Source organism: Streptomyces sp. NPDC015032, assembly GCF_043080425.1.
Taxonomy (GTDB): Bacteria; Actinomycetota; Actinomycetes; order Streptomycetales; family Streptomycetaceae; genus Streptomyces.
Window position 1 is genome coordinate 56,959 of sequence record NZ_JBIBVN010000020.1, and the last position, 56,071, is coordinate 113,029.

Consider the following 56,071-nt stretch of genomic DNA (forward strand, 5'->3'; position numbering starts at 1 on the left):
GAACCGGACCGGCGCTCGGTGCGGACCCGGCGTCCGCCGACCGTCGTCGGCGTGCCCGAATTGGAGTCGCCCCGCAGGGTGAATCCGTAACCGCCAAGTTGACGGTGTGCGACATGGTGACGCCCGTAGCCCGCCGCTGCCCCAGGCCGCGCGACCGCGACCGCGAGGACGTGATCGCGTCGGTGGGTCCGGGTGCCGAACGGCTGCGCCACCGGGCCACCCTCGGCGAGCATCGCCCTCGGTAGGTGTGGCCCGGCCTGTGGTCCACAGCACCGGACCCCGCTCCCCGATCCGGCCTGATCCGGTCCAAAGCCCCTAGGCGAGGCGCTCGCGGATCGTCTCCGCCACGTCTGCCAGCAGGACCGCCGTCTGCTCGCCGGACTCCATGTCCTTGAGCTGGAGGACGCCCTCCGCCAGGTCCCGCTCCCCCGCGACGAGGGTGAACCGGGCGCCCGAACGGTTCGCGCTCTTCATGGCGCCCTTGAGGCCACGGTTTCCGTACGCGAAATCCGCCGCCACGCCCCCGCGACGCAGTTGCGTGACGATCCCGAAGAGCACCCGCCGGGCCTCCTCGCCCAGCGGTACCGCGAAGACACTGGTCGCCGCGGGCAGTTCGAGCTCGATGCCCTCCGCCTCCAGCGCGAGCACCGTGCGGTCCACGCCGAGCGCCCAGCCCACCGACGGGAGCGCCGGCCCGCCGATCATCTCGGACAGGCCGTCGTAACGGCCGCCGCCGCCCACCGCGGACTGCGAGCCGAGTCCGTCGTGGACGAACTCGAAGGTGGTGCGGGTGTAGTAGTCGAGGCCGCGGACGAGCTTCTCGTCGTCCTCGTACACCACACCGGCCGCGGAGAGCAGGTCGCGCACCTCCTCGTGGTACGCCTTGCAGGCGTCGCACAGGTAGTCGCGCAGCACCGGGGCGCCGACCAGCTGCTTCTGCACCTCGGGCCGCTTGTCGTCGAGGACCCGGAGCGGGTTGATCTCGATGCGGCGACGCGTCTCCTCGTCCAGGTCGAGCTCGCGCAGGAAGCCCTGGAGCGCGTCCCGGTAGACGGGGCGGCACTCCTTGTCGCCCAGCGAGTTGAGCAGGATGCGGAAATTCCGCAGGCCCAACGTGCGGTAGGCCTGGTCGGCCAGGATGATCAGCTCGGCGTCCAGCGCCGGGTCCTCGGCGCCGATCGCCTCGGCGCCGACCTGCGAGAAGTGCCGGTAACGGCCCTTCTGGGGGCGCTCGTAGCGGTAGTACGAGCCGGAGTACCAGAGCTTCACGGGCAGGTTGCCGAGCTTGTGGAGGTTGGCCTCCAGCGCGGCGCGCAGCACGGACGCGGTGCCCTCGGGGCGCAGCGCCAGCTGGGAGCCGCCCTTGGTGGTGAGGGTGTACATCTCCTTGGTCACGATGTCGGTGGACTCGCCGACACCGCGCGAGAAGAGGGCGACGTCCTCGAAACCGGGGGTCTCGATGTAGCCGTAGCCGGAGTTCTTCAGAGGTGCGGCGATCGCGTCACGCACCGCGAGGTACTTCGCGGAGTCGGGCGGGGTCAGGTCGTACGTGCCCTTGGGGGCCTTGAAGGTGCTCACGGATTTTCTCTCGTCACATTCCTCGTCGGGGCGCGTCCATACCGTGCAGGTAGGGATTCGAAGCGCGCTCGCGGCCGATGGTCGTCTGGGGGCCGTGGCCGGACAGCACCACGGTCGAGTCGTCGAGCGGCAGGCACACACGCGCCAGCGACTCGAGCAGCTCGGCGTGGTCGCCGCCGGGCAGGTCGGTGCGTCCGACGGAGCCGGCGAAGAGCAGGTCGCCCGAGAAGAGGATCTGCGGAACATCCGCGGCCTCGGGCATCCTGAACGTCACCGACCCCTTGGTATGGCCGGGCGCATGCGCGACACCGAACTCCAGACCGGCCAGCTTCAGCAGAGCGCCGTCGCTCAGTTCCTGGACGTCGTCCGGCTCCCCCACCGTCAGCTCACCCATGAGCGGCATCCCGATGGAGCGGCCGAGTGCCTTCTCCGGGTCGCTCATCATGTACCGGTCCTCCGGATGGATCCAGGCGGGGACGTCGTGCGCGCCGCACACCGGGACGACCGAGGCGACATGGTCGATGTGGCCGTGGGTCAGGACGACGGCGACGGGCTTCAGCCGATGCTTCTTGAGTGCTTCCTCGACTCCGGATGCGGCCTGGTGGCCCGGGTCGATGATCACGCACTCCTCGCCTGCGGCCGGGGCGACCAGGTAACAGTTGGTCCCCCAGGCCCCGGCGGGGAACCCGGCAATGAGCACGATCGTCCTTACTGGTCGTCCGACAGCGGATTGCGACTGAGAAGGTCGCGGCAGTTCAGAGCCTACCGGCGCTCCTCATTCCACAGCTAACCCAGATACGGTACGGGCAGCCCAGGCCCCATCACACGACCTACAAGGAGATCACCCGGTGGTCAGCAGCGATCAGCGGCGGCGGCAGCTCGCCAGGGAGAAGTTCGAGCGGCAGCAGCAGCGCCGGGAGGAGGCCCGCCGCAGGACCAGGCGGCTGACGGTCGTCATCGCGTCCGCGGTGGCCGTGGTGGCGGTCATCGGGGTGGGTACGTATATCGCCCTCGACGGCGACGACAAGAACGACGCGGCCGCGAGCAAGAGCCCCACGCCTTCGCCGTCGGAGAGCGAGAGCAGCACTCCCGAGCCCGCGATGAAGATCGACAAGAAGTCGAAGTACACGATGTCGATCAAGACGAGCCAGGGCGACATCGCGTTCACGATGGACGCGGCGAAGACCCCGCACACCACGAACTCGTTCAAGTCGCTGGCCGACAAGGGCTTCTTCGACAGCACGAAGTGCCACCGGCTGACCACACAGGGCATCTTCGTGCTGCAGTGCGGTGATCCCAAGGGCGACGGCACGGGCGGCCCCGGCTACACCATTCCGGACGAGAACCTGACCGCGCTGGGCAAGGCGGGCAAGGACGGCACGGTGACCTACCCGGCGGGCACCGTGGCGATGGCGAACACCGGCCAGGCGCACACCGGCGGCAGCCAGTTCTTCCTGGTGTACAAGGACAGCAAGCTTCCGCCCGCCTACACCCCGTTCGGCACGATGGACGACGCCTCGCTGAAGGCCGTCAAGGACATCGGTGCGGCGGGGGTGGCCGGCGGCGCGGCCGACGGTGCGCCGAAGAAGGCCGTGGACATCTCGAAGGCCGCCGTCGCGGAGTCGTGACGGCCGGGGCGGCCGGACCCGGCCGTCCGGTGATGGCGGCGAAGCGCGGGCCGGAATATTTTGAGCCGCGCTGAGTGCGGACAGCCGGGCGGCCGGTCGCCTAGATTGGCGTTGTGCAGGGCGGGCGCTGCCCGCCCCAGGAAACTGTGGACGATGCCAGGGGGGCGAACCCCCTCGCGGGCATCAGGTGGAGGAGGCGCTGTGAGCAGCGACCCGTGGGGCCGTGTCGATGAGACAGGCACCGTGTACGTGCGTACAGCCGATGGCGAGCAGGTCGTCGGATCGTGGCAGGCGGGTTCCCCCGAGGAGGCTCTGGCCTACTTCGAGCGCAAGTACGAGGGCATTGTGGTCGAGATCGGCCTCCTCGAACGGCGGGTGAAGACCACCGACCTGTCGGCGAAGGACGCGACGACCGCCATCGAGCATCTGCGTCTGCAGGTGGACGAGCATCACGCCGTCGGTGACCTCGACGCGCTGCGCAAGCGGCTCGACGCGCTGGGCACGACGGTCGAGTCGCGGCGCGAGGAGCGCAAGGCCCAGAAGGCAAAGCAGACCGACGAGGCGAAGCACGCCAAGGAGGCGCTGGTCGCCGAGGCGGAGGAGCTGGCGCGGAGCGAGCAGTGGCGCTCCGCGGGCGAGCGGCTCCGCGCGCTCGTGGACACGTGGAAGGGCCTCCCACGGCTCGACCGCAAGTCCGACGACGAGTTGTGGCACCGCTTCTCGCATGCCCGCTCGGCGTTCTCCAAGCGCCGCAAGGCCCACTTCGCCTCGCTGGACGCCCAGCGCGAGGAGGCCCGCAAGGCCAAGGAGAAGCTGGTCGCGGAGGCCGAGTCACTGTCCGGTTCCACGGACTGGGGAGCCACGGCCGCCCGTTATCGCGACCTGATGACGGAGTGGAAGGCGGCCGGCCGCGCCCAGCGCGAGGCCGAGGACGATCTGTGGAACCGCTTCCGCGGTGCCCAGGACGTCTTCTTCGCCGCCCGCGGCGAGGTGTTCGCCGAACGGGACGCGGAGCAGGGCGAGAACCTCAAGCTCAAGGAGGAACTCGCGGCCGAGGCCGAGAAGCTGGTGCCGGTGAAGGACCTGAAGGCGGCCAGGGCCGCGTTCCGGGCCGTCAACGAGCGCTGGGAGGCCATCGGCCATGTGCCGCGTGACGCCCGCCCGAAGGTCGAGGGGCGGATGCACGCCGTGGAGCGGGCCCTCCAGGAGGCCGAGGAGTCGGAGTGGCGCCGGACGAATCCGGAGGCGCGTGCGCGCGCCGCGGGTCTGACCGGTCAGCTGCAGGCGGCCGTCGACAAGCTGCGTACGCAGATCGACACGGCCCGCGCCTCGGGCAACAACGCCCGGGCCGACAAGCTGGCCAAGGAGCTCGAAGGCCGACAGGCACTGCTGGACCAGGCGCTGAAGGGCCTGGAGGAATTCGGCGGCTGATCAGCTGTTGTGACGAGGCCCCCTGCACGCGTCCCGAGGGACGTGTGCAGGGGGCCTCTCGTGTGCGCGCAGTCGCCGGTCAGGGCCTGTCGGGTGACCTTCGATCGGGTAGCGGACGCGGTCTGGTGCGTGCGATTCCAAGGCGCCGGGATGTCCTGGGATGGGGTCTCCCCTGCTCGAACGAAGCCGAGAGCTTGGGGAAGGAGCTACTTGGGCATTCCGGCAACGCGGGAAGCGTGCGTGCCAGGGCGTGGCCGCCCGATCAGAGGTCACCCGACAGGCCCTCAGGGCCTGCGGGCGGAGGTGACGCGGTAGACGTCGTAGACGCCCTCCACACCCCGCACCGCCTTCAGTACGTGTCCCAGGTGCTTCGGGTCGCCCATCTCGAAGGTGAAGCGCGAGGTGGCCACCCGGTCCCGAGAGGTCTGGACGGCCGCCGACAGGATGTTGACGTGCTGGTCGGACAGGACGCGTGTGACGTCCGACAGCAGCCGCGACCGGTCCAGCGCCTCGACCTGGATGGCGACCAGGAAGACCGAGGACTGGGTCGGTGCCCATTCGACGTCCAGGATCCGCTCGGGCTGCTGCGACAGCGAGTCGACGTTGACGCAGTCGGCACGGTGCACGGAGACGCCGCTGCCGCGGGTGACGAAGCCGATGATCGGGTCGCCGGGGACGGGCGTGCAGCAGCGGGCCAGTTTGACCCAGACGTCCTCGACGCCCTTGACGACCACACCGGGATCGGCGTTGGAGCGGCGCTTGCTGCGGCTGCGCGAGGGCGGCGAGCTCTCCGCGATGTCCTCGTTGGCGGCGTCCTCGCCACCGAGCGCCTGGACGAGTTTCTGTACGACGCCGGCGGCGGCCACATGGCCCTCGCCGATTGCCGCGTACAGCGACGAGATGTCGGGATAGCGCATCTCATGGGCGAGGGTGACCAGGGAGTCGCCGGTCAGGATGCGCTGGATCGGCAGGTTCTGCTTGCGCATGGCGCGCGCGATCGCGTCCTTGCCCTGTTCGATCGCCTCGTCGCGGCGCTCCTTGGAGAACCAGGCGCGGATCTTGTTGCGGGCGCGGGGCGACTTGACGAAGCCCAGCCAGTCCCGGGACGGGCCGGCGCCGGCCGCCTTGGAGGTGAAGACCTCCACCAGGTCGCCGTTGTCGAGGGTCGATTCGAGCGGGACGAGCCGCCCGTTGACCCGTGCCCCTATGGTCCGGTGGCCGACCTCCGTATGCACGGCGTATGCGAAGTCGACCGGCGTCGCACCCGCGGGGAGCGCTATGACGTCGCCCTTGGGAGTGAAGACGAAGACCTCGTTGCGGGAGAGGTCGAAGCGCAGGGACTCCAGGAACTCGCTGGGGTCCTCGGTCTCCTTCTGCCAGTCCAGGAGCTGGCGCAGCCACGCCATGTCGTTGACGGTGTCCTGGCCGCGGCCGGTGTTCTTGGGTACGTCGGTGCGCACCTTGGAGGCGCCCGCGACGGCCTCCTGCTTGTACTTCCAGTGCGCGGCGATGCCGTACTCGGCGCGCCGGTGCATGTCGAACGTACGGATCTGCAGCTCGACGGGCTTGCCGCTGGGGCCGATCACCGTGGTGTGCAGCGACTGGTACATGTTGAACTTGGGCATCGCGATGTAGTCCTTGAACCGGCCGGGTACCGGATTCCATCGCGCGTGGACGGTGCCGAGCGCCGCGTAGCAGTCGCGGACGGTGTCGACGAGGACCCTGATGCCCACCAGGTCGTAGATCTCGGCGAAGTCCCGGCCCCGCACGATCATCTTCTGGTAGACGCTGTAGTAGTGCTTCGGCCGCCCCGTGACGGTGGCCTTGATCCGGGCGGCTCGGAGGTCGGCCTGGACCTCGTCGGTCACTATGGCGAGGTACTCGTCGCGTTTGGGCGCGCGCTCGGCGACGAGGCGGACGATCTCGTCGTACATCTTGGGGTAGAGGATCGCGAAGGCGAGATCCTCCAGCTCCCACTTGATGGTGTTCATGCCCAGGCGATGTGCCAGCGGGGCATAGATCTCAAGCGTCTCGCGGGCCTTCTTCTCCTGCTTCTCCCGCTTGAGGTAGCGCATGGTGCGCATGTTGTGCAGGCGGTCGGCGAGCTTGATGACCAGGACCCGGGGGTCCTTGGCCATGGCGACGACCATCTTGCGCACGGTCTCGGCCTGCGCGGCCTCGCCGAACTTGACCTTGTCCAGCTTGGTGACACCGTCGACCAGCAGGGCGACCTGGTCGCCGAAGTCCCGTCGCAGGGTGTCCAGGCCGTACTCGGTGTCCTCGACCGTGTCGTGCAGCAGCCCGGCCATGAGCGTCGCCGGGTCCATGCCGAGCTCGGCGAGGATCGTCGTGACGGCCAGCGGGTGCGTGATGTAGGGGTCGCCGCTCTTGCGCTTCTGGCCGCGGTGCCAGCGCTCGGCGACCTGGTAGGCGCGCTCGATCTGGCGCAGCGTGGCCGTCTCGATCTTGGCGTCGTTGCTGCGGACGATGCGCAGCAGCGGTTCGAGCACCGGGTTGTACGGGCTGGAGCGCTGCACACCGAGGCGGGCGAGCCTGGCCCGGACCCGATTGGAGGAGCCGCCGGAGCGGGTCATGGGAGCCGCCGGGGTGACGGGCCGGACGGCGGGCTTCGCCGGGGGCTTCGGGGCGGACGCGGCCGGGGAGGCGGGGGCAGTCGGCTGCGCGGGCGAGGCGGGGGCGGGCCGCAGCACCGCCGCACCGGCCGGCGCCGCGCCCGCACCGGGCTCGGGTGCCGGGGGCTTCGGCTTCTGCGCGGGCTGCTTCTTCCCGGGCATGGCTGAGGCCGCCGCGGGCTTGTCGGGCTGCGGGGCGGCGACTGGCTGGGCCTCGTCTGGCAAGAGCGCTCCTCGTGCGAATCCGGATACCCGGAAAGGCCATCGTATCGACCCTGTGGCCGGTCCTCCCCCGGGGACCGTGAGACCCCTCACAACGCGGGACGGGCACCCGGTTGTTCCCGGATGCCCGTCCTTCGCACATGAGCCGTTGCCACGTACGGTCCGCTGCCGCTCAGACCGTGATCAGAACCTCCAGCGGGGCGCCGCGCAGGCCCTGCTCCAGACGGGCGCGCCCGGGCAGGAATCCGAGCTCCATGAGAACCGCGACGCCCGCGACCTCGGCGCCGGCACGCCGGATCAGTTCCAGCGAGGCCTCGGCGGTGCCACCGGTCGCGAGAATGTCGTCGATGACCATGATCCGGTCGTCGGCGGACAGGTCCTCCGCGTGGACCTCGATCTCGGCGGTGCCGTACTCCAGCTCGTACGCCTGGCTGAGCGTGGCTCCCGGCAGCTTCCCGGCCTTGCGGACGGGTACGAAGCCGAGCCCGGCCCGGATCGCGACCGGGGCGGCCAGGATGAAACCGCGCGCCTCGAGGCCGACGACCTTCGTGGCGCCGTGGCGTACACAGAGTTCCGCCAGGGTCTCGGTGAGGGCCGTGAACGCCGTCGGGTCCGCGAGCAGCGGGGTGATGTCCTTGAACATCACTCCCGGCTTGGGGTAGTCCGGCACATCGCGGATCCGGCTGAGCAGAAGCTCGCGGGTGGTCCCGGTGGTGCTGCTGGTCATCGACGGTTCCCCGGGGTCCGGCCGTGGCCCCTGGGGGGCTGCTGGCGCTGGCCGACGACCGCGGCGGCCGGTGCGGCGTCCACCGGGAAGCCGTCGTCCGGCTGCTCGTCCTCGGCGGAGTCACCCTTGGCGGCGGCTGCCGCACGCTTGGCGAGGATCCGCTTCTTCAGGGCCTTCATCTGCGGGTCGCGTTCCTTGAGGTCGGCGACGAGCGGGGTGGCGATGAAGATCGAGGAGTACGCACCGGCGGCGAGGCCGACGAACAGCGACAGCGAGATGTCGTTCAGCATGCCGGCGCCGAGGACGCCGCCGCCGATGAAGAGCAGACCGGCGACGGGGAGCAGGGCCACGACCGTGGTGTTGATGGAGCGGACCAGGGTGCCGTTGATCGAACGGTTGGCGATCTCGCTGTACGTCCACCGGGTCTGCTTGGTGATGCCGTCCGTGCTCTCCCTGAGGCTGTCGAAGACGACAACCGTGTCGTAGAGGGAGTAACCGAGGATGGTCAGCAGACCGATCACGGTGCCCGGGGTGACCTCGAAGCCGACGAGGGCGTAGACACCGACCGTGATGGTGATGTCGTGGATCAGCGCGACCAGGGCCGCAATGGCCATGCGCCACTCGAAGGCGATGGCCAGGTAGATCACGACCAGGACCATGAAGATGCCGAGGCCGGTCCAGGCCTTGTTGGCGATCTGCTCACCCCAGCTGGGGCCGACCAGGTCGGCGGCGATCTTCTCGGTCGGGACGTCGAGGTCCTTGGAGAGCTGGTTCTTGATCTGGTCGGACTTCGCGGTGTCGACCTCGCTGATCTGGATGCGCAGACCGCCGTTGCCGAGCTTCTGGACGATCGCCTGGTGACCGGAGGCCTCCGTGGCCAGGTCCTCCGCGTGAGCGACGCTGACACTCGTCTTCGTGGTGGTGAAGACCGCGCCGCCCTTGAACTCGATGCCCATGTTCAGGCCGCTGACCGCGAGGCCGACGATGGCCGTGATGGTGATCAGGATCGAGATCCCGTACCAGATCTTGCGCTTGCCGATGAAGTCGTAGCCGACCTCGCCTCGGTAGAGACGGGCGCCGAGATTGCCGAGTCGCGACATCTCACGCCTCCTTCGGGTCAGTGGGGGCGTTGACACGGCGCGAGCGGCGCAGCGGCGGCTTGGCGCCGAGCCGCTTCGGGTCCAGTCCGGACCACGGGTGACCGCTGGAGAAGAACTTCGTCCGGGCCAGCAGCGTCATGACGGGCTTGGTGAAGAGGAAGACCACGACCACGTCGAGCAGGGTGGTGAGCCCCAGCGTGAACGCGAAGCCCTGGACCTTGCCGACGGTGACCACGAAGAGCACCGCGGCAGCGAGGAACGACACGAAGTCGGAGACCAGGATGGTGCGCCGGGCACGCGGCCAGGCACGCGCGACGGCCGGGCGGAGCGTACGGCCCTCGCGGATCTCGTCGCGGATCCTCTCGAAGTACACGATGAAGGAGTCCGCGGTGATGCCGATGGCCACGATGGCGCCGCAGACCGCCGGGAGGTTCAGCGCGAAGCCGATGGCCGGGCCGAGCAGCGACATGAGCGTGTAGGTCAGGATGCCGGAGGCCAGCAGGCTCAGGAGCGCGATGAACGCAAGGCCGCGGTAGTAGGCCACCAGGTAGATGACGACCAGGGCCAGACCGATGGCACCGGCGATCAGGCCGGCCCGGAGCTGCTCGCCACCGAGCGCGGCGGTGACGGTGGTGACGCTCTGCTCCTTGAACGAGAGCGGGAGCGCACCGTAGGAGAGCACGTTGGCCAGGTCCTCGGCGGACTGCTGGGTGAAGCTGCCGGAGATCTCGGCGCTGCCGCTGAGCGTCGTGTTCACCTGGGGGGCGGAGACGACCTCGCCGTCCAGGGCGATGGCGAACTGGTTCTGCGGGGACGGCTGCGCGGAGAGCTTCTTCGTGATCGTCTGGAATTCCTTGGAGCCCTTCTTGGTGAACTCCATGTTGACGAGCCACATGCCGCGCTGCTGATCGAAGCCGGCCTTGGCGTTGTCGACCTCGGTGCCGGACACCTCGGCCGGGCCCAGAATGTACTTGGCGTCGCCCTCGGAACTGCACGCGACGACCGCGTCGGTCGGCGTGGCGCCCTGGGCGGCCTTGGACCGGGAGGCCTTGCTGGAGCAGTCGAGCTCCTCGAACTGCTTCTTCAGCTTGGCGGCGGCAGCCTTGTCGGCGGCGGGTGCCGACGGCGGGGTGTCCGCCTTCGGGGTGTTGCTCGCCCCCGGGGTGGGCGAGGAATCGGCCTTGAGGCCGTCGGTGACCGCGCGGCCCTGGGTGGTGGCGCTCGCGCTCGGCTTCGCCTTTCCGTCGGCCCCCGCCGAGGCGCCCGGGCTGGGCTTGCCGGACGACGTTGCGTCGGGCGTCGGCGTGGGCGTGCCCTGGGCGACGGTCAGCACCGGCCGGAAGTAGAGCTTGGCGGTCGTACCGACCTGCTCACGGGCCTGGGCGGAATTCGTGCCCTTGGGGATGTTGACGATGATGTTGCGATCGCCCTGCGTCTGGACCTCGGCCTCGGAGACACCCAGACCATTGACACGGCGTTCCATGATCTGGACCGCCGTGTCCATGTTGGTCTTGTTGATCGCCGATTCCTGGCCCGGCTCGCTCTTCGCCTCGAGCGTGATGGACGTGCCGCCCGCCAGGTCGATGCCCAGACGTGGGGCCGGCTGATCAGCCAGGAACATCCCGCCGGTGAGCGCGACCATGGCGATCAGGATCAGAGCCAGGGAACGCCCCGGCCTGCCCTGACCGCCGGCCGGCCCCCGGCTCTTCTTCGGTGCTGCCACCTTCTCGTTTCTCCCTGTCCAACCGCCCCGCGCCGGGTACGCGCCCAAGCGGCCACGAAGTGTAGTGGGGACCCGCCCCCGCAGAAGATCGCACGGTCCGGGGAGTGCCGGATGCCGGTGGGCTCATGGCATCCCCGGGTCGTGGGTTACTTCGCGTCGGCCTCGCCGTCGGTCTTGCCCTCGGACTTCTTGCCGGGCTCGGCGTCCGTCGGCTCGGCGTCGTCGGCGTCGGCCTTCTTGCCCAGGTCGATCTTCGCGTCGTCCGAGGTGTCCTCGTCGGCGTCGGCCCCGGTCAGCGAGGAGGCGTCGTCCGGCACGACCGCGCCGTCGATGTCCAGGGCGTTCTCGTCGTCGTCGCCGTGGACGATGCGGTTGTACTCGGCGTCGTCGAGGACGGCGCCGATGGCGTTCTTGGCGTAGACGGCGTGGACGCCGGGCGCGATCTCAAGGAGAACCGTGTCGTCGTGAAGCTCCTTGACGGTGGCGTACATGCCCCCGATCGTCCGGACGCCGGTGCCGGGCTGCATCTCATTGCGCATCTGGGCGGCGGCCGCCTGCTTCTTCTTGGCGGACCGCGTCATCAGGAACATGGCCCCGATGAGCACGATGAAGGGGAGGAGAGTCACGGGATTCACGGGACGAGTTTCCTTCGCACGACCGCACTGTGGAGGGCGGCCTGGTCTACGGGGGTGGGTACACCGACCTGTAAGGGCGGCATCGGCGGAGTCTAAGCGAGTCCGCATCGATGGAACAACGCCCGACATCGCTCGGTGGTTCCTGTCCGGGTGAACCTGTGACCCATCACGCCCCGAACAGGCCCTGTTGTCCCTTTCCGCCGTGCTGCGGAGGCACGAGGCCGAGGTGGGCCCAGGCCGCGGGTGTCGCGACGCGCCCCCGCGGAGTCCTGGCCAGCAGCCCCTCCCGGACCAGGAAGGGCTCAGCGACCTCCTCGACCGTTTCGCGCTCCTCTCCCACGGCCACCGCGAGGGTCGACAGCCCGACGGGCCCCCCGCCGAAGAGCTTCAGCAGGGCGCCGAGCACCGCCCGGTCCAGCCGGTCGAGACCGCGCGCGTCGACCTCGTACACCCCGAGGGCCGCGGAGGCGACGGCGCGGTCGATCCGCCCGTCGGCCTTGACCTGGGCGTAGTCCCGGACGCGGCGCAGCAGCCGGTTGGCGATCCGGGGGGTGCCGCGGGAGCGCCCGGCGATCTCGGCGGCGCCGTCCGTGTCTATCGCCACGTCGAGCAGGCGGGCGGAGCGGTGGATGACGCGTTCCAGTTCGGTGGGCGCGTAGAACTCCATGTGCCCGGTGAAGCCGAAGCGGTCGCGCAGCGGGGGCGGCAGCAGGCCGGCCCTGGTGGTGGCCCCGACCAGGGTGAAGGGCGGCAGTTCCAGCGGGATGGCGGTGGCGCCGGGCCCCTTGCCGACGATGACGTCGACCCGGAAGTCCTCCATCGCCATGTAGAGCATCTCCTCGGCGGGCCGCGACATGCGGTGGATCTCGTCGAGGAAGAGGACCTCACCCTCCTGGAGCGAGGAGAGAATCGCGGCGAGATCACCCGCGTGCTGGATGGCGGGGCCCGAGGTGATCCGGATCGGCGCGCCCATCTCGGCCGCGATGATCATGGAAAGGGTGGTCTTGCCGAGGCCGGGGGCGCCGGAGAGCAGGACGTGGTCGGCGGTGGCGCCGCGGGCCCTGGCCGCCTTGAGGACCAGATCCAGCTGCTCGCGCACCTTCTCCTGGCCGACGAATTCGTCGAGGTCCTTCGGCCGCAGCGCCGCTTCGACCGCGGTGTCCTCGCCGTCCGCGTCGGCGTCGACAAGGCGCTCGTCGAGACGCTCGTCGGTGTCGGGTCCGGTCTCGTCCCAGTTCATTCAGTCTGTCCCGCCTCGGGTGTTTCGGTGCCGTGCGGTGCCCGGCCCGGCGTCGGAGTGTCGGTGTCCCCGGGGTGTCGCGCTCCGCTCAGCGCGCGCGGTTGAGGGTCTGCAGCGCGGCGCGCAGCAGCTGCGGCACGGGTGCCTGCCCGCCCTCGGCCAGTGCCGCCTCTGCCTGCGGGGTGACCGCGGTGACCGCTTCGTCGGCCTCGCGGGTGGCATAGCCGAGACCGATCAGGGCTGCCTGCAGCTGATCGCGCCAGGAGGAGGTGACGGCTGTGCCGATGCCCTGTCGGCCGATCTGTGCGCCGACCGGCTCGCCGAGTCTGTCCTTCAGTTCGAGGAGGAGCTTCTGCGCGCCCTTCTTGCCGATGCCGGAGACGGCGGTGAGCGCCTTCTCGTCGCCGGTGGCGACCGCGATCCGCAGGGCGTCCGGCGTATGGGTGGCGAGCATGGCCTGGGCCAGCCGGGGACCGACTCCGCTGGCGGTCTGGAGCAGCTCGAAGACCTGCCGCTCGTCGTCGTCGGCGAAGCCGTAGAGGGTAAGCGAGTCCTCCCGTACGACGAGGGAGGTGGCGAGCCTGGCCTCCTGGCCGATCCGGAGGCCGGCCAGGGTGTTCGGTGTGCACTGGACGGCCATGCCGATGCCGCCGACCTCGATCACGGCCGTGGTCGGGGCGAGCGCGGCGACGGGGCCGCTGACGAAGGCGATCATCGGGGGACCTTCCGGACGGGAACTGCGGGTGTACGGGGAACGCGCGGGGTGCGGGCCGCCACGGCGGCTGCCGCGTGTGCCTGCTGGAGGCGGTTGACGGCGGGCGCGCGCCAGATGTGGCAGATGGCGAGCGCGAGGGCGTCGGCCGCGTCGGCCGGTTTCGGCGGGGCGTCGAGCCTCAGCAGCCGGGTGACCATGGCACCGACCTGCGCCTTGTCGGCCCGGCCACTGCCGGTGACGGCCGCCTTGACCTCGCTGGGGGTGTGCAGGGCGACCGGTATGCCACGGCGGGACGCGCAGAGCATGGCGACCGCGCTGGCCTGGGCGGTACCCATCACCGTACGGACGTTGTGCTGGCTGAACACCCGCTCCACGGCCACGCATTCGGGCCGGTGCTCGTCGAGCCATGCCTCGATGCCGCGCTCGATGGCGACCAGCCGGTGGCCGAGCTCGGCGTCGGCCGGGGTGCGGACGACGCCGACACCGAGCATCGTCAGGGGCCGCCCGGCGACGCCCTCGACGACGCCTACACCGCACCGGGTCAGCCCCGGGTCGACGCCGAGTACCCGCATGGGGCGCCCCCTCCGTACCGATCGGTCAACTGTTCCCGCAGGCTATCGGCTCGCACTGACAATGCGACGGGCCGACGGGGTGTGTCCCCGTCGGCCCGTCCCTGAAGGCTGTGCCGATGCCGGCTCAGGCGTCGACCTTCTCCATGACCTCGTCCGAGACGTCGAAGTTGGCGAAGACGTTCTGCACGTCGTCGCTGTCCTCCAGCGCGTCGATCAGCTTGAAGATCTTGCGCGCGCCCTCCTCGTCCAGCTCGACCTGCATGGTGGGCAGGAAGTTGGCCTCGGCGGAGTCGTAGTCGATGCCGGCCTGCTGGAGCGCGGTACGGACCGCGACCATGTCGGTGGCCTCGCTGACGACCTCGTAATTCTCACCGAGGTCGTTGACCTCCTCGGCGCCCGCGTCCAGGACGGCATCCAGGACGTCGTCCTCGGTCAGCTCGCCCTTGGGGACGATCACGACGCCCTTGCGGTTGAAGAGGTACGAGACCGAACCCGGGTCGGCCATCGAACCGCCGTTGCGGGTCATGGCGACACGCACGTCGGAGGCGGCACGGTTGCGGTTGTCGGTCAGGCACTCGATGAGCACCGCGACACCGTTCGGGCCATAACCCTCGTACATGATCGTCTGGTAGTCGACGCCGCCCGCTTCGAGACCGCCACCGCGCTTGACCGCGGAGTCGATGTTCTTGTTCGGTACGGAGCTCTTCTTGGCCTTCTGGATCGCGTCCACAAGGGTCGGATTTCCATCAGGGTCCACACCGCCGGTGCGCGCGGCAACCTCGATGTTCTTGATCAGCTTCGCGAAGAGTTTGCCGCGCTTGGCATCGATCACGGCCTTCTTGTGCTTCGTCGTAGCCCATTTAGAGTGGCCGGACATCTGCCTTCTCCTTCGCGTCACCAAAATCGATTCGAACCCGAGAGATCCTACCGGGATCGAGTCAGCCGACTGCGCGCACCATGTCCACGAACAAGGCGTGAACCCGGTGGTCCCCGGTCAGTTCGGGATGGAAGGACGTCGCCAGGGCGTTCCCCTGGCGTACGGCGACGATGTGACCGCCATGCTCCGCCACCACCTCGGCCCGCGCTCCGACCGACTCCACCCACGGGGCGCGGATGAACACACCCTCGACCGGGCCGCCCTCGATGCCGGCCACCTCCACGGCCGCCTCGAAGGACTCGTTCTGTCGCCCGAAGGCGTTACGGCGCACGATCATGTCGATCCCGCCGACCGTCTCCTGGCCCGCGCGCGGGTCGAGGATCTTGTCGGCGAGCAGGATCATTCCGGCGCAGGTGCCGTAGACCGGCATTCCGTCCCGGACCCGCTCGCGCAGCGGTTCCAGCATGCCGAACAGGGCAGCCAGTTTGGACATCGTGGTGGACTCGCCGCCGGGAATGACCAGGCCGTCGACCTCGGCGAGTTCCTCGGGCCGCCGGACCGGCCTGGCCAGGGCGTCCGCCGAGGCCAGGGCGATCAGGTGTTCCCGTACGTCGCCCTGGAGAGCCAGGACTCCGATCACAGGGGTGTCGCTCATCAGGGACTACCAGCCGCGGTTGGCGTAGCGCTCGGCCTCGGGCAGGGTGTCGCAGTTGATGCCGACCATGGCCTCGCCCAGGTTCCGGGAGGCGTCCGCGATGATCTTCGGGTCGTCGTAGAAGGTGGTGGCCTTCACGATGGCGGCGGCGCGCTTGGCCGGGTCGCCGGACTTGAAGATGCCGGAACCGACGAAGACGCCCTCGGCACCCAGCTGGCGCATCAGCGCGGCGTCGGCGGGGGTGGCGACGCCGCCCGCGGAGAACAGCACGACGGGCAGCTTGCCGAGCTCGGCGACCTCCTTGACCAGCTCGTACGGGGCGCGGAGGTCCTTGGCGGCGGCGTACAGCTCGTTGTTGTCGTAGCCGCGCAGCCGGGCGATCTCGTTCTTGATCTGGCGCAGGTGACGGACGGCCTCGACGACGTTTCCGGTGCCGGCCTCGCCCTTCGACCGGATCATGGCCGCGCCCTCGGCGATACGGCGCAGGGCCTCGCCCAGGTTGGTGGCGCCGCAGACGAACGGGGTGGTGAAAGCGAACTTGTCGCTGTGGTTGACCTCGTCGGCCGGGGTGAGGACCTCGGACTCGTCGATGTAGTCGACACCGAGGGACTGGAGGACCTGGGCCTCGACGAAGTGCCCGATCCGGGACTTCGCCATCACCGGGATGGAGACGGCCTCGATGATCTCCTCGATCATGTTCGGGTCCGACATCCGGGCCACGCCGCCGTCCTTGCGGATGTCGGCCGGCACCCGTTCCAGGGCCATGACGGCCACGGCGCCCGCGTCCTCGGCGATCTTCGCCTGCTCGGCATTGACGACGTCCATGATCACGCCGCCCTTGAGCTGCTCGGCCATGCCTCGCTTGACGCGGGCGGTGCCGGTGGCCGGGGAGTCGGCGGACTGCGGGGTGGTGGGAAGCGTGGACACGGATCGACCTCACTCGGAGAAAGAGTTGCTGGGAGCACCGATCGGGTGCAGTGGTGAGCAAACTCTTCGGGACCAGTCCACAGCAAGGGCCAATGGGAGGCCGGTGGATCGTTTTGAACGCGTACGGGACGGGTTGTGACCCCGCTCACGCACGTGTGCGAGCTGAGCCGGCGGATCAGCTGACGGGGCGGTCCGCCAGGGCGACCGGCGGTTCGTCGTCCATCTCGAAGGCGAGTGGGAACGGAGCGTGCCCGGCCAGCCGGAACCACCGCACGGTACGGTGCCTGCGCAGCGCACGCGCCGCGCGCACCGCGTCGTTGTGGAACCGCCGGGCCATCGGGACCCGGCGTACGGCCGCGGCGAGTTCGGACGCCGCCTCCTCGCCGCCGGGGATCTCCTTCACGGTCTCCACCTGCGCCGTCTCGCCGAAGACCGCCCGCAGGGCGGTGCTCAGCTCGCTCTCCGCGACCTCGCGGTGTTCCTCCTCCGCCTGGCGGGCGGCGTGCGCGGCCTCGTACAGCACGATGGAGGCTGCCGGGTCGAGAACACCCGATGTGGCCAGTTCCTGGGTGACCGAGGCGCGACGCAGGAGCTGCGCGTCGAGGGCCGCGCGAGCGGCGTCGATGCGGGCGTGCAGCCGGTCCAGCCGTCCGGCGGTCCAGCTGAGGTACATACCGATCGCGACGATCGCGACGGCGATCCAGATGAGGGTTTCGATCACGGGCGGCAAGGCTACCGCCGAGGCGCGGACGGTGCGGCCGCCCGGCCCGGGGCGGGGCATCCGGACCGCCGCCCCAGCGCTGGGTGGGACGCCGGTCGGGGCACCGTCCGGAGACCGGGGTCCGGGGCGGGGTCCGTCCGGCCGGTCGGGGCACCCGGTCCGGTGCGCCGCAACACGCCGGAGCACCCTCGCAGCGGGGCTGTCCAGCCGTTCCGGCTGCGCCGCGGCCTTGTCCGCCGGGCGCCGCGCCCCCGGCCCGGCGAACGTCCCTGGGACCTCTCGTTCGGATCACGCCGGACCTCGGGACCTTTCGTTCGGATCACGCCGGACCTCGCGAGCCCGGCATGATCCGAACGAAAGGCCCTAGTCCCGCGCCGGTCCGAAGCGCGCGCGCAGGCCCGTGCGTTCGTCGGCGGCCACCGACGCCGCGCCGTCCGTCACCGTCTCGTACACCGCGAGGATGTCGGCCCCGACCGTCGACCAGTCGAAGCGCCGCACGTGTGCGGCTCCCCGCTCGCGCAGCTCCGCACGCCGCTCCGGGTCGCCGAGCAGCCGGACCGCCGCCGCCGCCAGCGCGTCCGCGTCCTCATTGGCGAACAGCTCGCCCGCGGCGCCCAGATCAAGCACCTGCGCGAACGCGTCCAGGTCGCTGGCGAGGACCGGCGCGCCGGCCGACATCGCCTCGACCAGGATGATCCCGAAACTCTCGCCGCCCGTGTTGGGCGCGACGTACACATCGACGCTGCGCAGCAGCCGCGCCTTGTCCTCGTCGCTCACCATGCCGAGGAATTCGACGCGCCCGCGCATCTTTGCGGGCAGCGAGGCGACCGCCTCCTCCTCGTCGCCACGGCCCGCCACCAGCAGCCTGGTGCCCGGACGGGCGGCGAGGATCGCGGGCAGCGCCCTCATCAGGACGGGCAGGCCCTTGCGGGGCTCGTCGATGCGCCCGATGAAGCCGATGGTGCCGCCCTCCTGCCCCCCACCACCGCCCTCGACCGAGCTTCGCGCTCCCTCCGATTGCCACTCGGCCCTGGGCTCGGCTCCGGCGAAGAAGCCGACATCGACCCCGTTCGGGATGACGACCGCATCACCGCCGAGGTGCTCGACCAGGGTCCGCCGCGCGTACTCGCTGACCGCGATGCGCGCACTGATCTTCTCCAGCGCGGGCTGCAGGATCGGGTACGCGGCGATCATGGCCCGGGAGCGCGGGTTGGAGGTGTGGAACGTGGCGACGATCGGCCCCTGCGCGGCCCAGCAGGCGAGCAGCCCCAGCGACGGCGACGTCGGCTCATGGATGTGGATCACGTCGAAGGTGCCGTCGTGCAGCCAGCGGCGCACCCGGGCGGCCGAGAGGAAGCCGAAGTTCAGCCGGGCCACGGAGCCGTTGTACGGGACGGGCACGGCACGGCCCGCCGAGACCACGTACGGCGGCAGCGGTGTCTCGTCGTCGGCGGGCGCCAGCACCGAGACCTGATGCCCCAGACGGATCAGGTGTTCGGCCAGGTCGCGGATGTGGAACTGCACACCGCCCGGGACGTCCCAGGAGTACGGGCACACGATGCCGATCTTCACGGCCGGTCCTCCCGGTTCTCCAGATCGGCCGACCAGAGCCGCTGCAGCATGTGCCAGTCCTCCGGGTGGTCGGCGATCCCGACGGCGAAGGCATCGGCGAGCGCCTGCGTCATCGAGGACGTCTTCTCCGTACGGCTCCCCGACTCCGGCACCTCGACCGGCGGATGGATACGCGCCTTCATCACGGGCGTCTCGTCGTAATGGAGCATCACCGGCAGCAGCAGTGCCCCGGTCTGCTGGGCCAGCAGTGCCGGTCCCGCGGGCATGCGCGCGGTGTCGCCGAAGAACGTCACCTCGACGCCGGATGCCGACAGGTCGCGGTCGGCGACCAGACAGACCAGGCCGCCCGCGCGCAGCCGCCGGGCCAGGGTGCCGAAGGCGGCGCCGCCGCTGTGCGGCAGGACCTCCATGCCGAGCCCCTCGCGGTAGGCCACGAACCGGTCGTACAGCGTCTCCGGCTTGAGCCGCTCGGCGACCGTGGTGAAGGGCACCTGGAGATCGGTGGTGACCCAGGCTCCCGCCAGGTCCCAGTTACCCAGGTGCGGCAGGGCGAGGATGACGCCGCGGCCGGTGCCCAGGCCCTCGGTCAGCCGGTGCGCGTCCGTCACTTCTATCGACGCCTTGATCCGCGCCGGGCTCCAGGTGGGCAGCCGGAACGACTCCATCCAGTAGCGCATGTACGAGCGCATCCCGGCCTTGGAGAGCGCGGCGAGCCGGGCCGGGGACGCCCCGGGCACGACCCGCGCCAGATTCGCCTCCAGCCGCAGAACGCCCTTGCCCCGCCGTTTCCACGCCTGGTCGGCGATGGTGCGGAAGAGCGTCCGGGCGGCCGGCTCGGGGAGCTTCTTCACGGCGGCCCAGCCGAGCCCGTACAGCCCGTCGGTCAGCCGGTCCCGCAGGCCGCTGCGCGCGGCACCCGGTGCGCCGCTCACTGCGCGGCCCCCCTCCCCCGGTCCGCGGCGGCTGCCTCGGCGGCGTCGGCGGCGTCGGCCTCGGCGGACTCGCGGCGTACGGTCACGACCCGCTGCACGAGCGTCACCAGGCTGCCCGCGGCGACGATCCACAGCGCGATCGGCAGCAGGACCTGGATCCCGGGGACACCGAATGTGTGAAGCCCCGCCAAACCGGCCGCGACCAGCGAGATCACCAGTCGCTCGGCGCGCTCCACGAGCCCGTTGACCGCGACCGGCAGTCCGATCGACTCGCCGCGCGCCTTGGTGTACGAGACCACCTGGCCGCTCGCCAGGCAGAAGATCGCGACCGCGCACAGCACGTTGTCGTCGCCCTTGCCCGCGTACCAGAGCGCGAATCCACCGAAGATCGCCCCGTCGGCGACCCGGTCCAGGGTGGAATCCAGGAACGCGCCCCAGCGGCTGGAGATACCGGCCTGCCGGGCCATGTTGCCGTCGATGAGGTCGGAGAAGACGAAGATCGTGATGACGATCGTGCCCCAGAAGAACTCCCCCATGGGGAAGAAGACCAGCGCACCTGCCATCACCCCGGCCGTACCGGTCAGAGTGACCGCGTCAGGGCTCACGCCGAGACGGAGCAACAGTGCGGCGAACGGTGTGAGGACACGCGTAAAAAATGCACGCGCGTACTTGTTCAGCATGGCCTTCCCGAGGGTCGGTGGGCCGAGCGGCCCCTTCGGCCACCGGCTGGCCCATCGTAGTCACGCCCGCCGGACTCCACCCTCCGGGCACCCGGCCGCGCGCGGCGGCGCCCGACGTATGGACGCGACCCGGTGTGAGTGCAAAGCTCGAAATACCGCGGGCGTCGCCGTAGCCGCCGCGGCGGCTCCCCCGTGCCCGTGCACCCTTCTCCCCACACCGCGCCGGCTTTTCTTCCCGCTCCGCGCCACTACCTGGGAGGCACGCATCATGGGCGACAAGGCACATGCACACACCGGGGCCGCCGGCAGGGCGGCGACGGCCGACCAGCCCTCATCGATACGGAATGTGGTGCTGGTCGGCCACAGCGGCTCCGGCAAGACCACCCTCGTCGAGGCTCTCGCGATGACCGCGGGCGCGGTCAACCGGGCGGGCCGGGTCGAGGACGGCGCGACGATCTCCGACTACGACGAGATCGAACACCGCCGGCAACGCTCCGTACAGCTCTCGCTCGTCCCCGTCGAATGGGGCGGGTACCGGATCAATCTTCTGGACACCCCCGGATACGCGGATTTCGTCGGGGAGCTCAGGGCCGGTCTGCGGGCGGCGGACGCGGCGCTGTTCATCGTGTCCGCCGCCCAGGAGGCCGACGCCGTGGCGGGTACGACCCGCGCCGTGTGGGACGAGTGCGCCGCCGTCGGCATGCCGCGCGCCATCGTCGTCACCCACCTCGACACCGCGCGCACCTCGTTCGACCGGATGACCCGGATCTGCGGCGAGATCTTCGGCGGCGACGACCCCGACGCGGTGCTCCCGCTCCACCTGCCCGTCCACGGCCCCGAGGGCCCCGACGGACACGCCCCGCTCACCGGGCTCACCGGGCTCCTCACCCAGCGGATCTTCGACTACGCGTCGGGGGAGCGGCGGGAGAACCCGCCCACCGACGCCCAGCAGGCCCCGCTCCAGGAGGCCCGCAACCGGCTCATCGAGGGGATCATCGCCGAGAGCGAGGACGAGACCCTGATGGACCGCTACCTCGACGGGGCCGACATCGACATCAAGACACTCGTCGACGACCTGGAACGCGCGATCGCCCGGGACGCCTTCCACCCCGTCCTGGCCGCGGCCCCCGCCGCCGAGGGCGCCCGCCAGGGCGTCGGCACCGTCGAACTCCTCGACCTCATCACCGGTGGCTTCCCCACCCCGCTGGAGCGCCCCCTCCCCGAAGTCACCCCGCTGCACGGAGCACCTCGGCCGGTCCTCACCTGCGACCCGCGGGGCCCGCTCCTCGCGGAGGTCGTCAAGACCGCCTCCGACCCGTACGTCGGCCGGGTCTCGCTCGTACGCGTCTTCTCCGGCACCCTGCGCCCCGACGAAACCGTCCACGTCTTCGGACACGGCCTCACCGACCCCGGCCACGAGACCCGCCCCTTCCACGAGGCGGAGGTACGCGTCGGAGCGCTCTCCTCCCCGTTCGGCAAACAGCAGCGCCCCCTCACCGCATGCATCGCCGGAGACCTGGCCTGCGTCGCCAAACTGGCCGGCGCCGAGACCGGGGACACCCTCTCCGCCACGGACCGGCCACTGGTGATGGACCCCTGGGCCACGCCCGACCCGCTGCTGCCGCTCGCCATCGAGGCACACAGCAAGGCCGACGAGGACAAGCTCTCCCAGGGCCTGTCCCGGCTCGTCGCGGAGGACCCGACCATGCGCCTCGAACAGAACCAGGACACCCACCAGGTGGTCCTGTGGTGCCTCGGCGAGGCCCATCAGGACGTGGCACTGGACCGGCTGCGCAACCACTACGGAGTCCAGGTCGACGCCGTGCCCCACAAGGTGTCGCTGCGCGAGACCTTCGCCGCCCCCGCGACCGGGCGCGGCCGGCATGTGAAACAGTCCGGCGGCCACGGCCAGTACGCCATCTGCGAGATCGACGTGGAGCCGCTGCCGCCGGGATCGGGAATCGAATTCGTCGACAAGGTGGTCGGCGGAGCGGTACCGCGCCAGTTCATCCCGTCCGTCGAGAAGGGCGTGCGCGCCCAGGCCGCCCGCGGAGTGGCGGCCGGGCATCCGCTCGTCGACGTACGCGTGACCCTGCGGGACGGGAAGTCCCACTCCGTGGACTCCTCCGACGCCGCGTTCCAGACGGCGGGCGCGCTGGCCCTGCGCGAAGCGGCCTCGGACACCCGCATCCAGCTCCTCGAACCCGTCGCCGAGATCCGGGTCCTGGTCCCCGACGACTACGTCGGACCGGTGATGAGCGATCTGTCCGGGCGGCGGGGCAGGGTGATCGGAACCGAACAGTCCGGCCCCGGGCGCACCCTCGTACGGGCCGAAGTACCCGAGCTGGAGATCGGCAGGTATGCGATCGAGCTCCGCTCCCTCTCCCATGGCGCCGGGCGCTTCGACCGGGCGTACGCCCGGCACGAAGCCATGCCCCCACAGCTCGCGGAACGCCTCCACGAACGGCAGCAGACCAACCCGAATGATGCGTAATCGACTGTGCCGCCCTCCCTTGTCCACAAGGGAGGGCGGCAAAGTGATCCGGACGATACGCTGTGGTCCCAGCTCAGAAGGTGTGCCGGGCACGGCAGTTGGGAAACAGCCGCAGGAGCAGTTCCTTGGCGGCGAGTGGGGGCGGCAGTGGCCAACGACGGATTCGATTTCTCTCCCGGAGCGCAGATCCCGCTCCAGGGCACGGGCGGGCAGGCGGTGGCGACGAACGCCCTCGCCTCCGCCGCGTACCGCGACAGCCCGGTGGAGAAGATCCTTGAAGCCAACAGCGAGTGGCACAAGTCCGAAGTCAAAACGGGCCGTTCCAAGCTCTTCAAGTCCGACTACTTCAAGCCCAATCTCGGTGAGGCGTTCTCCCGCGCCGTCCAGGAACGCGCGCTGGGCGGCGCCCGGAAGGCCCTCGTCCAGTCCTTCGGGACCGACCCTCGGACCGTGGTCGAACACTGTCTGTCCGCGAACCGCCTCCGCAGGACGCGCGACACCAAACTGACCGCGGTCACCGCCCTGTTCGGCTTTCTCTTCCTGCCCGGCATGATCATGTGGGTCATCGCCTTCCGGCTGCGTGACTGGCTCGGCGGCACCAAGGACAAGGCCCTCGCCACCCTGGGCAACGTGCTGCTCCCGGTCATCGGCATCGTGGCCCTGTTCTTCCTGGTCAAACTGCCGGTCACCGGATTCCTGGCGCTCTACGTACGGGCGATGATCGTGGCCCCCGTCATCGGCTGGCTCATCGCCAGACGGATCGCGGAATCCTCCGCCAAGGACATGCGGGCCCGCTGGGAGGGGCTGCTCTCCGGTGGCGGCGTCATCGCCAAGATCCCCGAGGCCGTGCCCAAGAACCCCAACGAGACCTCCCGAGAGGCACTCCGCCAGAGCCTGGAGAAACTCTCCGCCGAGCAGCAGTCCAACTCGGTCTTCTATGCGGGCCCCAAGGGAATCCTCGGCATGGGAACCCGCTGGGGCAGCTGGCAGCTCGCCGAAGAGCTCGCCCCCAGGGAACCCGGCAAGGAATTCCACCAGTTCCGCAGCTGGGACCTGATACGGGCCATCCACGACCAGCTCAAGGTGCTCGAACGCGGCCCGCTGAACACCGGCGGGTTCCCCACCCCGTCGGTCACCCACTGGATCGTCTCACCCGTCGGTGAGAACGCGGACTCGGTCTCCCGCCCCGACGGAGACGATGTCGCCACCTTCCAGGTCAAGCCGCACGAGATACAGCGAATCTGCAACCACCAGCAGTTCGGTGGCGGCGACCGGCACTACCTGGGCGTCCAGTTCACTCTCTGGGACGGCCAATTGGTCATCACCATGATGATCACGGTCACGGTGCTCTACGAAACCCTGCGCATCGAAGTCACCGGACACGCGCTCGGCCCGGTCCACTCGCTCTTCACCAGCAAGCCCGCGGCCAAGACCAGGACGGTCAACAAGACCGTCCGGTTCTGGGAGACCCGCGACATCACCCTCGCGCTGGTCGAACCCCGCGAAGTCGTCCGCCTCGCCCTGCGCGCGCCGTTCACCTGGTACCCGCCGCTCCTGGACTACCTGGGCGGCAAGATCGCCCTGCCCGAGCCGTTCGGCCTGCGCCACGCCTGGGCCGAGAAGCCGTGGCGCCACCGCTTCATGGCCGACGACGCGATGCGCGCCGCCACCCCCGTCCTGCGCGCCGTGCACAGCGCCGCCCTGCGCGTCCTGGAGGAGAACGGCGTCGACACCGAACGCTTCGACAACCGATCGATGATGCTGAGCGGAGCGGTCCAGGACCCGACCCCGCGCAAGGCCGACCTGTACGACGCATAGACAGCCAGGGCCTTTCGTTTGGATCATGCCAGGCCCCGCGAGCCCGGCGTGATCCAAACGAAATTAGAGGTCGCCCCGGCACATCACGGAGGCCGGGGCGGCCTCTCGGAAACAGGCGCAGACGACGGCCCGGATCAGTCCACCGGCCAGGCGTCCGCCAGCATCTTGCGCGTATCGGCGAGCAGTTGCGGCAGCACCTTCGTGTGCCCGACCACCGGCATGAAGTTGGTGTCACCACCCCAGCGCGGCACCAGATGCTGATGCAGATGGGCCGCGATACCGGCGCCCGCCACGGAGCCCTGGTTCATACCGATGTTGAACCCGTGTGCTCCCGACGCCGTCCGCAGGGCCACCATCGCCCGCTTGGTGAAGTCGGCCAGCTCCATGGTCTCCGGAGCGTCCAGCTCCGTGTAGTCCGCGACGTGCCGGTACGGCACCACCATCAGGTGCCCGCCGTTGTACGGATACAGATTCAGCACGGCATAGACGTTGCTGCCGCGCGCGACGACAAGGCCGTCCTCGTCCGACTGCGACGGAATCGCGCAGAACGGACAGCCGTCGCCGGCCTCCGGACCGGACGGCTTGTTCTCGCCCTGGATATACGCCATCCGGTGGGGCGTCCACAGGCGCTGGAACGCGTCGGGCGTTCCCACTCCGATCTGCTGCTCCGGCTCACTCGTCATGCCGATCAGCATATTGCTTCACTCCTGGCAAGCGTGTCGCCGGGGCCGCCCCCGTCGGCGCCCGGCGATGCTGGGGCGATGAGCGACCAGCCCGCGGACTCCACCCTGCCTCGTCTCAGGCGCTGGGAACAGCGCACGGAGGTGCCGCTCTTCGGCGCGTCCCTGCTCTTCCTGCTCGGTTACGCGGTCCGCGTGCTCGCCCCGCACCAGGCCGGACACTGGGGCACCCTCGCCCTCGTGCTGGTCGGCGCCACCTGGCTGGTCTTCGCCGCGGACTACGCCGTACGGTTCCACCTCAGCGGCCTCGGCCACCGCTTCTTCCGTCTGCACTGGCTCGACACGGTGGTACTGCTGCTTCCCCTGCTGCGCCCACTGCGCCTGATCCGGGTCTACACGGCTGTCCAGAAGCGCCGGGAACGGCCACGGCTGAGCCTCTACGCCCGCGTGATCGCGTATGCCGGTGCGAGCGCCCTGCTGCTCGGCTTCTCCGCCGCGCTGGCCGTGTACGACCAGGAACGTGGCGCGAAGGGCACGTCGATCCGCACGTTCGGCGACGCGGCGTGGTGGGCCTGCGAGACGCTCACGACGGTGGGGTACGGGGACACGGTGCCGGTCACACCGGGCGGCCGGGTCGTGGCATCGGGACTGATGGCCTGCGGACTGGCACTGCTGGGAGCGGTGACGGGGTCGTTCTCGTCCTGGTTGTTGCAGGTGTTCCGGCGGGAGGACGAGAAGAGGCCCCCGGAGAGCCGTTAGTGCCGGGAGGGGCACTGACTCTCCGGGGGCCTCTTCTCCTGCCCGTCAGACCTGGACGCGGTCCTCGACGGCCTTCTGGATCTTGGCGAGAGCGTCCTCGACGGGGATGCCGTTCTCCTGCGATCCGTCGCGGTAGCGGAAGGAGACGGCGCCGTTGGCCATGTCCTCGTCGCCCGCGATGATCATGAAGGGCACCTTGGCCTTCTGCTGGTTCCGGATCTTCTTCTGCATCCGGTCGGACGAGGCGTCGACCTCGACCCGCAGCCCCTTCTTCCGGGCCTTGGCCGCGAACTCCTGGAGGTAGGGGATGTGCGCGTCGCCGATCGGAATGCCGACGGCCTGGACCGGGGCCAGCCACACCGGGAAGGCACCCGCGTAGTGCTCCAGGAGCACCGCGAAGAAGCGCTCGATGGAACCGAACAGGGCGCGGTGGATCATGACCGGGCGCTGCTTGGTGCCGTCCGGGCCGGTGTACTCCAGGTCGAAGCGCTCCGGCAGGTTGAAGTCGAGCTGCACGGTCGACATCTGCCAGGTACGGCCGATGGCGTCCTTGCACTGCACCGAGATCTTCGGGCCGTAGAACGCGGCGCCGCCCGGGTCCGGGACCAGCGGCAGCCCCTGCTTCTCGGCGACCTGGCGCAGCGTCTCGGTCGCCTCTTCCCACACCTCGTCCGGGCCGACGAACTTCTCCGGGTCCTTGGTGGAGAGCTCCAGGTAGAAGTCGGTCAGACCGTAGTCGCGGAGCAGGTTCAGGACGAAGGTGAGCGTCCGGTCGAGCTCCTCCGCCATCTGCTCCTTGGTGCAGTAGATGTGCGCGTCGTCCTGCGTGAAGCCGCGCGAGCGGGTCAGACCGTGCACGACGCCGGACTTCTCGTATCGGTATACCGTGCCGAACTCGAAGAGCCGCAGCGGCAGTTCACGGTACGAACGCCCGCGCGCGTCGAAGATCAGGTTGTGCATCGGGCAGTTCATCGGCTTGAGGTAGTAGTCCACCCCGTCGTCCAGCTGCATGGGCGGGTACATGCCGTCGGCGTACCAGTCCAGGTGGCCGGACTTCTCGAAGAGCTTGCCCTTGGTGGCGTGCGGGGAGTAGACGAACTCGTAGCCCTCCTCCTCGTGACGCCGTCGCGAGTAGTCCTCCATGGCGCGGCGGATGATGCCGCCCTTGGGGTGGAAGACCGCGAGACCGGGGCCGATCTCGTCCGGGAAGGAGAAGAGGTCCAGTTCGTTGCCGAGCTTGCGGTGGTCGCGCTTGGCGGCCTCCTCCAGGAACTCCAGGTGCGCCTTCAGCTCGTCCTTGGTGGGCCAGGCCGTCCCGTAGATGCGCTGGAGCATGGGGTTCTTCTCGCTCCCCCGCCAGTACGCCGCGGCGTTCCGCATCAGTTTGAACGCCGGGATGAACCGGGTGGTCGGCAGGTGCGGACCACGGCAGAGGTCCTTCCAGCACAGGTCGCCGGTCTTCGGGTCGAGGTTGTCGTAGATGGTCAGCTCGCCGCCGCCCACCTCGACGTCCGCGCCGTCGCCGGCGTTCTCGACGGAATCGGAGCCCTTGATGCCGATGAGCTCCAGCTTGTACGGCTCGTCGGCCAGCTCCTCACGGGCGGCCTCGTCCGTCACGACCCGCCGGGAGAACCTCTGCCCCCGCTTCTGGATCTCCTGCATCTTCTTCTCGATGGCCTTGAGGTCCTCGGGAGTGAACGGCTTCTCGACATCGAAGTCGTAGTAGAAGCCGTCCTTGACCGGCGGACCGATGCCCAGTTTGGCCTCGGGGAAGAGCTGCTGCACGGCCTGTGCCATGACGTGCGCGGTGGAGTGCCGGAGGATGTTCAGGCCGTCCTCGGAGGAGATCTCGACGGGCTCGACGATCTCGCCGTCGGCGACGACGTACGCGAGGTCCTTCAGCTCACCGGCGACCCGGGCGGCGACGACGGTGCGCTCGCCGGGGAAGAGCTCGGCTGCCGTAGTGCCCGTCGTCACCACGCGCTCTTCCCGCTCGGAATCGCGTTGGATGATCACACGGACGTCTGACACCGGTCTCTCCTGACTCAGGGGGTACGCACGCATGTGTGGTGCGCGTGCGATACGAATCGTACCGAGCCGCGGGCCCCCTCTGCGAAACGGTGGAGCCGTGAAGGCCCGCGACTCCCCGGCGGCCCGCCCGCTGCACCCCTATTCGCCCGTGCACGCCTCCTCGAAATGGTCGACGTTCTCCTGGAGCGACTTCATCAGCCGGTCCCGTTCCGCCTCGTCCACCTGCACGGGCACCACCTGCGCGGTCCGGGTCAGCCGCCGGAAGCCGCCGCGGCTCTCCAGCCTGCCCTCCACCCTGATCGGCAGCCCCACCAGGTGGGCGTGGCCGGCGATCCGGTACGCCTCCTCGTCCAGCTCCAGCCGTACGTGCGGTACCTCGGCGCCGGCCAGCACCCGCAGCCGTACGATCCCGGCGCCACGCGGAGCCGGGCGCCGCAGCCGTTCGACGGTGCCGGTGATCCGTACCGTCACGGCGGGTTCGTCCCGGAGGTACCGGGCGCCCGCCCGGCGCAGGGCGGGCAGGTCGCCGGGGGAGAACTCCACCGGCTCGGGGCGGGCCGGGCAGCCCTCGGGGGCCCCGGCGGCGGGCGCCCATTCCAGGGCGATCCCGGCCCCCTCCGAACCCCGGACCAAGGCGATGAGGGCCTCGGTGAGCTCCCGGCTGACGCCTGCCTCGACAGCGGCGTCGAAGGCTTCGAGGCCGCCGGTGGCCCGCTGGTAGTCCACTGCGTCACGAGTGGCGTGCAGGGCGTGATGGAGCCGTACGGTGAGGGCCCGGCCCGGCTCGACGGGAACGAACGCGGTGAGATGACGGCCGCCTGGTGCGGGGCCGACGAGGACGCCGTCGAGGGCCGCCCGGGCCCTGCGGCGGTGGCGTGCGCCGTGGTAGCCGGCGCGTCCCCGTACGGCGAGGGCGCCGGCGAGCAGGAACTGCCCGGCCGCACCGTGCAGCCGCTCCGCGCCCGTCCAGCCGGCGGCCCCGGCCGCTCCCGCGACCGGTTCGGGGACCCCGCGCCACCAGCGGATCTCGTCGCTGGGGACGGCGAGGGAGACGAGGACTTCGCGGGCCGAGGGTGCGGCGCTGCGGGCGAGGGCGGTCAGTGCCTCGCCGAGGAGGTCCTCGCCGTCCGGGAAGGCGGTGGTGTCCGGGACGAGGAGGCTCGTACCGCCGCCGGGCGGGGCCGGTGGTCCCGGTGGGGTCCAGCGGCTGTACCGTCCGGGCAGGCCGCCGCGGCGGCGCCAGCCGTGCCGGTCGAGCAGGACGCCGAGGACCGCGGGGTCGACCCGGGCGGGGTCGGGGATGCCTCCGGACGGCCGGGGCGCCGTGCTCCACGGTCCTGCGGATTCACCGGGGTGCGGGCGTGTGGCTGACGGGACCGCTTCATTGACGGACTCGTCCATCGGCCGGTGCATCAGGGTCTCCCTCCCGCCCCTACGCGGGTCATGATCTCGCAGAGCGCCCGGTCGTCGAAGATGCGCGAGGTCGGGATCCGCACGGTGGTCCGGTGCCGGCCCGTGACCACGTGGCCGGCCAGGTTGGTCCAGTAGCAGCAGTGCCGCAGATCGAGCCGGTCGTGTCCGGCGCGCAGCCAGTCGTCCTGGCTGCGCGGCACGATCATCACGACCAGGATCTTGTGCACCGATACGGGGGTCCGGGCGAGCTTCACGAGGTGGGCGTTGTCGAGTGTGAAGGAGAACGTCGGGCCCGGCGGGTGCGGCGGGATCTGATAGGTGCATTTGAGCTGCACCTTTATGGTCACTTCGTCGTCCACGGCGTGGCCGGGGGCGCCATGGCTGACGTGCCAGTCGATGCCGTTGTCGGGGAAGGGCTGCGACAGGGAGCACCCCGCCGCGGCCGCGACCGCGTGCAGGTAGCCCACCTGGAGCGTCTCCATGCAGGCGGTGGTGGCGAGTGTGCCGCGCAGCGGTGCGATCCGCTGGGGCAGCAGCCCGCTCGGGTCTGGCTGCGCGAGCGCCATGGCTGCGGGTGCCTTCCGGGCTGTGCCGATCGGTTCTTCGACGGTGGGATGCCGGGAGAAGGGCGAGGGACAACTTCCTTTCCCGTCAACTGTGTTGTCACCGCACCGAACAGCGCGCAAACGGCGTACCAGGCAAAGGGCGCGGGTATCACCGGACCGGGCAGGGGAATCACGCCATCTGCCGTTCGGGCACGAGGAGTTCGGGGATGACTCACTGGTACGAAGGGCCATTGGCCGCTTTTGACACGGAGACAACGGGAGTGGACGTCGAGGAGGACCGGATCGTCTCGGCCGCCCTGGTCGTCCAGGACACGGCGGGCGGGCGGGCGCGGGTCACCCGCTGGCTGGTGAATCCGGGGATTCCGGTGCCCGTGGGGGCGACCGCGATCCACGGTCTGACCGACGATCACCTTCAGCGCAACGGCCGCTGGCCGGCGCCGGTGGTGGAGGAGATAGCCCGTGCGCTCACCGAGCAGTGCGCGGCCGGCCGGCCGCTCGTCGTGATGAACGCGCCGTTCGATCTGACGCTGCTGGACCGGGAGTTGAGGCGCCATCGCGCCTCGTCGCTCGCCGGGTACCTGCAGAACGCACCGCTGTGCGTGCTGGATCCGCGCGTGCTCGACAAGCATCTCGACCGGTACCGCAAAGGGCGGCGGACCCTCACCGATCTCTGCGAGCTGTACGGGGTGGCGCTGGACGGCGCGCATGACGCGGCGGCCGACGCGGCGGCCTCGCTGGAGCTGGTACGGGCGGTGGGGCGGCGGTTCTCGTCACGTCTGGAGCGGCTGACCCCGCCGGAGCTGCACACCTTGCAGGCCGTGTGGCATGCGGCGCAGGCGCGCGGTCTCCAGGCGTGGTTCGCGAAGAGCGGCACCGTGGAGGCGGTGGACCCGGCGTGGCCGCTGCGCCCGGAACTTCCCGCCGTGGCATGACCGGACGGGCGGGGCCGGTGGACACCGGCACGGCCTCCGCCCCGGACACGCAGAGGCCGGTCCGTCGATTCTGCTGACGGACCGGCCTCTCCCGGGTGGGCGATACTGGGTTCGAACCAGTGACCTCTTCGGTGTGAACGAAGCGCTCTCCCACTGAGCTAATCGCCCGGGAACGGGTTGAACCATACAGGGCACGGCGGGTCCGGTTCAAACTCCTTCCAGCCAGGCCGTGAGGCCCCGGCGTCCGGCGCGCATCATCAGGGCGTGGTTGGCCCGGAACACAGCGCGTCCGGGCACGGCGAGAAGCCGCATCAGCGGTCTGTGCACCTCGACCTCCTGCTCGTACGTGGCGCGGCTGCCGGTGCCGTGCGCGGTGACCGTCCACCGGGCCCAGCCGACGAGATCGCCGCCGAGGGTCGCTTCGAGGATCCGGGCCCCGGGGTCGCGGCGGCGTTCGCGGACGGTCATGACGAGGTCGTACGGGAGGAAGGAGCGGATGCGCGTCGCACCGGTCAGGGCGTCGACCGTGGTGACCTCGCGGACCTGCGGCCACCATCGCGGGTAGTCGTCCGCTCGTCCGAGGATCTCGTAGACGCTGTCGGGCGGCCCCGGCAGGTCCCAGATGCTCACAAAGCGGTAGTGGCTCCAGTCCATGGCCCCAGTCTGCGCGTACTCAGCCGGGGAACTGAGTATCCGAGCGCATGTCCGATCCTGTGGCTCGGACCACACTCCCGTCCATGGAACATGTGCCGCCGCCCGCCGAGGAATTGGTGCTCCTCGATCGCGAGCTGGCCCGGTTGGACGCCCGCCGGTCCCAGCTGCTGACCCGCCGTGCCTGGCTGGTGAGCGTGCTGACGCAGCCCGTCGCGTCCCCCGCCGTCCCGCCGGCACCCCCGTTCGCCCCGCCGTCCCCGCTCACGGCTCCGTTCGGACCTCCCGCGCCGTCCGCCGGGCCGCGCGGCACGCAGAACGTGCTGCTCGCCCTGGGCGGACTGCTGCTGACGGTCGCCGCGATCGCGTTCACCCTGGTCAGCTGGGGTCACATGGGCATCGGTGGCCGCTCGGCGGTGCTCGGGGTGATGACGCTCGCGGCTCTCGCCGTTCCCGCCGTGCTGGTGCGGCGCGGGCTGCCCTCGACGGCCGAGGCGCTCGCCGCTCTGGCGTCGGTACTGATGGTGCTGGACGCGTACGCGCTGCACCGGGTGGCGGTTCCGGAGGCCGACGGTCCCGGTTTCGCCGCGGCCGCCTCGGCGGTGCTGGCCGTGCTCTGGAGTGCGTACGGGCTGCTGCTCGACCGGCTCCGGCTGCCGTTGCCGCTGGCGGTGGTGACCGCGCAGCTGCCGCTGTTGCTGTGGGCGTGGTCGGCGGGCGCGGGGGTCATGACGTTCGGCTGGGCCTTGCTGGTGACGGCCGCGCTGGACTGTGCGATCGCGGTGCGGGGCAAGGGCGTCGCGGTTCGGGTGACGGCCTGCGTCTGTTGCTGGGCGACGGGTCTGCCAGGACTGCTGGTGGCTCTCGGACGGTCGGTGTCCGCCGACACGGTGTCCGCCGCGGCGGCGCCGGGTGCGCTGTTGCTCGTGGGTGCGGCGGTCGCCGTGTCCGGGGCGCGGCGTGCGCCGGAGGGGCTCGCGGTGGCCGGCGGCGTGGTGGCCGGGCTCAGTGGGGTGGCCGCCGTGGGCGGTGTGCTGGGTGCCGGGGTGGCCGGGGGATGGTCGGTGCCGCTGTATCTGCTGTGCGGTGTCGTGCTGTTGGCCGCGGTGCGGGCTCCGCTGCCGCGCCGGGTCGGACAGGGAGTGGTGTGGGCCTCGTCGGCGGTGACGGCGGGGGCGGTGCTGGCCGCGGTGCCGCCCGTCGGTCTGTCGTTGACGGGTACGGTGTCGCAGCTGGTCCGCGTGTGGTCGGGTGAGCCGGACGGTGGTGTCCGGGGCGCGCTGGGCGTGGAGGGTCCGGCATGGTCCGCCATGACTTCGGCCCCGGTGGTGCTGTTCGCGGTGGCCGGCCTGTCGGGGGCGGCGTACCGGTGGTGGGCGCAGTTGGTACGGGTGGCCGGGCCGGTGCTGGTGCCGGGCGTGGCGTGGCGGGGTGCGGCGGGGGCCGCCGCGGTGGTGCTCGGCTGGGCGGGGCTCACCGCGTTGCCCGCGGTGCTGGGGCTGTCGTACGCGGCTGCCGTGTCGGTGCATTCGGTGCTGGTCGCCGGGGCGTTCGCGGTGGCGGTGCGGGGATGGCGCCGGGGGACGGACGGGGTGGGGCCGGCCGCGTCGGTGTGCGGTGTGGCCGGTGCGGTGAGCGTGGGGATGCTGTCGCTCGCCACGGAGGCCGCCACGTATGCGGTGTTCACATGGTTGCTGGTGATGTCCGGGGCCGCTGCGGTGGCACTCGGAGGCGTCGCTGCGCAGGCGGCCCGGTCCTTGCCGCCGCTGCCAACTGTCCGGGCGGTGCGCGCGGCAGGGGTGCTGCGAACCGTGCAGGCGGTGCCGGCCTGCGGTGCGGTGGTGTGCGGGCTGGTGCTGGCCCGGGCGCTGGCGGCGTCGTGGGGACTGGCCGGGTATCGGGCGGCACCGGTCGTGCTGGTCGTCCCTGCGGTGACGGTGTTGCTCGGGGCACGGTTGCGGGGTCGCCCGTCGGCTCTGCCGGTCGAGCTGACGGGTGCGGCGGCGGGTGTCGTGGCGGTGGGCATGGCAGTCCCCGACCGGCCGTTCCTGGCGTTGGTGCTGGCGCTGTGCGGGGTGCTGGCGGCGGGTACGGCCGTGCGGGCCGAGCGTCGGCCGCCGGCCGGGTACCTGGCGACAGCACTCTTCGTCCTGGCGGCCTGGCTGCGGCTGTCGGCTTCGGGGGTGTCCGCCCCGGAGGCGTACACCCTGCCGGTGACGGTGCCCGCTCTGGTGGTCGGGGTGCTGCGTCGGCGCCGTGATCGGGAGGCGTCGTCGTGGACGGCGTACGGAGCGGGCCTGTCGGCGACTCTGGTGCCGAGCCTCTTCGCGGCGTGGGCCGATCCGCACTGGGTGCGGCCGCTGCTGCTCGGTACGGTGGCACTGGGGATCACCCTGGTGGGCGCGCGGCTGCGGCTCCAGGCTCTGCTGCTGCTCGGTGGCGCGGTGCTGGCGCTGGACGGCCTGCACGAACTCGCGCCGTACGTGGTGCAGGTCGTCGGCGCACTGCCGCGCTGGCTGCCGCCCGCGCTGGCCGGGGTCCTGCTGCTGGCGGTCGGAGCGACATACGAGCAGCGGCTGCGCGACGCACGGCGCCTGAAGGACGCCCTGGGACGGATGCGTTGACGGTGTGCCGCATGCCGGCCCGGAACGTCCTCGGGGACGCCGGGCCGGCTTGCGGTCACCTCCCCCGACGGACGGCATCCGCCGCCCAGGAGGGCGCGGCCGAGCGCGGCCCGAGGTGCGGGCAGGGATGCGTACGGAGGCCGTGGAACGCACGGGACGACGGGGCCGGGGTGCTCACAGCGGCCGTACGGGGAGCAGCACCCGTCCCGAGCAGGAAACGCAGAGGGCCCGTGAGACTCTGTGGTCTCACGGGCCCTCTGTCCCTGGGTGGGCGATACTGGGTTCGAACCAGTGACCTCTTCGGTGTGAACGAAGCGCTCTCCCACTGAGCTAATCGCCCGGGCGCAGGCCAAACATTACCGCATGTCAGCGGGGCCCCATGACCATCCCCCGGTCACTCGTGGATCTTCCACGGCATGGTGATGCCGAACTTCCAGACGTAGATCCCCACGAGCACCACGATGATCACCAGACCGATCACCGTGAGGATGATGTTGCGCCGCCGGACCTTGGGGTCGAGCGCGCGCTGAGCGGCCTCGGTGACCCTCCGCCGTGTCCAGCGCAGCACCAGCTGCGCCCAGACGAACTCGGTCGCCCAGATCGCCATGCCGCCGAAGATCACCAGCCAGCCGGGGCCGGGCAGCGGGAGCATGATGATCCCCGCCACGACCACCGCGAGGCCGACCACGAAGACCCCGACCTGCCAGCTCAGGTGCAGCGTCCGCGATGCCTTGATGAACCCGGGCGCCCGGGAGCCGAGCACCCGGTCCTCCTTCGTCACACCCTCCGTGACGTCTCCCGTCACATCCCCCGTGGCGGACACCGGATTCGCCCGTACGGCGCCCCCGTCCCGCTCGTCACTGTCCGCGCTCATGGTCGCCAACCTACCGGAACGCCCTTCATCACCGGAATGGGCGTATAACCGAAAGTTACACACCGCCGTACGAGCTACCCGAAGGGACACAAAAAGGTCAGAGGGGTTTACAACGCCACCGTAGGTGGCATGTCGATTTCGCCGACGTGCGAATCCCCGAGCGCACACTGAGCGAAAGGCCCTGGCGCTTATGAACACCACGGTCAGCTGCGAGCTGCACCTGCGCCTCGTTGTGTCGAGCGAGTCCTCACTGCCTGTACCCGCGGGCCTGCGGTATGACACGGCCGATCCTTATGCCGTGCACGCCACCTTCCATACCGGAGCGGAGGAAACGGTCGAATGGGTTTTCGCCCGCGACCTCCTTGCCGAGGGGCTGCACCGGCCCACCGGCACCGGAGACGTCCGCGTCTGGCCATCCCGTAGTCACGGCCAGGGCGTCGTCTGCATCGCACTGAGCTCCCCAGAGGGCGAAGCCCTGCTCGAAGCCCCGGCGAGGGCCCTGGAGTCGTTCCTGAAGCGGACCGACGCCGCGGTTCCACCGGGCACCGAGCATCGTCACTTCGACCTCGACACGGAACTCTCACACATCCTGGCCGAGAGCTGAGCCAGGCCGAGAGCTGCACGGCGCCGTCCGACTCGGGGAGACGGCGCCGCGCGGACAACCTCACAAGGCTTGCACCGACGCCGTCCTCACGGAATCCACCGTGGTGACGGCGTCGGCGCGCGTACTCCTGATACCGGCACCCGCCCGCTCCGCGCACCGGCGCACGTCCCGTCGGCCCAGGCGCCCGGTGGCCGCCCCGGCAGGCGGCCACCGGCAGGACGGGCCCGCAGGTGGCCGGTAAGCGCTCCCCGCACCCTTCATGGGCCCTCTCGGGCCCCTGTGCGGCGACACCGAGCCAGTAGAGTCAGCCGCCATCGGCGGGCACCCGCCCGCCGGAGGCCAGGGAGCGAAAGCGTGCTGATCCCCCACGACACCAGGATCGCCCTCGACACGGTGATCGATCTGCTGAACACGGCGCCGGAGAGCGAACCGCCGACGAGCGGGGAGCCCGGGGCCGGGCCGGTCGACGGTCTCGCCGACATCGCAGCGCTGTACGACTTCGCACGCCGCCACCGCATCAGTGGTGTGGGCGATCTCCACGAGAAGGACCTGTACGCCGTACGGGACGTACGAACGCGCTTCGCCGAGATCTTCGCGACGGACGAGGCCCGGACCGCCGCCTCGCTCGTCAACGCCCTCGTCGCCGCCGCCGGCACCACACCGCAGCTCAGCAACCACGACGGCTACGACTGGCATGTGCACTACTTCGCTCCGGACGCCTCGGTCGCCGATCATCTCGCGGCCGACTGCGGCATGGCGCTGGCGTTCATCGTGGTGGCGGGCGAGCAGGAACGTCTGCGTCGCTGCGAGGCGCCGGACTGCCGGCACGCCTTCGTCGACCTCTCCCGCAACCGCTCCCGCCGCTACTGCTCAAGCCGCACCTGCGGAAACCGACTGCATGTGGCCGCGTACCGGGCACGCCGCAAGGAAGCGGCCGGCTGACCGCTCACAGCATGAAGAGATCATGCACCGCGGCCATCAGCAGAAGACTGCCGATCACCGCGAGGAAGATCATCAAAGGGGGCTGGGAAAGCGCGAAGAGGCAACCACGCGGCTCTTCGGCAGGGCTTGCGGGGGCATCGCCCCGGGAGGTGTCCACCATCTCGGGACGATCATGACGCAGACCGGGCCCCGTTGGCGATCAAGATGCCTTGATTCGCCGGGAGTTCACCCCTCCCGGGGCTCGATTCGCTCCGACGTCCGATCCGTCGTCGGATTTTCGGTACGACAGCCCCTGAACGGACCGTCGTCGACACAGACGAATCACAACATCGCAGCTCCGGCTCGGAGTTCGGGACCGGCGAGCACGGGGCCGGGCCATGTGCGACGCGCCGCCGGAGGATCTCCGAGCCGCCTCGTTCGCCGGACCCCGCGCTCCGGTACGGGAGTCGGGCCGGGAACGGCGCGAGGAAAACGGGAGCGGGCGGGGCCGCGCCCTCAGCGCGGCGTCGCGCTGGAGGCGCGCACCACGAGCTCCGGCTGGAGCACCACGTCGCGGTGCTCGTGGGTACCGTGCTCGTCGTCCGCCTCCTCCAGCAGGAGTTCCGCGGCTATCCGGCCCATCACGCCCGCGGGCTGACGGACCGAGGTCAGCGGTTAGGCGGCTGCGGCGGCGAACTCGATGTCGTCGTAGCCGACGATGGCGATGTCGTGCGGCACCCGCACACCCGCCGCGTACAGCGCCTGCAGCACGCCGAGGGCGAGCAGGTCGCTGGCGCAGAACACCGCGGTCGGCCGGGGTACCAGTCCGAGCAGCCTGGCTCCCGCGTCGCGCCCCGACGCCACGTCCAGACGGCCGGAGGGGATCTCGACGAGGGCCTCCGGCGGCAGTCCGGCGTCGGCGAGGGCCGACAGGGCGCCCCTCGGCGCCGGTCCCGTCCCGCAGCACCTTCGAGGCACCGCATGAACCGATTCGTTCGCTGCCTGAAGAACGCACCCCCGCCGGGAGGGGACGGGGGCGCGGGTCAGATGCCGTGCTTCTTCAGGATGGCCTCGATGTCACTGAAGTCCTCGCCCGACGACGTGGACTGCTCCTTCGCCCTCGGGCCTGCCTGCGCCCGGGTCGCCGGCAGCCCGGACCCCAGGGACGGCGCCGAGGCCGCGGGGGCGACGGCCCCGCCCCGCTCGGCCCGTGCGGCGGCCTTGCGTTCCTTGCGGGTACCGACGCCCCGGCGCTCGACCGCCCGTGTCGTCATGAACAGCAGCCAGGCCACGGCGAGCAGCCCGAAGCCGAGCCAGACACTCGGCTTGAAGGCGATCCCGGCGACCCAGTCCACGATCCCGGTCAGCACCAGCCCGATCGGGACCAGGGAGTAGGCGGCGATCCGGGCCGCGGCGAGGAAGCGCTTCCGGTACGCGGTGACGGCGGCGATGCCCAAGCCTGCCGCGGACACCGCTGAGCAAATGGTCTCGGCAAGCATCGGGTCCTCCAGGCGCAAGGGGAAACGTCCCTTCCATCCTGCACCGCTCACCGCGCGGACGGCCATGATCAGGGACCACATCAGGGACATTTCAGGGCCGGGATCCTCCCCAGGTGCCGATCCCGAAGCATTGAGGCCGCGCAGAGGCGAAGCGGGCCGGACACGGATTGGGACGCTCGCAGGGAGCCTGGGAGACTGGCCTCATGAGCGATTCCACCCCCGCGGCGCCGGTCGTCCTCGACCTCTGGTGCGAGCTCCAGTGTCCCGACTGCCACCAGGCCCTCACCGATGTACACGCCCTGCGGGCCAGGTACGGCGACCGTCTGGAGGTGCGACTGCGGCACTTCCCGCTGGAGAAGCACAAGCACGCCTACGCCGCCGCGCAGGCGGCCGAGGAGGCGGCGGTCCAGGGCAAGGGCTGGTCGTACATCGAGGCGGTACTGGCCCGCACCGCCGAACTCGGCCGCACCGGCGAACCGCTGCTGATCGAGGTCGCTCGGGAACTCGGCCTGGACGCCGAGGAGATGGACACCGCCCTGATCGACGGACGCCACCTGCTGGTCGTCGACGCCGACCAGGCCGAGGGCAAGGCGATCGGGGTCACCGGCACGCCGACGTACGTGATCGGCGACGAGCGACTGGACGGCGGCAAGAGCCAGGACGGGCTGCGCGAGCGCATCGAGGAGATCGCCGACCGGCTGCTCGGCGGGGAGGGCTGAGCCGACGGGACCACCAGGGACTTTCGTCCGGATCGGGCCGGACCCCGTGAGCTCGGCGCGATCCGGGCGAAAGCCCTTAGAGCGGTTTGGCCAGGTTGTGCAGAGTCGTCCGGTAGCCGAGCGACTCGTACAGCCGCAGGGCCGGTGTGTTGGAGGCCAGGACATGCAGACCGATCCGGTCATCGCCCGCCTGAAGCGCGATGCGTTCGGCCTGGAGCATCAGCGCCCGGCCGTACCCCCGCCCCCGGAACTCCTCACGCACCTCGACGTCGAAGACGTACCCCACCACCATTCCCGGGTGCATTTCGAATCGCGCCACCCAGACATGGCCCACGACCTCGCCCTCGTGAACGAGGACGTGCAGATGCGCCCCCTCGGAGGCGAGGCCGTCCGGCAGATTCTGGGCGTGACTCCTCTCGGCCTTCCTCAGGGCCTGTTCCGCGGGGACGCCGCGCTCGATCCAGGTCTGCGCGTACGCGGTGACCGCGTCGCGCTCCCAGTGCGCGAACTCGTCCTCGGTCATCGGGCGGCCCATGACTCCGTCCGGCAGCCCCGGCGGAGCCTGCGGCAGTTGTTTGACCATGTTCCGGCTGCGTTCGGCATAGCCCAGCGCGGCGGCCAGCCCCTGCCCCGCCGTCTCGTCCGCCCGGACCGACACCGAAACCCGGGTGCAGCCCCATCCGCGCAGCACCTCTTCGGCCGCCAGCGCCGCGATGGTGCCGCGACCGCGCCTGCGCCGGGGTTCATCGATGCGCAGGGAGCGGAGCACGCCCGCCTGCGCACCGAAACCCGGATCCGTGCCGATCTCGACGGCCCCGACGGGCTGCCCGTTGTCGCACACGTCATAGGCGCGGTTCTTCACGCCGTCGGCGTCTTGCTGAATCGGCCCGGTCGGCCGGAGGGTCGTGGTCATCGGGGACGTTCTATCCGGTGAGCTCCGCCGCGTCACCCGGTTTTACCGGTTCGAGGCACGGGTTCTACGGATCGAGGTCGTTCCCGGCCCGCTCGTCGAAGATCCGCATGGCCTTGAGGGTCACCGGTCCGGGCCCGCCGGGCAGCTCCAGGCCGTCCACCCGGTGGACGGCCTGTACATCACGCAGGGTGGAGGTCAAGAAAATCTCCTCGGCCCGCTCCAGGACATCGAACGGCAGGTCGGTCTCCTTCGCCCCCGTCCACTCCACGGCCAGCGCGCGGGTGATCCCGGCGAGGCAGCCGGAAGCAACCGGCGGGGTGTGCAGCTGCCCGTCGAGCACGACGAAGACATTGGACCCGGTGCCTTCGCAGAGCCGTCCGACGGTGTTGGCGAAGAGCGCCTCGGACGCACCGTGCTCGCGGGCACGGGCGAGGGCGACGACGTTCTCGGCGTACGAGGTCGTCTTGAGACCGGCGAGCGCACCGCGTTCGTTGCGCGTCCAGGGGACCGTGATCACGGCGGTGGTGTCGGAGCGGCGCCGCGCCTCCCCGAGGGCGACGACGAGGCCGGGGCCGGCGTGGCCGCGGTCCGAGCCGAGCGGGGAGAGTCCTCCGGTGTAGGTGATGCGCAGCCGGCCGAGTGCCATCGGGTTGGCCTCGATCACGGCGGTGCAGGCGCGGCGCACCTCGTCGAGGTCGGGGGCGGGGAGGCCGAGACCGCGGGCCGAGCGGGTCAGCCGGTCGAGGTGGCGGGTGAGGGCGAAGGGCCTGCCGTCGACGGTCTTGACCGTCTCGAAGATGCCGTCCCCCACGGTGAGCCCGTGGTCGAGTACGGACACCCGGGCGTCGTCGGCGTCCCGCAGCCCGCCGTTGACCCACATCCTCATCACGCGGTCCTTCCCGTCTCTTCGTGAGCACCCGACGCTACCGCGAGCAGCCGGGATGCCTTCAGTTCGGTCTCGTCCCATTCGCGCTCCGGGTCGGAGCCCCAAGTGATGCCGGCGCCGGTGCCGAAGCGGAGGACCGGGGCGGCACCGGTCCGGTCGATCCAGAACGTGCGTATGCCGACGGCCAGGGAGGCGGTACGGCGGTCGGCGTCGACCCAGCCGATGCCGCCGCAGTAGGGCCCGCGCGGTGCGGTCTCCAGGTCCTCGATGATGCGGAGGGCGCTGGACTTGGGCGCCCCGGTGACGGAGCCGGGCGGAAACGCGGCGTCGAGGAGTTCGGGCCAGCCGGCGCCCTCGGCGAGTTCGCCGCGCACGGTGGAGACGAGATGGACGAGGCCGGGGTGCTTCTCCACCGCGCAGAGGTCGGGGACCGTGACCGATCCGGTGGCGCAGACCCGGCCGAGGTCGTTGCGGACCAGGTCGACGATCATCACGTTCTCGGCGTGGTCCTTCTCCAGCAGATCGTCCTCGGTCCGTCCGGTGCCCTTGATCGGTCCCGACTCGACGGTCCGGCCGTCCCGCCGCAGGAAGAGTTCGGGGGAGGCGGTGGCGATCTCCACACCGTGCGCGGGCAGCCGGACCGTTCCCGCGTAGGGGGCCGGATTGCCGCGCGCCAGCAGCGCGGTCAGCGCGTCCACGTCCGAGGCGGCGGGGTCGGGCAGTGCCGCGGTCATCACCCGGCAGAGGTTGGCCTGGTAGACCTCGCCCGCCGCGATGTACTCGCGGATCCGCCGCACGCCCGCGGTGTACGCGGCACGGCCCAGGGACGAGCTCCAGTCACCGGCCCCGGGCCCGCGCCAGCCGCCGCGCACCGGGGCGGGCACCGCGTCCGTATGTACGGTGCCGAAGCGCGCGCAGACGAGTCGGCCCTCGAAATCGGCGGACACGGCCCAGAAGCCGGACGAGTCGAGGGCGGTGGGATCACTGGTCACGTCCTGCAGATCGGACGCGACGAGGCCGCCGAAGCGGGCCATCGGAGCGAGGTCGTGCACGCCGTTGAGTCTAGGACGGCGCGTGATGACCTGCGCCGGGGCGAACGCACCTCAGCACGCTGCACAAACGCGTTTTTGTACTGGCCCGGGAATCCGCTAGAGTTCAACACGTCGCCGGGACGCGCAAGCGGACCGGGAAAGACAAGCGGACGTAGCTCAGTTGGTAGAGCGCAACCTTGCCAAGGTTGAGGTCGCCAGTTCGAACCTGGTCGTCCGCTCGCAGAAAGTGAGGGATCTTCCCGAACCCTCGCTCCTGGTGGAGTGGCCGAGAGGCGAGGCAACGGCCTGCAAAGCCGTCTACACGGGTTCAAATCCCGTCTCCACCTCCAAGGACGATTAGCTCAGCGGGAGAGCGCTTCCCTGACACGGAAGAGGTCACTGGTTCAATCCCAGTATCGTCCACTGATCCACAAGGATCCCCGCGCGATTAGCTCAGCGGGAGAGCGCTTCCCTGACACGGAAGAGGTCACTGGTTCAATCCCAGTATCGCGCACGCAGTACACGCAGGTTCACCCTGCGCGATTAGCTCAGCGGGAGAGCGCTTCCCTGACACGGAAGAGGTCACTGGTTCAATCCCAGTATCGCGCACCAGCACAAGCCCCGGTCGTCTCGGCGACCGGGGCTTCGTCGTTTCCGCACTGAACGGTGGCCCGCGCATCGGCGCGCCGCGGGCCCGGACACTTCACGTCCGGGCCCGCGGCGCGTTTCGCTCAGGAGGAGAAGAGCATGTGGCCGAAGCTCTTGCGCCGGTAGTGGCCGCCGTGATGCTGCGGCGCGCCCCAGGCGGGCGCCGGGGCGGCCGGGTAGCCCTGCGGGGCCGGCGGGTACGCCTGCGGGGCGGGCGGCGCGGGCGGGGCCTGCTGCGTCCACTGGGCCTCGATGCGGGTCAGCGACTCCAGTTCGCCGTAGTCGAGGAAGATCCCCCGGCAGCCGCTGCACTGCTCGATCTGTATGCCATTGCGGTTGTACGTCTGCATCTGCGCGTGGCACTTGGGACACTGCATGGTTCGGCTCACTCCTCGCCGTCGGGTCGCCGTCGCCGGAATGCATGCCCGGCGGCGGTCGGTTCAGCCTACGACGAGTGTTCGGCGGCCAACTCGGGAGGGAGAGACGCAATGCGGGCACAGGAATCGATCATTGCCTGCTCCGCCTCATCCGGAGTCCGGTCCTCCGCCGCGGACTTGGCGAGTGCGAGGGCCGCGGTCTGAACGGTCAGGGCGCGGGCCGGGACGTCCAGTTCGGGCCAGGGGTCGCCCTCGGCCCGTACGGCGGGTCCGCCCGCCGCCCGGTAGGTGTCCAGGAAGCGGAGCCAGACATCGGGGGGCAGCAGCCCGGCCGCGTACCAGGCGGCGGGGCGGGCGAGGTCCCAGGCGGGGTCGCCGAGACCGGTGTCGTCGATGTCGATGAGCAGCCAGGGGCCGTGCGGCGCGGGGTGGCGGACGAGTTGGCCGAGGTGCAGATCGCCGTGGCAGAGGAAGCCCGCGCGGTGCGGCGGTGTGACGGCTTCGCCGCGGGCCCAGCCGGGCAGGCGGTGCCAGGCTTCGAGTACGGAGGCGGTGGCCGGGTCGGCGGGCCGGGCGGCACGCATCCGCGCAACCGCGAGCGCGGCCTTGGCGGGGCCCCGCATGGGCGGGAGCGCGAGGGCGGGCGGGGGCGGGGTCCGGTGCAGTCCGGCGAGCAGGACGGCGGCCTCTTCCCAGGGGGCGGCGTCGGGGTCACCGGGGTCGACGGGCCGGCCATGGGGCCACAGGGTGACCGGGCGGCGGTGGAGCGTGGTGGCGGGCGCGGAGCCGCAGGGGCCCAGCGGGGCGAGCAGGATGCCGGTCAGGCCGGGGTCGTTCGCGAGGGTCAGGCGGGTCAGCAGGTCGGAGGTGTCCGTACCGGGGGCGTGGGCCTTGGCGACGACGGGACCGCTGCGGACCACCGTGCCGTCCGCGCGGTCCGCGAGCACGGCCGGTGGCGGGCAGGCACAGTCGGCCTCGGATCGGGTGTGGGCGGCCCGGTGGGCGAGAGCGCCCAGCGCGCGTACGACTGCCGTGGTCACGGTCTCCCCCGGTGGCGGGCGGGTGCGGGCGGGGCCGGTCCGCTCCGGTCCCGTCGACGAGCGTACGCGCGCCGCGGAAAGGGCCCGGACAGCGCGATGTCCGGTCAGCTCCCCAGCTGACCGGACAAACGCTGCCGTCCGCCGCACCCCCGTCCCCACGGGGTTGTTGGCCGGATGTCCCGGTCCGGACCGCTCTTCCGGACCCGGGGCGCCGCTCAGCGCCCCAGCATCACGCCCACGGACGACGCCTGTGTGACCACCGCGTCCCAGCCGCCGAAGACGACTACGAGCAGGGCCGCCAGAGGAAGAACCATCGCCGTCGCCACCAGCGGGTGACGCGTATCGGACGACGGGCGGCTGCCGAACGCGGCATGAACCCTGCGTCCCCGCGTGCGGATCATGGTCCGCGTTGCCGTGTCCGCCATGGTTCCTCTCCTGACCGTATGTGGGGCGGCGAGCGTGTGACCTCGGGGGACGAGTGCTGCGCCCGCCGCTTGACCTCAACACTAGGGACACGAAGGACGTACGACGTCATGCCCTCGTACCGAATGCCGGGCCTCCCGGAGGATGAGCCGTGGATCACCGGCGTACTCCCCTGGGTGGAGATCGGGCGCCTGCATTCCGGGGTCATCCCGGAAGGGTGCCCGCAATGGTGCGGATCCGGTGGGCGGACGGGTGCGACGGCGATCGGGGGCGCAGGGCCCGGACGAGGCTGTCTGCGGGTCGGACCACGACCGTGACTTCACTCACTCACCCGCGCCCCGGCCCCCGCACAACGGGCCGGTGCGATGGCGTCCCGGCCGGTGCGGCCCTGTCCCCGCCGGGTCCCCGTGCCGCGCCGCCACCGCCGGTGCCATGGCCCTCCGGGCGCCAACCCCTCGTGACCGCACCCGCATTGAGAACCGGTCGCCGTTCGGTGCACGACCGGCTGCGGCCCCACTCCGCGTCATGGGCCGTGCCACGCACCGACAATCGATCTGCGGGCGAGGGCGCGGCCTCTGAGCGCCCCGGGCACCGGGTACGTAAGCTGTGCCTCGTCAGGCGTACCAGGCAGCGGGGATGGGCAGACATGGCGATGATGCGGCTCCGGCGCGAGGACCCGCGTGTCGTCGGCTCGTTCAGGCTGCACCGGCGGCTCGGAGCAGGCGGCATGGGTGTCGTCTACCTCGGTTCGGACCGGCGGGGCCAGCGGGTGGCTCTGAAGGTGATCCGGCCGGATCTGGCGGAGGACCAGGAGTTCCGCTCGCGGTTCGCGCGCGAGGTGTCCGCAGCCCGGCGGATCCGCGGCGGCTGCACGGCGCGCCTGGTGGCCGCCGATCTGGAGGCGGACCGCCCATGGTTCGCCACGCAGTACGTCCCCGGGCCCTCGTTGCACGACAAGGTGGCCGAGGAGGGCCCGTTGTCGGCGGCCGAGGTGGCCTCGATCGGGGCGGCGCTCTCCGAGGGGCTGGTGGCGGTGCACGAGGCCGGTGTCGTCCACCGCGACCTGAAGCCGTCGAACATCCTCCTCTCCCCCAAGGGCCCCCGGATCATCGACTTCGGGATCGCCTGGGCGACCGGGGCGTCCACCCTCACCCATGTCGGTACGGCGGTGGGTTCGCCGGGCTTCCTGGCTCCCGAGCAGGTGCGCGGCGCGGCGGTGACGCCCGCGACGGACGTGTTCTCGCTCGGTGCCACGCTGGCCTACGCCGCGATGGCCGACTCGCCTTTCGGACACGGAAGTTCCGAGGTGATGCTGTACCGCGTGGTGCACGAGGAACCGCAGTTGTACAACGTGCACGACGCGCTGGCACCGTTGGTGAGCGCCTGTCTGGCGAAGGATCCCGAGGAGCGGCCGAGCACGCTTCAACTCTCCATGCGGCTCAAGGAGATCGCGGCACGGGAGGCGCAGGGGCTGCACGAGAGGCGTCCGCCCGTCCAGCGTTCGGCGCAGGAACTGGACCGGCCGACCGGCCGTATCGACGGCCCGTACACCGAGCAGCAGACCCGTCGTACGGCGCCTCCGTCGCCCCGCCGGCAGAAGCAGAGGCAGTCGCAGAGCGGCCGGCAAGGCACGCCGTCGCGGGCCGGGGCGCCCCGTACCGGTGGTTCGCGGCCTCAGCAGCATCAGCCGCCGCGCAACACGACGCGGTCCGGCAAGCGCCCACAGGGCACGAACGGGACGAACGGCCGGCCGGGAACGCGACCGGGGGTCCGCACGACGTCGGCGGGGCGGCGTCCCGCCAACCCGAGGCTGCTGCGCCAGCGGCTCGTCGTCTTCGTCGTGGTGACGCTGCTGGTGGCACTGGGCATCGCGGCGGCGCAGGGCTGCCAGGGGCCGGCCCGCGGGCTGGGCACCGACCGGCCGCAGGTCCGGACGGAGAGCCAGGGGCAGGCACGGAGCCTGGACGAGATTCGGATCCGGGCGCAGGATCCGGGGCTCCGGTAGCCGGTCAGCTCTGCGGGCGGCCCGAGGCCACGGCGTAGAACGCGACGGCGGCGGCGGCTCCCACGTTCAGCGAATCGACGCCGTGCGCCATCGGGATACGCACCCATTCGTCGGCCGCGACCAGGGCCTGGGTGGAGAGTCCGTCACCCTCGGCACCGAGCATCAGCGCCACCTTGTCCATCCGGTGCGGTGCCGCCTCGTCGATGCTGCTGGCCTTTTCGTCCGGGGTCAGCGCGAGGAGCTCGAAGCCCGCTTCCCGGACGGTCTCCAGGGCCTTGGGCCAGGTGTCGAGGCGGGCGTAGGGAACGGAGAAGACCGCACCCATCGAGACCTTGACCGAACGCCGGTAGAGCGGATCCGCGCAGTCCGGCGAGAGCAGCACCGCGTCCATACCAAGGGCGGCGGCGCTGCGGAAGATCGCTCCGATGTTGGTGTGGTCGTTGACGGCCTCCATGACGACCACCCGGCGGGTCGTCGCGAGCAGTTCGTCGGCCGTCGGCAGCGGTTTGCGCTGCATCGAGGCGAGGGCGCCGCGGTGGACGTGGTAGCCGGTGACCCGCTCGGCGAGTTCGGGGCTGACCGCGTACACGGGGGCGGGGACCTCGTCGATGACATCACGCATCAGATCGACCCACTTCGCCGAGAGCAGCATCGACCGCATCTCGTACCCCGCGTGCCTGGCCCGTCTGATCACCTTTTCGCCCTCGGCGATGAAGAGTCCCTCGGCGGGCTCCCGTCTGCGCCGGAGTTCGACGTCGGTCAGTCCGGTGTAGTCGCGCAGGCGGGGGTCGTCGGGGTCGTCGACGGTGATGAGTTCAGCCACGGGTTTGATACTGCCTTGTCCGGTGTGTGGTGCCAACGGCTTGGGGGAAGATCTGTTACCGCTGGTTACTCGGCGGGGTGCGAGCGGTGTTCGTGCCGGCTATACGGCGGGCAGCGGTGCGACGCGCGCGCCGATGGCGACGACATCGCCGATGACGATGACGGCCGGAGGGCGTACGTCTTCGGCGACGGCCCTTTCGGCAACGGTCTCGAGCGTCGCGTCCACCCGCCGCTGCGCCGCCGTGGTTCCCTCCTGGACCAGGGCGACCGGAGTTCCGGGGGCCTTGCCGTGGGCGATGAGGGTGCGGGCGATGGCACCGATCTTGTCGACGGCCATCAGGAGCACGAGGGTGCCGCGCAGCTTGGCGAGGGCCTGCCAGTCGACCAGCGAGCGTGCGTCGTCGGGGGCGACATGGCCGCTCACGACGGTGAATTCGTGGGCCACACCGCGGTGGGTGACGGGGATTCCGGCCGCGCCGGGCACGGAGATCGAGCTGGAGATGCCGGGGACGACGGTGCAGGCGATGCCTTCGGCGGCGAGCGCCTGGGCCTCCTCCATGCCGCGGCCGAAGACGAACGGATCGCCGCCCTTGAGCCGCACGACGGCCTTGCCCGCCCTGGCGTGCTCGATGAGCGCCTGGTTGATCGCCTCCTGGGCCATGGAGCGGCCGTACGGGATCTTCGCCGCGTCGATCACCTCGACGTGCGGCGGGAGTTCGTCGAGCAGGTCGCGCGGGCCGAGGCGGTCGGCGATGACGACATCGGCCTCGGCGAGAAGGCGGCGGCCGCGCACCGTGATCAGGTCGGGGTCACCGGGGCCGCCGCCGACCAGGGCGACGCCGGGGGTCCGTGTGCGGTGGTGGGGCGCGGCGAGCGTGCCCTCGCGCAGCCCTTCGACAATGGCATCGCGGACGGCGGCGGAGTGGCGCGGGTCGCGGCCGTGGGTGTCGGTGGTGAGAACGGCGACGGTCACGCCTTCGCTGCGGCCGGTGGCCGGGGTCCAGGCAGTGGCGGCGTCGGCGTCGTCGCTGCGGACGCACCAGGTGCGGGTGCGCTCGGCCTCGGCCGAGGCGGCGTCGTTCGCCGCGGTGTCGTCGGACGCCACGAGGGCGTACCAGGCGTCGGCCAGGTCGCCGTCGGTGTACCGGCGGCGCTCCCAGCGGATCTCCCCGGCGTCGGCCATCGCCTCGACGGACGGGGTCGCGGCCGGCGATACCAGGAGGATGTCGGCGCCCGCCGCGATGAGCGCGGGGAGGCGGCGCTGGGCGACCTGGCCGCCGCCGACCACGACGACTCGGCGGCCGCCGAGGCGCAGTCCGACGGGGTACGCAGGGTGATCGGCGCGATCGGGATGATCTGCGTGCTCGGCCATGGCGGTGCGGGCTCCTCGTGCAGGGGGACGGAGTGCGGCGGCCGCTGCGGCGGCGGAGCGGCTGTGACGTGCGGATTCGTGGAGGTGCGTCCACGATACGCGGTGGGTGTGGCGCGAAACGGGAAAGGCGCCTGCGGCGGGCTGTTCCTCCCCCGCCCCTTCCAGGAAGGGGCGGCGCCCCGGCCCCCCGTCCCTAGAACGCCGGAGGGGCCGGGAGGTCCGGGGCCGGGGGCCCGGCCGGGGCTACTTCTCCGTGACGCCCGCGGAGTCGAACGTCGCCACCTCGTGCATCGCCCGCGCCGCGCTCTGCACGATCGGTAGCGCCAGCAGCGCCCCCGTGCCCTCGCCGAGGCGGAGGTCGAGGTCGACCAGCGGGCGCAGGCCCAGCTTGTTGAGCGCGGCGACGTGGCCGGGCTCGGCGCTGCGGTGGCCCGCGATGCACGCGGCCAGGGCCTCGGGGGCGATCGCCCGGGCGACCAGGGCCGCGGCGCCCGCGCTCACACCGTCGAGGATGACCGGCGTCCGGAGCGAGGCACCGCCCAGCAGGAAGCCGGCCATCGCCGCGTGTTCGAGGCCGCCGACCGATGCCAGGACACCGATCGGGTCGGCCGGGTCGGGCTGGTGGAGTTCGAGGGCCCGACGGACCACATCGACCTTGCGGGCGTGCATCTCATCGTTGATGCCGGTGCCGCGACCGGTCACCTCCGCCGGGTCCATGCCCGTGTACACGCAGATCAGAGCCGCCGACGCGGTGGTGTTGGCGATGCCCATCTCGCCGGTGAGCAGACCCTTGTTGCCCGCCGCGACCAGATCGCGGGCGGTCTCGATGCCGACCTCGACGGCCGCGAGAACCTCTTCGCGGGTGAGCGCGGGGCCGGTCGTGAAGTCGGCGGTTCCGGCCCGCACTTTGCGGGGAAGGAGCCCCGGCGTCGCGGGCAGTTCCATGGCCACGCCGACGTCGACCACGCACACCTCGGCGCCGACCTGGGCCGCGAACGCGTTGCAGACCGCGCCGCCGCCGAGGAAATTGGCGACCATCTGGCCGGTGACCTCCTGCGGCCAGGCGGTGACGCCCTGGGCGTGCACCCCGTGGTCACCCGCGAAGATCGCGACGGCCGCGGGTTCCGGGATCGGCGGCGGGCACATCCGGGAGAGCCCCGACAGCTGCGCGGAGATGATCTCCAGCATGCCGAGCGCACCGGCGGGCTTCGTCATCCGCTTCTGCCGCTCCCACGCCTCGCCGAGCGCCTTGGCGTCCAGCGGGCGGATGCTGGAGATGGTCTCCTGGAGAAGGTCGTGCGGCTCCTCGCCGGGCAGGGCGCGGCGGCCGTACGTCTCCTCATGGACGACCCACGACAGCGGGCGGCGCTTGGACCAGCCCGCCTGCATCAGCTCGGGCTCCTCGGGGAACTCGTCGACGTAACCGACACAGAGGTACGCGACGACTTCGAGGTGCTCGGGCAGGCCCAGGGCGCGGACCATCTCGCGCTCGTCGAAGAAGCTGACCCAGCCGACGCCGAGGCCCTCGGCGCGGGCGGCGAGCCAGAGGTTCTCGACGGCGAGTGCCGAGGAGTACGGGGCCATCTGCGGCTGGGTGTGCCGGCCGAGGGTGTGGCGGCCGCCGCGGGTGGGGTCGGCGGTGACGACGATGTTGACCGGGGTGTCGAGGATGGCCTCGATCTTCAGTTCCTTGAACTGCTTGGCCCGGCCCTTGGGAAGCGACTTGGCGTAGGCATCGCGTTGCCGTTGGGCCAGTTCGTGCATGGACCGGCGGGTCTCCGCCGAGCGGATGACGACGAAGTCCCAGGGCTGCGAGTGGCCGACACTGGGCGCCGTGTGCGCGGCTTCGAGGACGCGGAGCAGGACCTCGTGCGGAATCGGGTCGCTGCGGAAGCCGTTGCGGATGTCGCGGCGCTCGCGCATGACACGGAGCACTGCCTCGCGCTCCGCGTCGTCGTAACCGGGAGCGGGCGGGCTGTCGGGGGCCCCGGCCTCCTGAGGCTCGGACGCCTCGGGGGCCTGGGGCTCCTGGGGCTCCTGAGGCCCGGACGCCTCGGGGGCCTCGGTCTCCTGGGGCGCCTGGGGCTCGGTGGCCTTAGCCTCCTCGGCGCCGGGCCGGGGCAGGCCCTCGGACTGCGGGGGCTCCGCCTGTACGGCCTGCGCGGCATCCGTGCTATCCGTGGGGACCGCGATGTCCGGGGTCTCGATGGCCTCCGGTCCCCGCTCGGGCTCGGGCACCGCCGGCACCTCGGCCTCGGCGACCGGCACGGTGACCGGCTCAGGAACCTCGGCGGGTGCGACGGCCTCGGCAGGGGCGAGCGGTGCCACGGCCTCGGCAGCCGCAACAGCCTCGGCAGGCGCGACGACCTCGGCAGGCGCCGCGTCCTCGCCGGTCCCGGGGTGGGCGGGCCGGACCGGCTCCATGACGATCGCCACGCGCTCGGACTCGGGTTCGGCCTCCGCGGCCTGCTCCACGACAGGCGTCGGTGCCAGGTGCGGAGGGGGCGGCACCGAGCCCTCCACGGGCGCGGACCGACCCGTGGGAGCGGGTTCCTGGGCCTCCGCCGCCGCGACCTCCTCCGGCACGACGGCGGCGGCCTCGGCGACGGGCGCCTCGGCGGCAGCCTCGGCTGCTGTCCCGACCCTCGCCCCGGCCTCGGGCTGGACCTCCGGCTCGGCCTCTGCCGTGCCCTCGACGCCTGCCCCGGGAGAAGCCTCGGCAGACACCCCGGAAGACGCCCCGGGAGAAGCCCCGGCAGACTCCCCGGCGGAAACCTCGGGCGGAGTCTCGGCAGCGGCCGGCACCGCGTCGGCCACCGGAGCGCTTATGGCCTCCGCCGACGCCACCGGCGCGACCTGCACGGGCTGCGCCGCGGACACGGGCTCGGCGACCGGCTCCGGAACGACCGGTTCTGCCGCCGCCGGGGCGACGACCGGCTCGGGTGCCTGGGCCGCCCACGGGCTTCCGACCTGCGGCAGGATCTCACCGAGCTGCGGGCCCGGCAGTGCGGCCGCCTCGTCACCCGGCGCTTCGACGTACTCGGGCCCGACGGCGGGCGGCCCGACGTGGCGTGCGGGCGCCTGGGTCCGGGCCTGCGCCTGGGGTGCGTCCGCGGGTCCCCGGTCGGCCAGCGAACGGACCACTTGGCCGGTCGGCGATCCGCCGAAGGACGGCCCGCCGTCGGCCACGACCGGGCCGCGGTGCAGCGGGCGACGCATCGGGGCCTGGGGCTGCGGCTGGGCCGCCGGAGCGGGGGCCGGGGTGGGCGAGGGGATGCGTACACCCCCCAGGTCGACCGAACCGGAGTCGCGGCCACCGGACTCGTGCGTCCCGTGGCCGCTCTCGGGCAACGGCCCGGCCGTCGGCTGCTGCGCCTCGTACACCTCCGCGACCTGGACGGGCTCCTGCACCTGTACCTGCACGGGCCCTTGGGGCTGTCCGGGAGCCTCGAAGGCGGACTGGGGGTGGGCCGCCTGTGCCGCGGCAGGGCTCCGGTGGGCACCCTGTTCGGGCAGTGCTGCCTGGGCAGCGACGCCCTCGGGGTACTGGCCGGGGGCCGGTACCGTCTGCGGGTCGCTCCAGGCACCCTGGGGGCTCGGCATCAGCAGGACGTCGTCGTCCTCGGGCACATGCTCGGAGGGAGCGAGGAAGGTGTAGGCATCCGGGGCGGCGACGCCCGGCTGCTCCACCATGCCTGCGTTCTCCGGCAGTCCCTCACCCGGGATCTGGCCGGTGTCACTCATGCGTACCCCTCGCCCATCGTCAGTGCTCCTTCGGCCCTTCGCCCGGGACGCCCGAACACGCCACGCCGGCGCTCGTCAACAAGAACGAGCGGGCGCGCCGCGCGGCACGAAACGGTCGCGGACATACTGCATTCTCGCGGCCGTTCGCCGCCGCGGCAGCTCATTTCGCCACGGCCCGCTGTGGACTGCGCCACGTCGCGCGTCCCCCGGTTCTGCCGTACCACAACGGGGGCCAAAACGGTCCCCTTTTCCGGACATTGAAGAACGAAGCGACGAACGTCCAGCCGCGGTGCAACGATCGGCCAGCCTACCTCGCGCCGCGTGCCGGCCGGGTCAGGGGGCGAGGTCGGAACGCAGCGCGGAGAGCAGGAACACGACCGAACGTTCGCGCTCCGACCACGCGGCCGTGTCGAGTTCGACGGACTGGAGGAGCGAACACCGGACGGTGTACCCGTTCCCGGCGAGTGCCGCGCCGAGCGCCTCGGCCTCGTCGCGCGTGGAGGCGTGGGTCACGATGCGTTCCGGACGGCGTTCGGTGACGGCGGTGACGACGGGGACTCCGCCGCCCCCGATCCGCACGACGTCGGGCTCCGGCAGCCGCTCCAGCACATGCGGTGCCCGGCCCTCGACGACCTGGAGCTGGATCCCGAAGGACCGGGCCGCCGCCGCGGTGCGGGCACAGGCCGCCGGGTCGCTGTCGACCGCCAGGACCGCCGCCCCGAAGCGGGCGGCCTCCACGGCCAGCGCCCCGCTGCCGGAGCCGATGTCCCACAGGAGGTCGCCGGTACGGGGGCCCAGGTGGGCCAGTTGGGCGGCGCGCAGCCCCGGGGACTCGCCCTCGCCGCCCTCGTCGCCCTCGCCCCCGGGGGCGGCGGGCCCGCCCGGGTAGGCCTCCGGAGGCAGTGCCCAGCCGCGTACGTCACGGGCGCAGACGGGGTGGCGGCCGGCGATCCAGGCGCCGGTGGCCTGCGGTTCGGGGCCGCCGCCGATGACGATCACGACGTTGGGGTCGCGCCAGACGTGGTCGGCGGCCTTCTCGGAGGTGACGACGCTGACCTGTTCGCGCGCGGTGCCGAGTTCCTCGCAGATGACGAAGGTGCGGTGGACGCCTTCGAGGAGCAGGGCGAGTTCGGCGGGGCCCGCGCCGGGAGAGGTGAGAACGGCGACCTTGTGGTGGGCACGACAGACGTTGACGGCGCGGCGCAGGGTGCGGGGGTGGGCGACGACGATCTGGGCGTCCTCCCATGGCATTCCGGCGCGGGCGAACGCGGTGGCGACGGAGGACACGGCGGGGACCACTTCGACTTCGAGGCCGTGCTCGGGCGCGCGGAGGCTGCGTACGACTCCGAAGAAGCCGGGGTCTCCGTCGGCCAGGACCACGGCGCTACCGCGGTGTCCGGCGATCCGGCGGGCGGCCAGGTCGATGGAGCCCAGGCGGATCCGTTCGGCGTGCGCCGGGACTTCGGGGAAGGCGAGGTGGTGGGCGGCTCCGGCGACGAGCGTGGCGGCCGAGAGGGCGGCCGTGGCCGCTTCGGTCAGTGGCGAGCCGTCCCAGCCGATCACGGTGACCCGATCGGCCATCTGTCGTCAGTCTCCTGGAGTTGTCGCAGGCGGGGCTGCCCGTGAAGGCGGGCAGGGTGAGAGTACCCGGATCCGTACCAGCGGGGCGCCGGGGCCCCTTCGGAGGGGGTCAGTTCCAGTCGTTGTAGGCGCCGTAGCCACCCGCGTCGGCGAGTTGCTCGGCGACCCCTTCGAGGTCCTCGGGGAGCAGGCCCCAGACGATCAGGTCGGTCCTGATGTCGGTCCAGCTTCCGTCCTCCCGCTGGGTGCGCGCTATGCGGGCGTTGCGCAGGACTCCCTCGCTGATGCAGCCGAGCTTCTGGGCGACCTGCTGCGAGGCGGTGTTGTCGGCGGCGGTGCGCAGCTCGATGCGCTCGAAGCCCTGGTCGCGGAAGAGCCACTGGGCCAGCGCGAGCACGGACTCGACGGCGTACCCCTCGCCGCGCGCCCAGGGGGCGGTGATGTACGCGGCCTCGGTGGCGAGGGTGCGCCAGTCGGTGTGGTGCAGGCGGACCGAGCCGACGAGTCGCTGGGTGAGGAACTCGGTGACGGCGAAGACGATGCCGTCGCCGGTGGTGCGCTGCGCGGGAGCGATCCTGCGGACCCAGCGTTCGGCGTCGACGTGGGTGTAGGGGTGGGGGGCATCGGTCCAGGCGGTGACGAGTTCGTCGTTCATCATCTCGATGTACGCGGGGACGTCCGCCATGTCGAACGGGCGCAGCACCAACCGATCCGTGCTGATGGAGATGTCCGGAAAGGTGGAAGTCATGCGCAGCTCCATGCCGAAGACCGTGTAAAGGCACAGCATGCAGCATCGGCCCGGCGTTGTGCATGGGCGGGTCCGTACGAGGGAGCCCCGCGCCCCCGTGGCGGGGTACGCGGGGCCGGCGGGCAAATGCCGTGCGCGTGTCAGGACTTGGCCGCGCTGCCGAAGGCCGGGACGACCGAGCCCTGGTAGGTGTCCTCGATGAACTTCTTGACCTCGTCGGAGTGCAGGAGCTTCACGAGCTTCTCGACTCGGGCGTCCTTCTCGTTGCCCTTCTTCACGGCGATGATGTTGGCGTACGGGTTGCCGTCCGCCTTCTCCAGCGCGAGGGCGTCCTCGGAGGGCTTGAGCTTGGCCTCGATGGCGTAGTTGCCGTTGATGACGGCGGCGTCCACGTCGTTCAGGGCGCGGGGCACGGTCGCGGCCTCCAGCTCCTTGAACTCCAGGCCCTTCTTGTCGGTGATGTCGCTCAGCTTGGCGTCGGTGCCGACGCCGGCCTTGAGGGTGATCAGGCCCTTCTCGGCGAGCAGCTGGAGGGCGCGGCCCTCGTTGGTGGTGTCGTTGGGTACCGCGATGGTCTGGCCGGACTTGATGTCGCCGATGGCCTTGACCTTCTTGGAGTAGAGGCCGAGGGGCTCCAGGTGGACGGTGCCGACGGAGACGAGGTGGGTGTTGTTCTTCTTGTTGAAGTCGTCGAGGTACGGCTGGTGCTGGAAGAAGTTGGCGTCGACCTGGCCGGTCTCGGTGGCGGTGTTCGGCAGGACGTAGTCGGTGAACTCCTTGACCTCCAGCTTGAGGCCCTCCTTCGCCGCCAGGTTCTTCTTGACGAAGTTCAGGATGTCGGCGTGCGGCGTCGGGGACGCGGCGACGACGAGTGCCTTGGAAGTGTCGGCCTTGGCGCCGGTCGCGCTCTTGGAGGCCGGGTCGGAGTCCGTACCGCAGGCGGTGAGGCCGAAGGCCAGGGCGGCGGTCGCGGCGGCAGCTGCGGTGATCTTGATGTTCTTGCGCACGAAAAGTGCCTCTTTCGGTGGTGAGGGTGGTGCGCCCGGACAAGGAGTTCGGGCTTGGGCGGACAGGAAGTCTCAGGTGGTGGTGCGGCCCCGGCGGGCCAGCAGGCGTACGGCTCCGTCGCCGATCAGCTGGATCACGGTCACGATGACGATCAGCAGCGCGACGGTGATGAGCATGAACCGGTTGTCGAAGCGCTGGAATCCGTAGGTGACGGCCTTGGAGCCGAGCCCTTCGCCGCCGACCGCGCCGGCCATCGCCGAGTAGCCGATGAGCACGATGACGGTGGTGGTGACGCCGGAGACGAGCGAGGGCAGCGCCTG

General features: G+C 71.1%; 50 protein-coding genes, 7 tRNA genes and 1 pseudogene (1 of these 58 cut by a window edge). 17 read left to right on the plus strand and 41 right to left on the minus strand.

From position 1 onward, the window contains the following. Nucleotides 1–113 precede the first annotated feature (113 nt). A complete protein-coding gene (locus tag ACF08M_RS25430; protein ID WP_392187583.1) occupies nt 114–245 on the plus strand; it encodes a hypothetical protein in 132 nt (43 codons plus the stop codon). Between the two features lie 70 nt (nt 246–315). Here ACF08M_RS25430 and hisS read toward each other — a convergent pair whose 3' ends face one another. Together hisS and ACF08M_RS25440 are read right to left on the minus strand one after the other, a co-directional pair. Further along, entirely contained in the window at nt 316–1,578 is a 1,263-nt protein-coding gene (gene hisS, locus ACF08M_RS25435; protein WP_392187584.1) for a histidine--tRNA ligase, read from the minus strand. Nucleotides 1,579–1,591: 13 nt separating this feature from the next. Continuing rightward, nucleotides 1,592–2,278 (minus strand): MBL fold metallo-hydrolase, encoded by a 687-nt coding sequence (locus ACF08M_RS25440; RefSeq protein WP_392187585.1) that lies wholly within the window; start codon nt 2,276–2,278, stop codon nt 1,592–1,594. 148 nt (nt 2,279–2,426) lie between these two features. Between ACF08M_RS25440 and ACF08M_RS25445 the strand changes: the two genes are divergently transcribed. Next, complete coding sequence (locus ACF08M_RS25445) at nt 2,427–3,206, plus strand: peptidylprolyl isomerase (RefSeq protein ID WP_392187586.1); 780 nt, start codon at nt 2,427–2,429, stop codon at nt 3,204–3,206. A gap of 201 nt (nt 3,207–3,407) precedes the next feature. After that, the gene (locus tag ACF08M_RS25450; protein ID WP_392187587.1) at nt 3,408–4,637 is read left to right on the plus strand and encodes a DUF349 domain-containing protein; all 1,230 of its coding nucleotides are present in this window, start codon (nt 3,408–3,410) and stop codon (nt 4,635–4,637) included. 284 nt (nt 4,638–4,921) lie between these two features. On the opposite strand, the gene ACF08M_RS25455 is transcribed toward ACF08M_RS25450, so the two are convergent. From ACF08M_RS25455 to pgsA, 15 genes are all read right to left on the minus strand, one after another. Next, nucleotides 4,922–7,432 (minus strand): RelA/SpoT family protein, encoded by a 2,511-nt coding sequence (locus ACF08M_RS25455; protein WP_392187649.1) that lies wholly within the window; start codon nt 7,430–7,432, stop codon nt 4,922–4,924. A gap of 232 nt (nt 7,433–7,664) precedes the next feature. Continuing rightward, a complete protein-coding gene (locus ACF08M_RS25460; RefSeq protein WP_392187588.1) occupies nt 7,665–8,219 on the minus strand; it encodes an adenine phosphoribosyltransferase in 555 nt (184 codons plus the stop codon). Then, nucleotides 8,216–9,319 carry a protein translocase subunit SecF gene (gene secF / locus ACF08M_RS25465; RefSeq protein WP_392187589.1) on the minus strand — a complete coding sequence of 368 codons (1,104 nt, stop codon included), beginning with the start codon at nt 9,317–9,319 and terminating at the stop codon, nt 8,216–8,218. Before secF ends, ACF08M_RS25460 begins: the two co-directional genes overlap by 4 nt. Before the next feature lies 1 nt (nt 9,320). Further along, nucleotides 9,321–11,042, minus strand: coding sequence for a protein translocase subunit SecD (gene secD, locus ACF08M_RS25470; protein WP_392187590.1), 1,722 nt, complete (start codon nt 11,040–11,042; stop codon nt 9,321–9,323). 146 nt (nt 11,043–11,188) lie between these two features. Then, complete coding sequence (gene yajC / locus ACF08M_RS25475; protein ID WP_392187591.1) at nt 11,189–11,677, minus strand: preprotein translocase subunit YajC; 489 nt, start codon at nt 11,675–11,677, stop codon at nt 11,189–11,191. Between the two features lie 166 nt (nt 11,678–11,843). Beyond that, nucleotides 11,844–12,917, minus strand: coding sequence for a Holliday junction branch migration DNA helicase RuvB (gene ruvB / locus ACF08M_RS25480; RefSeq protein WP_392187592.1), 1,074 nt, complete (start codon nt 12,915–12,917; stop codon nt 11,844–11,846). 88 nt (nt 12,918–13,005) lie between these two features. Continuing rightward, on the minus strand, nt 13,006–13,632 hold the full coding sequence (ruvA, locus tag ACF08M_RS25485; protein WP_392187593.1) for a Holliday junction branch migration protein RuvA: 627 nt from the start codon (nt 13,630–13,632) through the stop codon (nt 13,006–13,008). Beyond that, nucleotides 13,629–14,204 carry a crossover junction endodeoxyribonuclease RuvC gene (ruvC, locus tag ACF08M_RS25490; protein WP_392187594.1) on the minus strand — a complete coding sequence of 192 codons (576 nt, stop codon included), beginning with the start codon at nt 14,202–14,204 and terminating at the stop codon, nt 13,629–13,631. The genes ruvA and ruvC overlap by 4 nt, the downstream gene beginning before the upstream one ends. Before the next feature lie 124 nt (nt 14,205–14,328). Continuing rightward, entirely contained in the window at nt 14,329–15,081 is a 753-nt protein-coding gene (locus tag ACF08M_RS25495; RefSeq protein ID WP_376562061.1) for a YebC/PmpR family DNA-binding transcriptional regulator, read from the minus strand. Between the two features lie 61 nt (nt 15,082–15,142). After that, nucleotides 15,143–15,736 carry a pyridoxal 5'-phosphate synthase glutaminase subunit PdxT gene (gene pdxT / locus ACF08M_RS25500; RefSeq protein ID WP_266745124.1) on the minus strand — a complete coding sequence of 198 codons (594 nt, stop codon included), beginning with the start codon at nt 15,734–15,736 and terminating at the stop codon, nt 15,143–15,145. Nucleotides 15,737–15,742: 6 nt separating this feature from the next. Next, complete coding sequence (gene pdxS, locus ACF08M_RS25505) at nt 15,743–16,663, minus strand: pyridoxal 5'-phosphate synthase lyase subunit PdxS (RefSeq protein ID WP_392187595.1); 921 nt, start codon at nt 16,661–16,663, stop codon at nt 15,743–15,745. Nucleotides 16,664–16,838: 175 nt separating this feature from the next. Then, nucleotides 16,839–17,336: a hypothetical protein gene (locus tag ACF08M_RS25510; RefSeq protein ID WP_392187650.1), complete on the minus strand. Its 498-nt coding sequence runs from the start codon at nt 17,334–17,336 to the stop codon at nt 16,839–16,841. A gap of 411 nt (nt 17,337–17,747) precedes the next feature. Beyond that, a complete protein-coding gene (locus tag ACF08M_RS25515) occupies nt 17,748–18,956 on the minus strand; it encodes a glycosyltransferase family 4 protein (RefSeq protein ID WP_392187596.1) in 1,209 nt (402 codons plus the stop codon). Next, complete coding sequence (locus tag ACF08M_RS25520) at nt 18,953–19,888, minus strand: phosphatidylinositol mannoside acyltransferase (RefSeq protein WP_392187597.1); 936 nt, start codon at nt 19,886–19,888, stop codon at nt 18,953–18,955. The genes ACF08M_RS25515 and ACF08M_RS25520 overlap by 4 nt, the downstream gene beginning before the upstream one ends. Further along, nucleotides 19,885–20,568, minus strand: a complete 684-nt coding sequence (gene pgsA, locus ACF08M_RS25525) for a phosphatidylinositol phosphate synthase (protein WP_392187598.1) — start codon at nt 20,566–20,568, stop codon at nt 19,885–19,887. Before pgsA ends, ACF08M_RS25520 begins: the two co-directional genes overlap by 4 nt. A gap of 268 nt (nt 20,569–20,836) precedes the next feature. On the opposite strand from pgsA, the gene ACF08M_RS25530 reads away from it, so the two are divergent. Both ACF08M_RS25530 and ACF08M_RS25535 read left to right on the plus strand, forming a co-directional pair. Then, nucleotides 20,837–23,062 carry an elongation factor G-like protein EF-G2 gene (locus ACF08M_RS25530; protein ID WP_392187599.1) on the plus strand — a complete coding sequence of 742 codons (2,226 nt, stop codon included), beginning with the start codon at nt 20,837–20,839 and terminating at the stop codon, nt 23,060–23,062. A 147-nt stretch (nt 23,063–23,209) separates the two neighbouring features. After that, nucleotides 23,210–24,880: a hypothetical protein gene (locus ACF08M_RS25535; protein ID WP_392187600.1), complete on the plus strand. Its 1,671-nt coding sequence runs from the start codon at nt 23,210–23,212 to the stop codon at nt 24,878–24,880. Nucleotides 24,881–25,014: 134 nt separating this feature from the next. Here ACF08M_RS25535 and ACF08M_RS25540 read toward each other — a convergent pair whose 3' ends face one another. After that, nucleotides 25,015–25,575, minus strand: coding sequence for an HIT family protein (locus ACF08M_RS25540; RefSeq protein WP_392187601.1), 561 nt, complete (start codon nt 25,573–25,575; stop codon nt 25,015–25,017). Between the two features lie 66 nt (nt 25,576–25,641). On the opposite strand from ACF08M_RS25540, the gene ACF08M_RS25545 reads away from it, so the two are divergent. Continuing rightward, on the plus strand, nt 25,642–26,319 hold the full coding sequence (locus ACF08M_RS25545) for a potassium channel family protein (protein ID WP_392187602.1): 678 nt from the start codon (nt 25,642–25,644) through the stop codon (nt 26,317–26,319). A 45-nt stretch (nt 26,320–26,364) separates the two neighbouring features. Here ACF08M_RS25545 and thrS read toward each other — a convergent pair whose 3' ends face one another. The 3 genes from thrS to ACF08M_RS25560 all read right to left on the minus strand — a co-directional run bounded on the left by thrS (nt 26,365) and on the right by ACF08M_RS25560 (nt 30,329). Beyond that, nucleotides 26,365–28,350, minus strand: coding sequence for a threonine--tRNA ligase (gene thrS, locus ACF08M_RS25550; protein ID WP_392187603.1), 1,986 nt, complete (start codon nt 28,348–28,350; stop codon nt 26,365–26,367). A gap of 138 nt (nt 28,351–28,488) precedes the next feature. After that, a complete protein-coding gene (locus ACF08M_RS25555) occupies nt 28,489–29,763 on the minus strand; it encodes a hypothetical protein (RefSeq protein ID WP_392187604.1) in 1,275 nt (424 codons plus the stop codon). Further along, nucleotides 29,763–30,329: a DUF4365 domain-containing protein gene (locus ACF08M_RS25560; protein WP_392187605.1), complete on the minus strand. Its 567-nt coding sequence runs from the start codon at nt 30,327–30,329 to the stop codon at nt 29,763–29,765. Before ACF08M_RS25560 ends, ACF08M_RS25555 begins: the two co-directional genes overlap by 1 nt. A 206-nt stretch (nt 30,330–30,535) precedes the next feature. Between ACF08M_RS25560 and ACF08M_RS25565 the strand changes: the two genes are divergently transcribed. Then, entirely contained in the window at nt 30,536–31,261 is a 726-nt protein-coding gene (locus ACF08M_RS25565) for a 3'-5' exonuclease (protein WP_392187606.1), read from the plus strand. Nucleotides 31,262–31,357: 96 nt separating this feature from the next. On the opposite strand, the gene ACF08M_RS25570 is transcribed toward ACF08M_RS25565, so the two are convergent. Together ACF08M_RS25570 and ACF08M_RS25575 are read right to left on the minus strand one after the other, a co-directional pair. After that, nucleotides 31,358–31,429: transfer RNA gene (locus tag ACF08M_RS25570), tRNA-Val, on the minus strand. Between the two features lie 39 nt (nt 31,430–31,468). Next, a complete protein-coding gene (locus tag ACF08M_RS25575) occupies nt 31,469–31,915 on the minus strand; it encodes an SRPBCC family protein (protein ID WP_392187607.1) in 447 nt (148 codons plus the stop codon). A gap of 83 nt (nt 31,916–31,998) precedes the next feature. Here ACF08M_RS25575 and ACF08M_RS25580 point away from each other — a divergent pair, with 83 nt between their 5' ends. Next, complete coding sequence (locus tag ACF08M_RS25580) at nt 31,999–34,536, plus strand: SCO7613 C-terminal domain-containing membrane protein (protein ID WP_392187608.1); 2,538 nt, start codon at nt 31,999–32,001, stop codon at nt 34,534–34,536. A gap of 268 nt (nt 34,537–34,804) precedes the next feature. Here ACF08M_RS25580 and ACF08M_RS25585 read toward each other — a convergent pair. After that, nucleotides 34,805–34,876: transfer RNA gene (locus tag ACF08M_RS25585), tRNA-Val, on the minus strand. A gap of 54 nt (nt 34,877–34,930) precedes the next feature. Continuing rightward, complete coding sequence (locus tag ACF08M_RS25590; RefSeq protein WP_392187609.1) at nt 34,931–35,410, minus strand: TIGR02611 family protein; 480 nt, start codon at nt 35,408–35,410, stop codon at nt 34,931–34,933. 190 nt (nt 35,411–35,600) lie between these two features. On the opposite strand from ACF08M_RS25590, the gene ACF08M_RS25595 reads away from it, so the two are divergent. Next, nucleotides 35,601–36,014, plus strand: a complete 414-nt coding sequence (locus tag ACF08M_RS25595; RefSeq protein ID WP_003959770.1) for an SsgA family sporulation/cell division regulator — start codon at nt 35,601–35,603, stop codon at nt 36,012–36,014. 354 nt (nt 36,015–36,368) lie between these two features. Beyond that, nucleotides 36,369–36,956, plus strand: coding sequence for a CGNR zinc finger domain-containing protein (locus ACF08M_RS25600; RefSeq protein ID WP_392187610.1), 588 nt, complete (start codon nt 36,369–36,371; stop codon nt 36,954–36,956). A gap of 4 nt (nt 36,957–36,960) precedes the next feature. On the opposite strand, the gene ACF08M_RS25605 is transcribed toward ACF08M_RS25600, so the two are convergent. From ACF08M_RS25605 to ACF08M_RS25615, 3 genes and pseudogenes are all read right to left on the minus strand, one after another. Next, complete coding sequence (locus ACF08M_RS25605) at nt 36,961–37,116, minus strand: hypothetical protein (protein ID WP_266363071.1); 156 nt, start codon at nt 37,114–37,116, stop codon at nt 36,961–36,963. Between the two features lie 335 nt (nt 37,117–37,451). Further along, a pseudogene (locus tag ACF08M_RS25610) lies at nt 37,452–37,874 on the minus strand (substrate-binding domain-containing protein); the annotation flags it as partial. Between the two features lie 104 nt (nt 37,875–37,978). After that, the gene (locus ACF08M_RS25615) at nt 37,979–38,434 is read right to left on the minus strand and encodes a hypothetical protein (protein ID WP_392187651.1); all 456 of its coding nucleotides are present in this window, start codon (nt 38,432–38,434) and stop codon (nt 37,979–37,981) included. 203 nt (nt 38,435–38,637) lie between these two features. Here ACF08M_RS25615 and ACF08M_RS25620 point away from each other — a divergent pair, with 203 nt between their 5' ends. Next, nucleotides 38,638–39,153, plus strand: coding sequence for a DsbA family protein (locus ACF08M_RS25620; RefSeq protein ID WP_392187611.1), 516 nt, complete (start codon nt 38,638–38,640; stop codon nt 39,151–39,153). Nucleotides 39,154–39,229: 76 nt separating this feature from the next. On the opposite strand, the gene ACF08M_RS25625 is transcribed toward ACF08M_RS25620, so the two are convergent. From ACF08M_RS25625 to ACF08M_RS25635, 3 genes are all read right to left on the minus strand, one after another. Further along, entirely contained in the window at nt 39,230–40,066 is an 837-nt protein-coding gene (locus ACF08M_RS25625; RefSeq protein ID WP_392187612.1) for a GNAT family N-acetyltransferase, read from the minus strand. Nucleotides 40,067–40,130: 64 nt separating this feature from the next. Next, complete coding sequence (locus tag ACF08M_RS25630; RefSeq protein WP_392187613.1) at nt 40,131–40,952, minus strand: aminotransferase class IV; 822 nt, start codon at nt 40,950–40,952, stop codon at nt 40,131–40,133. Next, nucleotides 40,952–41,986 (minus strand): chorismate-binding protein, encoded by a 1,035-nt coding sequence (locus ACF08M_RS25635; RefSeq protein ID WP_392187652.1) that lies wholly within the window; start codon nt 41,984–41,986, stop codon nt 40,952–40,954. Before ACF08M_RS25635 ends, ACF08M_RS25630 begins: the two co-directional genes overlap by 1 nt. Nucleotides 41,987–42,149: 163 nt before the next feature. Here ACF08M_RS25635 and ACF08M_RS25640 point away from each other — a divergent pair. The 5 genes from ACF08M_RS25640 (at nt 42,150) to ACF08M_RS25660 (ending at nt 42,595) form a co-directional block, all read left to right on the plus strand. After that, nucleotides 42,150–42,222, plus strand: a tRNA-Gly gene (locus ACF08M_RS25640). A gap of 37 nt (nt 42,223–42,259) precedes the next feature. Continuing rightward, nucleotides 42,260–42,333 (plus strand) — tRNA-Cys (locus ACF08M_RS25645). Between the two features lies 1 nt (nt 42,334). Next, a tRNA-Val gene (locus ACF08M_RS25650) sits at nt 42,335–42,406 on the plus strand. A 19-nt stretch (nt 42,407–42,425) separates the two neighbouring features. Next, a tRNA-Val gene (locus ACF08M_RS25655) sits at nt 42,426–42,497 on the plus strand. Between the two features lie 23 nt (nt 42,498–42,520). After that, nucleotides 42,521–42,595, plus strand: a tRNA-Val gene (locus ACF08M_RS25660). Between the two features lie 119 nt (nt 42,596–42,714). On the opposite strand, the gene ACF08M_RS25665 is transcribed toward ACF08M_RS25660, so the two are convergent. The 3 genes from ACF08M_RS25665 to ACF08M_RS25675 form a co-directional block, all read right to left on the minus strand. Further along, nucleotides 42,715–43,008, minus strand: coding sequence for a zf-TFIIB domain-containing protein (locus tag ACF08M_RS25665; protein WP_392187614.1), 294 nt, complete (start codon nt 43,006–43,008; stop codon nt 42,715–42,717). A gap of 68 nt (nt 43,009–43,076) precedes the next feature. Continuing rightward, on the minus strand, nt 43,077–44,048 hold the full coding sequence (locus ACF08M_RS25670; RefSeq protein WP_392187615.1) for a phosphotransferase family protein: 972 nt from the start codon (nt 44,046–44,048) through the stop codon (nt 43,077–43,079). A gap of 215 nt (nt 44,049–44,263) precedes the next feature. Beyond that, nucleotides 44,264–44,473 carry a hypothetical protein gene (locus tag ACF08M_RS25675; protein ID WP_392187616.1) on the minus strand — a complete coding sequence of 70 codons (210 nt, stop codon included), beginning with the start codon at nt 44,471–44,473 and terminating at the stop codon, nt 44,264–44,266. A gap of 644 nt (nt 44,474–45,117) precedes the next feature. Here ACF08M_RS25675 and ACF08M_RS25680 point away from each other — a divergent pair. Then, nucleotides 45,118–46,476 carry a serine/threonine-protein kinase gene (locus tag ACF08M_RS25680; RefSeq protein ID WP_392187617.1) on the plus strand — a complete coding sequence of 453 codons (1,359 nt, stop codon included), beginning with the start codon at nt 45,118–45,120 and terminating at the stop codon, nt 46,474–46,476. Between the two features lie 4 nt (nt 46,477–46,480). Here the strand turns inward: ACF08M_RS25680 and ACF08M_RS25685 are convergent, their stop codons facing one another. The 7 genes from ACF08M_RS25685 to ACF08M_RS25715 all read right to left on the minus strand — a co-directional run. Beyond that, nucleotides 46,481–47,299, minus strand: coding sequence for a TrmH family RNA methyltransferase (locus ACF08M_RS25685; RefSeq protein WP_392187618.1), 819 nt, complete (start codon nt 47,297–47,299; stop codon nt 46,481–46,483). Nucleotides 47,300–47,398: 99 nt separating this feature from the next. Further along, nucleotides 47,399–48,670 carry a uroporphyrinogen-III C-methyltransferase gene (gene cobA, locus ACF08M_RS25690; protein ID WP_392187619.1) on the minus strand — a complete coding sequence of 424 codons (1,272 nt, stop codon included), beginning with the start codon at nt 48,668–48,670 and terminating at the stop codon, nt 47,399–47,401. A 243-nt stretch (nt 48,671–48,913) separates the two neighbouring features. After that, nucleotides 48,914–52,414, minus strand: coding sequence for a nicotinate-nucleotide--dimethylbenzimidazole phosphoribosyltransferase (gene cobT, locus ACF08M_RS25695; protein ID WP_392187620.1), 3,501 nt, complete (start codon nt 52,412–52,414; stop codon nt 48,914–48,916). Between the two features lie 333 nt (nt 52,415–52,747). Beyond that, nucleotides 52,748–53,995 carry a precorrin-6y C5,15-methyltransferase (decarboxylating) subunit CbiE gene (cbiE, locus tag ACF08M_RS25700; RefSeq protein WP_392187621.1) on the minus strand — a complete coding sequence of 416 codons (1,248 nt, stop codon included), beginning with the start codon at nt 53,993–53,995 and terminating at the stop codon, nt 52,748–52,750. A gap of 109 nt (nt 53,996–54,104) precedes the next feature. Next, a complete protein-coding gene (locus ACF08M_RS25705) occupies nt 54,105–54,782 on the minus strand; it encodes a GNAT family N-acetyltransferase (protein WP_392187622.1) in 678 nt (225 codons plus the stop codon). 101 nt (nt 54,783–54,883) lie between these two features. Next, on the minus strand, nt 54,884–55,750 hold the full coding sequence (locus ACF08M_RS25710) for a MetQ/NlpA family ABC transporter substrate-binding protein (RefSeq protein ID WP_392187623.1): 867 nt from the start codon (nt 55,748–55,750) through the stop codon (nt 54,884–54,886). Between the two features lie 72 nt (nt 55,751–55,822). Further along, a protein-coding gene (locus ACF08M_RS25715) for a methionine ABC transporter permease (RefSeq protein WP_392187624.1) crosses the window boundary here: on the minus strand, nt 55,823–56,071 show its 3' portion. 423 nt of this gene lie beyond the right edge of the window; 249 of the gene's 672 nt are visible here — the last part of the coding sequence; the start codon falls outside the window, past its right edge; its stop codon occupies nt 55,823–55,825.

Excerpts from the sequence above, each read along its gene's own strand:
- ACF08M_RS25430 (WP_392187583.1), top strand. The coding sequence starts at position 114 with ATGGTGACGCCCGTAGCCCGCCGCTGCCCCAGGCCGCGCGACCGCGAC.
- ACF08M_RS25455 (WP_392187649.1), bottom strand. The coding sequence starts at position 7,432 with ATGCCCGGGAAGAAGCAGCCCGCGCAGAAGCCGAAGCCCCCGGCACCC.
- ACF08M_RS25460 (WP_392187588.1), bottom strand. The coding sequence starts at position 8,219 with ATGACCAGCAGCACCACCGGGACCACCCGCGAGCTTCTGCTCAGCCGG.
- secF (WP_392187589.1), bottom strand. The coding sequence starts at position 9,319 with ATGTCGCGACTCGGCAATCTCGGCGCCCGTCTCTACCGAGGCGAGGTC.
- ruvB (WP_392187592.1), bottom strand. The coding sequence starts at position 12,917 with ATGAACTGGGACGAGACCGGACCCGACACCGACGAGCGTCTCGACGAG.
- ruvA (WP_392187593.1), bottom strand. The coding sequence starts at position 13,632 with ATGATCGCCTTCGTCAGCGGCCCCGTCGCCGCGCTCGCCCCGACCACG.
- ruvC (WP_392187594.1), bottom strand. The coding sequence starts at position 14,204 with ATGCGGGTACTCGGCGTCGACCCGGGGCTGACCCGGTGCGGTGTAGGC.
- ACF08M_RS25495 (WP_376562061.1), bottom strand. The coding sequence starts at position 15,081 with ATGTCCGGCCACTCTAAATGGGCTACGACGAAGCACAAGAAGGCCGTG.
- pdxT (WP_266745124.1), bottom strand. The coding sequence starts at position 15,736 with ATGAGCGACACCCCTGTGATCGGAGTCCTGGCTCTCCAGGGCGACGTA.
- ACF08M_RS25510 (WP_392187650.1), bottom strand. The coding sequence starts at position 17,336 with ATGTACCTCAGCTGGACCGCCGGACGGCTGGACCGGCTGCACGCCCGC.
- pgsA (WP_392187598.1), bottom strand. The coding sequence starts at position 20,568 with ATGCTGAACAAGTACGCGCGTGCATTTTTTACGCGTGTCCTCACACCG.
- ACF08M_RS25530 (WP_392187599.1), top strand. The coding sequence starts at position 20,837 with ATGGGCGACAAGGCACATGCACACACCGGGGCCGCCGGCAGGGCGGCG.
- ACF08M_RS25540 (WP_392187601.1), bottom strand. The coding sequence starts at position 25,575 with ATGCTGATCGGCATGACGAGTGAGCCGGAGCAGCAGATCGGAGTGGGA.
- ACF08M_RS25545 (WP_392187602.1), top strand. The coding sequence starts at position 25,642 with ATGAGCGACCAGCCCGCGGACTCCACCCTGCCTCGTCTCAGGCGCTGG.
- ACF08M_RS25555 (WP_392187604.1), bottom strand. The coding sequence starts at position 29,763 with ATGCACCGGCCGATGGACGAGTCCGTCAATGAAGCGGTCCCGTCAGCC.
- ACF08M_RS25560 (WP_392187605.1), bottom strand. The coding sequence starts at position 30,329 with ATGGCGCTCGCGCAGCCAGACCCGAGCGGGCTGCTGCCCCAGCGGATC.
- ACF08M_RS25565 (WP_392187606.1), top strand. The coding sequence starts at position 30,536 with ATGACTCACTGGTACGAAGGGCCATTGGCCGCTTTTGACACGGAGACA.
- ACF08M_RS25575 (WP_392187607.1), bottom strand. The coding sequence starts at position 31,915 with ATGGACTGGAGCCACTACCGCTTTGTGAGCATCTGGGACCTGCCGGGG.
- ACF08M_RS25580 (WP_392187608.1), top strand. The coding sequence starts at position 31,999 with ATGGAACATGTGCCGCCGCCCGCCGAGGAATTGGTGCTCCTCGATCGC.
- ACF08M_RS25590 (WP_392187609.1), bottom strand. The coding sequence starts at position 35,410 with ATGAGCGCGGACAGTGACGAGCGGGACGGGGGCGCCGTACGGGCGAAT.
- ACF08M_RS25595 (WP_003959770.1), top strand. The coding sequence starts at position 35,601 with ATGAACACCACGGTCAGCTGCGAGCTGCACCTGCGCCTCGTTGTGTCG.
- ACF08M_RS25605 (WP_266363071.1), bottom strand. The coding sequence starts at position 37,116 with ATGGTGGACACCTCCCGGGGCGATGCCCCCGCAAGCCCTGCCGAAGAG.
- ACF08M_RS25615 (WP_392187651.1), bottom strand. The coding sequence starts at position 38,434 with ATGCTTGCCGAGACCATTTGCTCAGCGGTGTCCGCGGCAGGCTTGGGC.
- ACF08M_RS25620 (WP_392187611.1), top strand. The coding sequence starts at position 38,638 with ATGAGCGATTCCACCCCCGCGGCGCCGGTCGTCCTCGACCTCTGGTGC.
- ACF08M_RS25625 (WP_392187612.1), bottom strand. The coding sequence starts at position 40,066 with ATGACCACGACCCTCCGGCCGACCGGGCCGATTCAGCAAGACGCCGAC.
- ACF08M_RS25630 (WP_392187613.1), bottom strand. The coding sequence starts at position 40,952 with ATGAGGATGTGGGTCAACGGCGGGCTGCGGGACGCCGACGACGCCCGG.
- ACF08M_RS25635 (WP_392187652.1), bottom strand. The coding sequence starts at position 41,986 with ATGGCCCGCTTCGGCGGCCTCGTCGCGTCCGATCTGCAGGACGTGACC.
- ACF08M_RS25665 (WP_392187614.1), bottom strand. The coding sequence starts at position 43,008 with ATGCAGTGTCCCAAGTGCCACGCGCAGATGCAGACGTACAACCGCAAT.
- ACF08M_RS25675 (WP_392187616.1), bottom strand. The coding sequence starts at position 44,473 with ATGGCGGACACGGCAACGCGGACCATGATCCGCACGCGGGGACGCAGG.
- ACF08M_RS25680 (WP_392187617.1), top strand. The coding sequence starts at position 45,118 with ATGGCGATGATGCGGCTCCGGCGCGAGGACCCGCGTGTCGTCGGCTCG.
- cobA (WP_392187619.1), bottom strand. The coding sequence starts at position 48,670 with ATGGCCGAGCACGCAGATCATCCCGATCGCGCCGATCACCCTGCGTAC.
- cobT (WP_392187620.1), bottom strand. The coding sequence starts at position 52,414 with ATGAGTGACACCGGCCAGATCCCGGGTGAGGGACTGCCGGAGAACGCA.
- cbiE (WP_392187621.1), bottom strand. The coding sequence starts at position 53,995 with ATGGCCGATCGGGTCACCGTGATCGGCTGGGACGGCTCGCCACTGACC.
- ACF08M_RS25705 (WP_392187622.1), bottom strand. The coding sequence starts at position 54,782 with ATGCTGTGCCTTTACACGGTCTTCGGCATGGAGCTGCGCATGACTTCC.